The organism is Nonomuraea sp. NPDC005692 (genome assembly GCF_040631115.1).
Classification (GTDB): domain Bacteria; phylum Actinomycetota; class Actinomycetes; order Streptosporangiales; family Streptosporangiaceae; genus Nonomuraea.
The window spans coordinates 57,672-98,107 of record NZ_JBEXYU010000036.1; the positions used below are offsets into that span (position 1 = coordinate 57,672).

At 73.7% G+C, this 40,436-nt stretch carries 35 protein-coding genes (1 of these 35 only partly in view); 19 read left to right on the forward strand and 16 right to left on the reverse strand.

Going from position 1 to position 40,436, the window contains the following annotated elements; all coding sequences use genetic code 11:
- The 4 genes in view from ABZ459_RS44280 to ABZ459_RS44295 are tightly spaced (each overlapping or abutting the next) and all read left to right on the forward strand, a layout consistent with a single transcriptional unit that may run on beyond the window.
- On the forward strand, positions 1-1,904 hold the 3' portion of the coding sequence (locus ABZ459_RS44280; protein ID WP_357984508.1) for a discoidin domain-containing protein. 1,249 nt of this gene lie to the left of the window's left edge; only the last 1,904 of its 3,153 coding nucleotides appear in the window; its start codon lies off the left edge, out of view; it ends in the stop codon at positions 1,902-1,904.
- Positions 1,901-3,253: an ABC transporter substrate-binding protein gene (locus tag ABZ459_RS44285; RefSeq protein ID WP_357984511.1), complete on the forward strand. Its 1,353-nt coding sequence runs from the start codon at positions 1,901-1,903 to the stop codon at positions 3,251-3,253. Before ABZ459_RS44280 ends, ABZ459_RS44285 begins: the two co-directional genes overlap by 4 nt.
- Positions 3,253-4,197 (forward strand): sugar ABC transporter permease, encoded by a 945-nt coding sequence (locus ABZ459_RS44290; RefSeq protein ID WP_357984514.1) that lies wholly within the window; start codon positions 3,253-3,255, stop codon positions 4,195-4,197. The genes ABZ459_RS44285 and ABZ459_RS44290 overlap by 1 nt, the downstream gene beginning before the upstream one ends.
- Entirely contained in the window at positions 4,197-5,027 is an 831-nt protein-coding gene (locus tag ABZ459_RS44295; RefSeq protein WP_357984518.1) for a carbohydrate ABC transporter permease, read from the forward strand. Before ABZ459_RS44290 ends, ABZ459_RS44295 begins: the two co-directional genes overlap by 1 nt.
- Positions 5,028-5,047: 20 nt before the next feature.
- Here the strand turns inward: ABZ459_RS44295 and ABZ459_RS44300 are convergent, their stop codons facing one another.
- From ABZ459_RS44300 to ABZ459_RS44310, 3 genes are read right to left on the reverse strand one after another with little or no spacing between them, the layout of a single operon-like run.
- On the reverse strand, positions 5,048-5,893 hold the full coding sequence (locus ABZ459_RS44300) for an alpha/beta hydrolase (RefSeq protein WP_357984521.1): 846 nt from the start codon (positions 5,891-5,893) through the stop codon (positions 5,048-5,050).
- Positions 5,893-6,825 (reverse strand): VOC family protein, encoded by a 933-nt coding sequence (locus tag ABZ459_RS44305; protein WP_357984524.1) that lies wholly within the window; start codon positions 6,823-6,825, stop codon positions 5,893-5,895. The genes ABZ459_RS44300 and ABZ459_RS44305 overlap by 1 nt, the downstream gene beginning before the upstream one ends.
- 26 nt (positions 6,826-6,851) lie before the next feature.
- Complete coding sequence (locus ABZ459_RS44310; protein WP_357984527.1) at positions 6,852-8,396, reverse strand: bifunctional 3-(3-hydroxy-phenyl)propionate/3-hydroxycinnamic acid hydroxylase; 1,545 nt, start codon at positions 8,394-8,396, stop codon at positions 6,852-6,854.
- A 175-nt stretch (positions 8,397-8,571) separates the two neighbouring features.
- Between ABZ459_RS44310 and ABZ459_RS44315 the strand changes: the two genes are divergently transcribed.
- On the forward strand, positions 8,572-9,240 hold the full coding sequence (locus ABZ459_RS44315; RefSeq protein WP_357984530.1) for a TetR/AcrR family transcriptional regulator: 669 nt from the start codon (positions 8,572-8,574) through the stop codon (positions 9,238-9,240).
- 3 nt (positions 9,241-9,243) lie between these two features.
- Here the strand turns inward: ABZ459_RS44315 and dmpG are convergent, their stop codons facing one another.
- From dmpG to ABZ459_RS44330, 3 genes are read right to left on the reverse strand one after another with little or no spacing between them, the layout of a single operon-like run.
- Positions 9,244-10,269 (reverse strand): 4-hydroxy-2-oxovalerate aldolase, encoded by a 1,026-nt coding sequence (gene dmpG, locus ABZ459_RS44320; RefSeq protein ID WP_357984533.1) that lies wholly within the window; start codon positions 10,267-10,269, stop codon positions 9,244-9,246.
- On the reverse strand, positions 10,266-11,213 hold the full coding sequence (locus ABZ459_RS44325; protein ID WP_357984535.1) for an acetaldehyde dehydrogenase (acetylating): 948 nt from the start codon (positions 11,211-11,213) through the stop codon (positions 10,266-10,268). The genes dmpG and ABZ459_RS44325 overlap by 4 nt, the downstream gene beginning before the upstream one ends.
- A complete protein-coding gene (locus tag ABZ459_RS44330; protein ID WP_357984538.1) occupies positions 11,210-12,034 on the reverse strand; it encodes a fumarylacetoacetate hydrolase family protein in 825 nt (274 codons plus the stop codon). The genes ABZ459_RS44325 and ABZ459_RS44330 overlap by 4 nt, the downstream gene beginning before the upstream one ends.
- Positions 12,035-12,102: 68 nt before the next feature.
- On the opposite strand from ABZ459_RS44330, the gene ABZ459_RS44335 reads away from it, so the two are divergent.
- Positions 12,103-12,864 carry an IclR family transcriptional regulator gene (locus ABZ459_RS44335; RefSeq protein WP_357984541.1) on the forward strand — a complete coding sequence of 254 codons (762 nt, stop codon included), beginning with the start codon at positions 12,103-12,105 and terminating at the stop codon, positions 12,862-12,864.
- A 39-nt stretch (positions 12,865-12,903) separates the two neighbouring features.
- Here ABZ459_RS44335 and ABZ459_RS44340 read toward each other — a convergent pair whose 3' ends face one another.
- Positions 12,904-13,668 carry an IclR family transcriptional regulator gene (locus ABZ459_RS44340; protein WP_357984544.1) on the reverse strand — a complete coding sequence of 255 codons (765 nt, stop codon included), beginning with the start codon at positions 13,666-13,668 and terminating at the stop codon, positions 12,904-12,906.
- Between the two features lie 79 nt (positions 13,669-13,747).
- Here ABZ459_RS44340 and ABZ459_RS44345 point away from each other — a divergent pair, with 79 nt between their 5' ends.
- The 4 genes from ABZ459_RS44345 to ABZ459_RS44360 are packed head-to-tail and all read left to right on the forward strand — an operon-like array spanning position 13,748 to position 17,652.
- Positions 13,748-14,902 carry a cupin domain-containing protein gene (locus tag ABZ459_RS44345; RefSeq protein WP_357984547.1) on the forward strand — a complete coding sequence of 385 codons (1,155 nt, stop codon included), beginning with the start codon at positions 13,748-13,750 and terminating at the stop codon, positions 14,900-14,902.
- Entirely contained in the window at positions 14,899-15,732 is an 834-nt protein-coding gene (locus ABZ459_RS44350) for a fumarylacetoacetate hydrolase family protein (RefSeq protein WP_357984550.1), read from the forward strand. The genes ABZ459_RS44345 and ABZ459_RS44350 overlap by 4 nt, the downstream gene beginning before the upstream one ends.
- Positions 15,732-16,379, forward strand: coding sequence for a maleylpyruvate isomerase family mycothiol-dependent enzyme (locus ABZ459_RS44355; RefSeq protein ID WP_357984552.1), 648 nt, complete (start codon positions 15,732-15,734; stop codon positions 16,377-16,379). The genes ABZ459_RS44350 and ABZ459_RS44355 overlap by 1 nt, the downstream gene beginning before the upstream one ends.
- 16 nt (positions 16,380-16,395) lie before the next feature.
- Positions 16,396-17,652, forward strand: coding sequence for an FAD-dependent monooxygenase (locus ABZ459_RS44360; protein ID WP_357984555.1), 1,257 nt, complete (start codon positions 16,396-16,398; stop codon positions 17,650-17,652).
- A 4-nt stretch (positions 17,653-17,656) separates the two neighbouring features.
- On the opposite strand, the gene ABZ459_RS44365 is transcribed toward ABZ459_RS44360, so the two are convergent.
- Together ABZ459_RS44365 and ABZ459_RS44370 are read right to left on the reverse strand one after the other, a co-directional pair.
- Positions 17,657-18,316, reverse strand: a complete 660-nt coding sequence (locus ABZ459_RS44365) for a response regulator transcription factor (protein WP_357984558.1) — start codon at positions 18,314-18,316, stop codon at positions 17,657-17,659.
- Positions 18,313-19,464, reverse strand: a complete 1,152-nt coding sequence (locus tag ABZ459_RS44370; protein ID WP_357984561.1) for a histidine kinase — start codon at positions 19,462-19,464, stop codon at positions 18,313-18,315. Before ABZ459_RS44370 ends, ABZ459_RS44365 begins: the two co-directional genes overlap by 4 nt.
- Positions 19,465-19,636: 172 nt before the next feature.
- Between ABZ459_RS44370 and ABZ459_RS44375 the strand changes: the two genes are divergently transcribed.
- Both ABZ459_RS44375 and ABZ459_RS44380 read left to right on the forward strand, forming a co-directional pair.
- A complete protein-coding gene (locus tag ABZ459_RS44375; protein WP_357984564.1) occupies positions 19,637-20,584 on the forward strand; it encodes an alpha/beta fold hydrolase in 948 nt (315 codons plus the stop codon).
- Positions 20,581-20,733, forward strand: coding sequence for a hypothetical protein (locus tag ABZ459_RS44380; RefSeq protein ID WP_357984567.1), 153 nt, complete (start codon positions 20,581-20,583; stop codon positions 20,731-20,733). Before ABZ459_RS44375 ends, ABZ459_RS44380 begins: the two co-directional genes overlap by 4 nt.
- Here ABZ459_RS44380 and ABZ459_RS44385 read toward each other — a convergent pair.
- Positions 20,696-21,706, reverse strand: coding sequence for a helix-turn-helix domain-containing protein (locus tag ABZ459_RS44385; RefSeq protein WP_357984569.1), 1,011 nt, complete (start codon positions 21,704-21,706; stop codon positions 20,696-20,698). The two genes, ABZ459_RS44380 and ABZ459_RS44385, sit on opposite strands and share 38 nt — an antisense overlap.
- A 71-nt stretch (positions 21,707-21,777) precedes the next feature.
- Between ABZ459_RS44385 and ABZ459_RS44390 the strand changes: the two genes are divergently transcribed.
- Positions 21,778-22,101, forward strand: a complete 324-nt coding sequence (locus tag ABZ459_RS44390; protein ID WP_357984572.1) for a cupin domain-containing protein — start codon at positions 21,778-21,780, stop codon at positions 22,099-22,101.
- A gap of 34 nt (positions 22,102-22,135) precedes the next feature.
- On the opposite strand, the gene ABZ459_RS44395 is transcribed toward ABZ459_RS44390, so the two are convergent.
- From ABZ459_RS44395 to ABZ459_RS44415, 5 genes are all read right to left on the reverse strand, one after another.
- Complete coding sequence (locus tag ABZ459_RS44395) at positions 22,136-23,125, reverse strand: pyridoxamine 5'-phosphate oxidase family protein (protein WP_357984575.1); 990 nt, start codon at positions 23,123-23,125, stop codon at positions 22,136-22,138.
- Positions 23,125-23,766 carry a hemerythrin domain-containing protein gene (locus ABZ459_RS44400; RefSeq protein ID WP_357984579.1) on the reverse strand — a complete coding sequence of 214 codons (642 nt, stop codon included), beginning with the start codon at positions 23,764-23,766 and terminating at the stop codon, positions 23,125-23,127. The genes ABZ459_RS44395 and ABZ459_RS44400 overlap by 1 nt, the downstream gene beginning before the upstream one ends.
- 45 nt (positions 23,767-23,811) lie before the next feature.
- Entirely contained in the window at positions 23,812-27,126 is a 3,315-nt protein-coding gene (locus ABZ459_RS44405) for a BTAD domain-containing putative transcriptional regulator (RefSeq protein WP_357984582.1), read from the reverse strand.
- Positions 27,127-27,273: 147 nt separating this feature from the next.
- Entirely contained in the window at positions 27,274-28,149 is an 876-nt protein-coding gene (locus tag ABZ459_RS44410; RefSeq protein WP_357984585.1) for a sigma-70 family RNA polymerase sigma factor, read from the reverse strand.
- A complete protein-coding gene (locus ABZ459_RS44415; RefSeq protein ID WP_357984588.1) occupies positions 28,146-28,538 on the reverse strand; it encodes a VOC family protein in 393 nt (130 codons plus the stop codon). The genes ABZ459_RS44410 and ABZ459_RS44415 overlap by 4 nt, the downstream gene beginning before the upstream one ends.
- 203 nt (positions 28,539-28,741) lie before the next feature.
- Here ABZ459_RS44415 and ABZ459_RS44420 point away from each other — a divergent pair, with 203 nt between their 5' ends.
- Positions 28,742-29,893, forward strand: coding sequence for a cellulose binding domain-containing protein (locus ABZ459_RS44420; protein WP_357984591.1), 1,152 nt, complete (start codon positions 28,742-28,744; stop codon positions 29,891-29,893).
- Positions 29,894-30,035: 142 nt separating this feature from the next.
- On the opposite strand, the gene ABZ459_RS44425 is transcribed toward ABZ459_RS44420, so the two are convergent.
- Entirely contained in the window at positions 30,036-30,611 is a 576-nt protein-coding gene (locus ABZ459_RS44425; RefSeq protein WP_357984594.1) for a TetR/AcrR family transcriptional regulator, read from the reverse strand.
- Positions 30,612-30,695: 84 nt separating this feature from the next.
- Between ABZ459_RS44425 and ABZ459_RS44430 the strand changes: the two genes are divergently transcribed.
- From ABZ459_RS44430 to ABZ459_RS44450, 5 genes are all read left to right on the forward strand, one after another.
- Positions 30,696-31,103, forward strand: coding sequence for a VOC family protein (locus ABZ459_RS44430; RefSeq protein ID WP_357984597.1), 408 nt, complete (start codon positions 30,696-30,698; stop codon positions 31,101-31,103).
- Positions 31,104-31,147: 44 nt separating this feature from the next.
- A complete protein-coding gene (locus tag ABZ459_RS44435; protein WP_357984600.1) occupies positions 31,148-31,507 on the forward strand; it encodes a hypothetical protein in 360 nt (119 codons plus the stop codon).
- A 97-nt stretch (positions 31,508-31,604) separates the two neighbouring features.
- A complete protein-coding gene (locus tag ABZ459_RS44440; RefSeq protein ID WP_357984603.1) occupies positions 31,605-32,096 on the forward strand; it encodes a tetratricopeptide repeat protein in 492 nt (163 codons plus the stop codon).
- Positions 32,097-33,460: 1,364 nt separating this feature from the next.
- Positions 33,461-38,140, forward strand: coding sequence for an amino acid adenylation domain-containing protein (locus tag ABZ459_RS44445; RefSeq protein ID WP_357984606.1), 4,680 nt, complete (start codon positions 33,461-33,463; stop codon positions 38,138-38,140).
- The coding region (locus tag ABZ459_RS44450) for a condensation domain-containing protein (RefSeq protein WP_357984609.1) at positions 38,137-40,436 on the forward strand (2,300 nt) is incomplete at its 3' end. The genes ABZ459_RS44445 and ABZ459_RS44450, both read left to right, overlap by 4 nt.

Genomic DNA, 40,436 nt, shown 5'->3' on the forward strand with positions numbered 1-40,436 from the left:
ACCAGCGCCGTCGCCTGAGCGGCGCGGACCTGTGGCTCTACAACTGCATCGTCCCGCAGGACAGGCGGATGAACCGCTTCATCTCCTACCGCCTGGCCTCCACCCGGCTCACCCCCTGGCTCACCTGGAAGATCGGCGGGACCGGCTACCTGCACTGGGGCTGGAACTTCTGGTGGGACTTCAGCGACCTCAACCGGCCCTCCGACACCTTCGACGACTGGCAGACCGGCGACAACTGGCTGGTCAGGCCCAACAAGGCGGCCTACGACATCTACGACAGCGTGCGCAGCGAGGCACAGCTCGACGGCCTGGAGGACGTGGAGCTGCTGAACCTGCTGGCCAGGACCAAGCCGGTCACCGCGCGGGCCATCGCCAACACCCTGGTCACCGACTCGATCTCCTACGAGCAGAGCGGCGCCGAGGTCGACAACCGGCACCGGCAGATCCTCGACGCGCTCGTCGCGCCGGGCCCCGACCTGCGCTTCCCCTACGCCGACGACTTCAGCACGGGCGAGACGAGCTGGCGGCACAGCGCGGGCGCCTGGTCGGTGACGGGCGGGGAGTACGTCCAGTCCGACGCCTCCGCCAACTGGGGCGTCACCGCCGCCCTGGAGGGCCGCGCCTACCGTGACGTGGTGGCCGGCGCGGACGTGCGGATCACGGGGGTGAACCCGAGCGGCGGCAGCACCAACTGGGCCGGCCTCATGGTCCGCAACCTCAACGCCACCGACATGGACACCGGCTACCTGGTCGCGCTGCGCGACAACGGCCAGGTGTTCGTCTACCGCAGCGGCGTCCAGCTCGGCTCCGCCGCCGTGCCGGGGTACGTCCCCGGCCAGTGGACCAGGCTGCGGGTGGCCGCCCGCGGCGGGACCCTCACCGTGTTCGCCGGGGCGAGGAAGGTCCTCACCGTCGCCGACGACGCCTACCCGGTGGGCGGGCTGGCCCTGGTGACCGGCGGCGCGAGCGCCCGCTTCGACAACGTACGGGTCAACCCGGAGACCGACCCGGCCGAGGGCCGCACCGTCACGGCGTCCAGCTCCTACGAGGGCGACGGCTGGACCACCGCCGCCGCCGTGGACGGCACCCGTACCGGCGTCGGCTGGAGCAGCTCGGCCGCGAACATGGGGACGAACCATACCGAATGGCTGCAACTCGATCTCGGCGGCGTCAGGCCGCTGAGCAGGGTGGACCTCTATCCCCGCTCCGACGGCGCGAACACCGGCCTCGGCTTCCCGGTGGACTTCACGGTCCAGGTCTCGGCCGACGGGTCGTCCTGGACGACGGTCGCCACCAGGACCGGCTTCCCCAGGCCCGGCGCGGGGGCGCAGTCGTTCCCCTTCGCGACCGCCGACGTCCGCCACGTCAGGGTGACCGGCACGAACCTCGGCACCGACCAGCTCGGCCACTACCACATGCAACTGGCCGAGATCGAGGTCGCCGGCGGCAACCTCGCGGCGGGCCGCCCGGTGACCGCGTCCAGCTCGGTCGAGTACCTCGACGAGGGGTGGCTGCGGGCCGATCTCACCGACGGCTCCCGCTCGGCGCTCTGGTACTCGATGGGCTGGAGCAGCCAGCCGGGCGTGGCCGGCCGTACCGAATGGGCGGCCGTCGACCTCGGCGGCCCGAGCAGGATCTCCCGGGTGGACCTCTACGCCAGGTCGGACGGCGAGAACACCGGCGACGGCTTCCCCGTGGACTTCACGATCCAGGTCTCGGCCGACGGCTCCACCTGGACGACGGTCGCCGCCAGGACCGGCCACCCGCGGCCGGACGCGTCGGCGCAGACCTTCTCCTTCGCGCCCGTCACGGCCCGGCACGTCAGGGTCGTGGGGACCGCCCAGCGCACCGCCCCCTACCACATGCAGCTCGCCGAGCTGGAAGTCTTCCAGGAGCACAGATGAGAAGGACGTCCATCGCGCTCCTCGCGCTGGCGTTGACCGCCTGCGGCGGCCCGGCCGCCCCCGCCGGGGAGGAGTTCTCGCTGCCCACCGCGGCCGCGTACTTCAGCACCGCCTGCCCGGAGCCCGGCACCAGGCCGGTCACGGACAAGGAGCTGACCTACTGGTCGATGTGGACCAAGGACGAGCCGCAGGGCAAGGTCCTGCGGCTCGCCGCCGACTGCTTCACCAGGAAGACCGGCGTCAAGGTCACCGTCCAGTGGCTGGGCCGCGCCTACCTGCGGCAGAACCTGCTGCCCGCGCTCAACACCGAGACCGTTCCGGACCTGTTCGACCAGGACCTCACCAACATCAGGACGGCGATCACCGCGGCCGGCGGCACCCGTCCCCTCGACGACGTGCTGGCGATGCGGACCGGCGACGGCGTGGTCCGCGACGTGCTGCCCGCCGTCTACCGGGACAGCCCGGCGATCAGGGACGCGGCGGGCAGGCCGTTCGCGGTGCCGTACATCGTCATGGGCAACGCCTGGTGGTACGACCGCAAGAAGCTCCCGGACCTCAGGCCGCCCAGGAGCATGGACGACCTGTACGCGCTGTTCGGCGGCCGGTCCGTCGCGCTCGACGGCGACATCGGCTACTACGCCGCCTGGTACTTCGACCAGCTCGCCGCCCGGTACGTCGGCCCCGGCGGGCTGGCCGAAGCCGCCCAGGACCGCACCGGGCAGCTCTGGAAGAGCGATCCGGGCTTCCTGCGGGCCGCCGAGCACACCGCCAGGATCGCCGGCCACCTGGTCGACGGCTGGGACGCCGGCAAGTTCCCGCAGATCCAGCAGCGCTGGGCCGACGGCGACGCCTCCTACCTGTTCATGGGCAGCTGGGGGCCGACCGAGACCCGCGAGTACCTGGCCAAGCAGGGCGGCGGCCAGGACATCGACTACGGCTCCTTCCAGTTCCCCATGCCGGACGGCGCCACCCACGACGTCATCGAGGTGCAGCAGGTGGCGTTCGGCGTCACCGCCAAGGCCAGGCATCCCGAGGCGGCCAAGGCGTTCATCGCCTACTTCCTCACCCGCGACCTGCTCGCCGGGCTGCCCGCGGTCGCCGACAGCCTCACCCCGCGGACCGACCTGCCGGTCCCGTCCGACCTCGCCGACCTCAAGGCCGCCCTGGAGGACCCGGCGAAGAAGCACACCCTGTTCATGGACGGGCTGGACGGCGTCGCCGGCGGCAAGTTCGCCGAGCAGGTGTTCTACCCGGCCGACGACGCCCTGCTCAAGGGCAGGCTGACGCCCGCCGCGTTCGTGGCCGAGCTGGCCACGGCGACCGCCGCGTTCTGGAGGACACAGGGCTGATGGCACAGACCCTGGCCGCGGGCAGGCGCGCCCTGCCCGCCGCCGTCACCCCCCATCTGCGCCACCGGCGGCGGCTGTTCTGGCCGTTCACGCTGCCCGCCATCGCGCTCTACGTCGTCTTCCTCGTCGGCCCGGCCGTGGTGACCGTCGTGCTCGGCTTCACCCGCTGGTCGGGTGCGGGCCCGGTCACCTTCGTCGGCCTGGAGCAGTACGGCAGGCTGCTGGGCAGCGAGTCGTTCCGCGACGCCTTCGTCAACACGCTCGGTTACATCGTGGCCGGCGGGGCCGGCACGTTCGTGTTCGCGTTCCTGTTCACGATGGTGCTGCGCGGCATGCGGGCCTCGAAGACGATCCGGGCGATCCTATTCTTCCCCAACATCGTCGCGCCGGTCGCGCTGGGCATGTTCTTCGGGTTCGTGTTCACGTACCACCCGGGGCGGCAGGGGCTGGCCAACTTCCTGCTGGAGTCGTTCGGCCTGCCCGCGGCCCGGTTCCTGCGGCCGGAGAACGTCACCTGGGTGGTGATGGGGGCGCTGGTGTGGGCGAGCGCGGGCTTCTACATCACCATCATGATGGCCGCCGTGGACCGCATCCCGCCCTACCTGTACGAGGACGCCGAACTGTGCGGGGCCTCCCCCTGGCAGCAGTTCCGCGCCGTCACCCTGCCGCTGACCTGGGACGTGGTGGGCATCGCCGGCGTGCTCTGGACGATCGGCGCGGTGAAGATCTTCGAGATGGTGTTCGTGCTCGCCGGCCCCGGCACCTACTCGCCGCCCAGCAGGACCTGGACGCTGGCCGTCTACGTCTACGACCGCTCCTTCGGCACCCGGGGCACGCCGGAGTACGGCGCCGCCTGCGCCTGCGCGGTCGTGATGATCGTCCTGGTGACGGTGCTGGTGACCGCGCTGCGCAGGGTGATGCGCAGGGAAAGGCTCGAGTTCTGATGCTCAGGACCGTCGGCAGGACGGCCGTCTGGCTGTTCACCGGGCTCAACGTGCTGCTGCTGTACTGGCTGGTCGCGGCGTCGTTCAAGACCCCGCTGGAGATCTTCCGCGACCCGTTCGGCCTGCCGCGTACCTGGTTCGCGCGGGGGAACCCGTTCCGCAACTACCTCTACGCCTGGAACCAGGCCGAGTTCGGGCATGCCTTCCTGGTCACGGTCGTGCTGGTGGCGGCGGCCTCGGTGTCGATCGTGGTGGTCTCCGCGCCCGCCGCCTACGCGCTCAGCCGGTTCGGCGTGCGCGGCTCGGGGCCGCTGACCGGGTTCCTCGCGCTCGGCATGGGCGTCCCGGTGCAGACCGTGATCATCCCGCTCTTCGTCGGCCTGGCCGACCTCGGGCTGACCGACAGCCTGTTCGGCCTGTACCTGCTCTACGTGGCCCTGTCGGTGCCGTTCACGGTGTTCCTGCTGACCGGCTTCTTCCGCACCCTGCCCGAGGAGACGGAGGAGGCGGCGGCCCTCGACGGCGCGTCGCCGCTGCGCACGTTCGTCTCGATCACGCTGCCGCTGGCCCGCGGCGGCCTGGTCACCGCGCTGATACTCAACGCCATCGGCCTGTGGAACGAGACCCTGCTGGCCATCGTGTTCATCCAGCAGAACGACGGCTTCACCCTGGCCCGCGCCCTGTTCACCTTCTACGGCGCGGCCACCTACCAGTCGGAGTACGGCGGGCTGATCGCGGGCGTCGCGATCGTCGTGCTGCCCATGCTGGCGCTCTACCTCGTGCTGGCCCGCCGCATCATCGCCGGCCTCACCCTGGGCGCGGGCAAGTAGCGGCCCACGCCCCCCGGGGGTCAGTTGTTCGCGATGAAGTCGGCGACCAGCCGGTTGAACTCGTCGGCGTGCTCGATCATCGCCCAGTGCCCGCAGCGGTTGAGCAGCACCAGCCGGCTGTCCGGGATGTTGGCCAGCAGGTACAGGGAGGTCTCGAACGACACGACGCGGTCGTCGCGGCCGTGGATCAGCAGGGTCGGCACCTGGATCCCCGGCAGCGACTCCGGCTTCACCCACTTGGGCAGCGGGGCGCCCTTCGGCAGGCCGTCCACGTAGTTGCGCAGGTGGTCGGGGCGGGCGAGCGCGGCGTCCGAACGGGCCTGGCACAGCTCGGGGGTGGCGAACCGCGCCTTGTCGTAGACCATGATCTCGACGAGTCGGCGCATGTTCTCCGGGCTCGCGTCCCGGTAGGCCTCGATCAGCACCTTCAGGCCCTCGGACGGCCCGTCGCCGGCGCCGAACAGCGTGGGGATCCGGCCGACCGGGGGCCCCATGGTGATCAGGTGCGAGATCCGGCCGGGGTGCTCGGTGGCCAGCCGCAGCGAGGTCTGCCCGCCCATCGAGTTGCCGACGAACGCGGCCTGCTCGATGCCGAGGGCGTCCAGGAACTGGATCGCCGCCTCCACGTGGTCGAGCCGGTCGACGGTCGCCGGGTCCGACTCGCCCCAGCCGGGCATGTCGACGGCGTAGACGTGGAAGTGCTCGGCCAGCGCCTCGATGTTGCCGGCGAAGTTGCTCCATCCCGTGGCGCCCGGCCCGCTGCCGTGCAGCAGCACGACCGGATGGCCGGAGCCCGCCTCGTAGTAGCGCAGCTTCCAGTCCTTGGTCTGAACGGTGCGCGCGATGTCCTTGGCGTCGAGTGCCATCAGTGGTCCTCCCCGTTCGGCTCGGGCGCGGCGGCCAGCAGTCCGGCGACGACACCCGGGGGGCGGTGGCCCCAGCTGTGCAGCTTGTCGAGCGTCTTCACCTCCCACGTCGCGTCGTCGATGATCAGTCCGCCCCAGCCGTACTCGACGCTGAAGCCCGAGGGGGTGTGGACGTAGAAGCTGAACATGTGGTCGTTCGGATGCATGCCGAGCGTCATCTCGAACGGCTGCCTGGCGTCCATGCACCGGTCGTAGGCCAGGCCCACGTCGCGGATGTCGGTCACCTCGACCATGAAGTGATGGGTCTTCTTGGGCGAGGGCAGGTCGCCGAAGGCCACGGTGTGGTGGCGGCCGTTGCAGTGCAGGAAGATCAGGTCGGCGACCACGCCGGGGGCCAGCTCCTCGACGATGACGTCGCTGACCTTGAAGCCGAGCAGGTCGATGTAGAAGTGCAGGTACTCCTCCCGCGAGACGCCGTGCGCCAGCAGCACCTGGTGGCCCGCGCCCCCGGCGCCCGTCACGAACCCGCCGAGCAGCTTCGGCGACTCGAACGGCGTGGCGGCGTCGGCCAGGCCGGTGACCAGCTCGACCCGGTTGCCCATGGGGTCGGCGGTGACGAAGACCCGCTCCACCTTGCGGGCGGCGGCGAGCGCGTCGTCGCCCTGGGTGACCTCGACGCCGGCCGCGCGGACCTTGTCCACCAGGGCGTCCAGGGCGGCGGCGTCCGAGACCTCGTAGCCGGTGGCCACCAGGTCGTCGGCGGGGCCGCCGGTGACGATCCAGCGGTGTGCCTTCTCGTCGGTGCGCAGGGTGAAGCCGCCGTCGGTCTTCTCGCCGAAGCGCATCCCCAGCAGCTCGACGGCGAAGTGCTCCCAGTCGGCGAGGTCGCTGACCTCGTAGACGACGTAACCGAGCTCCTTGACTCCGGACATCTCTCTTCTCCTCTCAGGTAACCGATTCAGGCGGGCACGGCCAGGCCGCTGACGTCGGCCGCGGCGACGAACTTGTCGGGACGGACCGCCACGGCGCGGGCGCCGTACCTGCGCAGCCAGGGCAGCAGGATCTCGTCAAGGTCGACCAGCTCCTCCGGCCCCTGCGTGTAGGCCGTCTTCGGCCGGACGGCGAGGTAGCGGGCGCCGAGCGCGTCCCAGCCGGCCCTCTCCTCCGCCGTCAGCAGGGTCGCCGGGTCGACGTCGTCGCCGAGCAGCACGAAGCCGTCGCCGAGCAGGTCGTCCAGGCGGGCCATCCGGCCCGTGGCGTCGCCGGTGACCGGCTGCGGGACCATCCGGCCGACGATGCTGGCGTCGCCCAGCGGCCCCCTGATCCAGCCGCCTTCGAGCACGGGCGGGGCGGTGAGCGGCGGCTCGTACGGGGTGACCGTGTCCTGGGGGACGGCGTTCATCGCGGCCTGCTCCTCCTCGGACAGTTCCTGCTTGATGACCCGTCCGAGCTGGACGGCGAGCCCGGTGTAGAAGGCGGTGTTCGGACGCCGCTCGGCTTCGTAGGTGTCCAGCCAGCTCTCGGGCAGCTCGCCCTTGAGCACGCGGGCGAGCTTCCAGCCCAGGTTGTGGGCGTCGCGCATGCCGGACTGCATCCCGGCGCCGGCCCACGGCGGCATGAGGTGGGCCGCGTCCCCGGCCAGGAACACCCGGCCCTGGCGCCAGGTGTCGCACATCCGGACGTGGTGCTTGTAGAAGGCGTGCCGGTGGATCTCGACGTCCTGCTCGGTGACGCCCAGCGCCTTCAGCAGCGGCCAGACCTCGGCGCTGGTCGGGTAGTCCGCGGGGGACTCCTCCGGCTTGAGCGGGATCTCCCACCGGTGGTTGCCGGCGGACAGCGCGATGTCGACGACCGGCCGCTCCTTGTCCGACCAGAACGTCAGGAAGTCCCGGTCGGGCCACCAGCGCTTGACGCGGCAGTCGATGACCACCCAGGTGACGTCGTTGGTGTCGCCCAGCAGGCGGCAGCCCACCTCGCCGCGGATCGTGCTGGTCCCGCCGTCGGCGGCGATCGCGTACCGGGCGCGGGTCGTGCGCGCCTGGCCGGTGGCGGTGTCCGTGGAGGTGACGGTGACGCCGTCGGCGTCCTGGGCGATCCCCGTGACGTCGGCGCCGTAGTGGACGGTGATGCGGTCGCCGTGCTCCTGCGCGGCCGCGCGCAGCTCGGCCTCCATCGTCGGCTGGTAGATGTTGTAGAAGCGCGCCTTGCGGCCCAGCGTCGAGGGCGGATGCTCGATCCGCATGATCTCCTGGCCACCGTAGGTGACCCAGCGCAGGGCCCGCTGGGGGTCGATCTTCTTCTCGATCCGCTCGTCGATGCCCAGGTCCTGGAAGATCCGCATCGTCCAGTCGTTGACGGTCACGGCCCGTGCCCGGGGGTAGATGTCCGTGTCCCGTTCCAGGGCGACGGCGGACACGCCGTACCTGGCGAGGGTGAGGGCGGCGATCACGCCGGTCGGGCCGTACCCGACGATCGCGACGTCCGTGTCGTAGCTGCCGGTCATGCGCTGACTCCGTTCTCGGCCGCAGGGGATCCGATGCGGCACTTTTGGACCAAACGTTCGGTCCAATTGTGAGGAGACTAACAACGACCTGCGGCGACGTGTCAAGACCTGTTCACGAACCGGTTATCCGGACCGCCGGACGGGCCGCTGTTCCGGGGTCCCTAGAATTCGGCTGGTGGAGAAGTCGGCGCGGGAGGCGCACACCGGAAACAGCCGCGGCCGCCGGTCCCGGCAGGAGATCCTCGACGCGGCCGCCCGGGTGATGTCCGTGCGCGGCTACGCCGGGACGTCGATCTCGACGCTCGTGAAGGAGACGGGCCTGCCCAAGAGCGCCTTCTACCACCACTTCGAGTCCAAGGCGGGGCTGCTGTCGGCCGTCATGGCCCAGGGGGCGCGGGGCTTCTTCGAGGCCATGCGCGAGGCCCACCGCGACCCGCCGGCGGGCGGCACCCCCCGCGAACGCCTGGGCTGGTACCTGCGCAGGACCGGCGAGGTCTTCGTGCACCGCGAGGAGTTCCTCCGCCTGCTGCTGGTGCTGGTGATGAGCAACGAGGCCGCCGAGGCCCCGGAGGCGATGCGGACCGTCATCGACGTCCGCGGCGAGGGCCGCGACCTCATGCGGCACATGATCCGCTCGTCGTTCGCCGGCGCGGGCGAGGAGGCCGCGGAGGCGGTCGCGGACGCCCTCGCCCACTTCGGCATGGCCGGATTCGACGGCGCCTTCGTCTCGCTCCAGTCCGGGGACGGCAAACCGATCCAGGAGTTCATGGAGCAGCTCGCCGACGCCCTGACGGGGATCGGCGAGTCGCTCATCGCCGGCCGCCGGGGCGTGCCCGGCGGCTGACGGTCAGGCGGACTGCTGCTCGCGCCCGGCGGCGAGCGTGAGGGCGATGTCGACGATCATGTCCTCCTGACCGCCGACCAGCCGGCGGCGGCCGCACTCCATCAGGATGCCGCGCACGTCGACGCCGTACCGCGCGGCGGCGGCCTCCGCGTGCCGCAGGAACGACGAGTAGACGCCGGCGTACCCCAGGGTGAGCGTCTCCCGGTCGACCCGCACCGGACGGTCCTGCAGCGGGCGGACGATGTCGTCCGCGGCGTCCTGGAGCTGGAACAGGTCGCACCGGTGCTCGAAGCCCGACAGGTCGGCGACCGCGACGAACGCCTCCAAGGGGCAGTTGCCCGCGCCCGCGCCGTGACCGGCCAGCGACGCGTCGACCCGGTAGACGCCGTTCTCGACCGCGACGACGGAGTTGGCGACCGACAGCGAGAGGTTCTCGTGGGCGTGGATGCCGATCTCGGTCCCGGCGTCGAGCACGTCGCGGTACGCGCGGACCCGCGCGGCCACGTCGTTCATGGTGAGCCGGCCGCCGGAGTCGGTGACGTAGACGCAGTGCGCGCCGTAGGACTCCATGAGCTTGGCCTGCCGGGCCAGCTCCTCGGGCGGGGCCATGTGGGAGAGCATCAGGAACCCGGACACGTCCATGCCGATCTCACGGGCCGCGGCGATGTGCTGGGCGGAGATGTCGGCCTCGGTGCAGTGCGTGGCGACCCGGACGGACCGCACGCCGAGCTCGTAGGCGCGCCTCAGCTCGTGGACGGTGCCGACGCCCGGCAGCAGCAGCGTGGTCAGGCGGGCGTTCTGCAGCACCGACGCCGCCGCCTCGATCCACGCCCAGTCCGTGTGCGAGCCGGGGCCGTAGTTGAGCGAGCCGCCGGCCAGGCCGTCGCCGTGCGCGACCTCGATCGCGTCGACGCCGGCCCGGTCCAGCGCCGTGACGATGCGCTTGACGTCCTCCAGGCCGATGCGGTGGCGGACGGCGTGCATGCCGTCGCGCAGGGTGACGTCCTGGACGAAGATCGGGGTGCTCATCGAAGGCCCGCCTTCCGTGCGGCGATGCGTTCCGCGACCCGCAGGCCGGCGGAGGTCATGATGTCGAGGTTGCCGGCGTAAGCCGGGAGATAGTGCGCGGCGCCCTCGACCTCGAGGAACACCGACACCTGGTGGGTGGGCCGCGTCGCGCCGGCGGCCAGGAGCGTCTCCACCGGCTGGTCGGCGGGCACCTCGGTGATCTGCACCTGCTGCTTGAGCCGGTAGCCGGGGACGTAGGCGGCGACGTCGGCGACCATCTTCTCGACCGACAGGCGGATCTCCTCGTGCGTGGCCGGATCGGGCGCCGCGACGAGGCACAGGACGGTGTCCCGCATGATCAGCGGCGGGTCGGCGGGGTTGAGGATGATGATCGCCTTGCCGCGGCGCGCCCCGCCGATCTGCTCGATGGCGGCCGAGGTGGTCTCGGTGAACTCGTCGATGTTGGCCCGGGTGCCCGGCCCGGCCGACTTCGAGGCGATGGAGGCGACGATCTCGGCGTACTCGACGGGCGCCACCCGGCTGACGGCGGCGACGATCGGGATCGTGGCCTGGCCGCCGCAGGTGACCATGTTCACGTCGGGCGCGTCGAGGTGCTCGTCGAGGTTGACGGCGGGGACGACGTAGGGGCCGATCGCCGCCGGGGTCAGGTCGATCAGCCGCTTGCCGAGCGGGAGCAGCTTGGCGGCGTTCACCTCGTGCGCCTTGGCCGAGGTGGCGTCGAAGACGATCCCGATCTCGTCGAAGCCCGGCAGCGCGATCAGCCCGTCGACGCCCTCGGCCGTCGTCGGGACGCCCATCCGGGCGGCGCGGGCCAGACCGTCGGACGCGGGGTCGATGCCGACCATGGCGCCCATCTCCAGATGACCCGCCCCGCGCAACACCTTGATCATCAGGTCGGTGCCGATGTTGCCCGAGCCGATGATCGCGACCTTCGTCCTGCTCATGCTGCTGCTCCTTCGGTGAAGCGGACCGTCACCGTGCCGAGGCCGGACAGGGTGGCGGTGACGATGTCGCCGGCGGCGACCGGCCGCATCGGGCCGAGCGCGCCGGACAGGACGACCTGGCCCGCGCGCAGCGGCTCGCCGAGGTCGCGAGCCATGCGGGCCAGCCACACGACCGCCTCGATCGGGTCGCCCAGGCAGGCCGCGCCGGTGCCGGTGGAGACCTCCGCGCCGCCGATGCTCATCGACATCACGACGTCCACCGGGTCGAACTCGCCGAGGGTGCGGCGTTCCGTCCCGAGGACGTAGGCGCCCGTGGAGGCGTTGTCGGCGACCGTGTCGCCGAAGGAGATGTCCCACCCGGCGATCCGGCTGCCGCAGATCTCCAGCGCGGCGACGGCGTACTCGATCGCGGCGCGGACCTGGGGGGCGTCGAGTGGGCCGTCGTCCAGGTCGGCGCCGAGCACGAACGCGATCTCCGCCTCGGCCCGCGGCTGGAGGATCCGGCCGACCGGGATCGCGTCGCCGTCGGCGTAGGCCATGTCCTCGAACAGCACGCCCAGGTCGGGCTGGTCGACGCCGAGCTGGCGTTGCACCGCCTCCGACGTCAGGCCGATCTTGCGCCCGGTGACCCGCGCACCGCCGGCCAGGCGGGCGGCGGCCAGCGCGGCCTGGACGGCGTACGCGGCGGCCAGGTCGTCGCGGCCGATCAGATCCCGCACGGGGGCGCACGGCACGCCGGACGCGGCGGCGCCGGCCAGCCGCTCGACCGCGGCGGCGATGTCGGACGGGCTCGCGGCGGCGGGCCCGTTGGTTTCGTTCATCCCCCCACTGTGCAGGCAGGATGCCGCTCCAACCAGCACATCGTCTCGTTCAGCGATACGCTGTGCGGGTGACCGACCGGGCCGACCTCGACACCGTGCTGGGCAAGGCGGTGACGATCCTGCGCGCCTTCCGGCCCGACGACCGGGTCGTCAGCCTCGCCGAGCTGGTGCGGCGTACCGGCCTGCACAAGGCGACCGTCCACCGGCTGTCGGGCGATCTGGTCGCCAACCGCCTGCTCGACCGCGCCGACGGCGGCTACCGGCTCAGCCGCGGCCTGTTCGAGCTCGGCATGCTCGCCTCGCTCGAACGCAGCCTGCTCGAACTGGCGATGCCGTTCCTCCAGGACCTCTACGAGCGCACCCACGAGACCGTGCACCTCGGCGTGCGCGAGGGGCACGACGTCGTCTACGTCGCCAAGATCGGCGGCCACCGCCAGGCCAGGGCGCCCTCGCGCACAGGCGGCCGGATGCCGCTCCACTGCACCGCGATCGGCAAGGCGTTGCTCGCCTACGCCGGGCCCGACCTGCGGCGCGAGGTGCTGACCGGGCCGCTGGAACGGCGTACGCCGCACACCGTCGTCGCGCCGAGCATCCTGCGCGGCCAGTTGCGGCGCGTCACCGAGACCGGCGTCGCCTTCGAGGCGGAGGAGTCGGCCGTCGGGCTGGTGTGCGTCGCCGCGCCGGTGCTGGGGCGCGCCGACGAGCCGCTCGCCGCGATCAGCGTGGCCGGCCCCACCGGCCGGTTCCGGCCCGAGGGGCACGTGGCCGCGGTGCGCGCGGCGGCGGCCGCGCTCGGCAGCACGCTCACCCGGCGCGACCTCCTCCGGTGAACGGGCCGCGCAGCGGGACACGCCGTGCGGGCGGGCGGTTCAGAGGGCGCGGCTGATCGCGTCGGCCGCGGCCGTGAGCGCGGTGACGAGGGGTTTGATCTCCTTCGGGGAGTAGCGGACGCTGGGCATCGAGATCGACAGCGCCGCGCCGGTCGCGCCGTCGCGGCCCTTCACCGGGCATCCCACCGCTACCACACCCCGCTCGGTGCGCTCCAGGTTGAGCGCGACCCCGCTGTGCCGTACGGACCGCAGGTCCCGCCGCAGCCGCACCAGGTCGGGCAGCTCCTCGGCCGGGTCACCCCGGTCGTCGGCGGCGTAGAGCTGCGCCAGCTCCGCGTCCGAGAGGGCCGCCAGCGCCACCAGGCCGCCGGTGGCCTGGTGGGCCGGGAAGACCATCCCTTCCCGGCTGCCCACCCGCAGGGCCTGCCCGCACTCGACCGAGGCGATGAAGCGCACGTTGCGGCCGGTGCGGATGCTGAGGTTCACCGTCTCGTCGATCCGGTCCACCAGCGCCCGCATCTCGCCGAGCGCCGCCGCCCGCAGCGCGCCGACGTCGGACTGCGCGCGCTCGGCCAGCGCGAGGACCGGGCCCACCCGGTAGCTGCGGTCGTCGTTCTGCACCGCGAAATCGCGGTACACCAGCGCGGTCAGCAGCCGGTGGGCCGTGGAGCGGGCCACGCCGAGCCGTTCGGCGGCGGCCGAGACGGTGATCACCCCGTCGAGCTGGAGGATCTGCGCGAGCCGCAGGGCATGGTCGACGCTGGTGGGCGCGTAGGCCGGCGGGGTCTTCATGGGCTTCGCCATGGAACCGATCCTGGCACATGAATTCCGCTGTGCAGAATCCTCTTTTCCAGCCCGGCCGCCTGCGCGGATAGTCGGGGCCATGCCCCACGTGAACGCCGGCGGCTCGCCGGTCAAGATCGCCGCCGTGGACCGGCCGGACCAGCCCTCGCTCAGCCCCGAGCTGGAGGACCTCTACCGAGGCTTCGAGAAGGCGCTGCTCGTCCCGTTGTGGACGGAGATCGGCGACCTGATGCCGCCGCACCCGCGCTCCAGCGCGCAGCCGCACCGGTGGGAGTGGGGCACGCTGCTCGACCTCGCCGGCCGCGCCGGTGAACTGGTCCCGGTCGGCCGCGGCGGCGAGCGCCGGGCGATCGCGCTGGCCAACCCCAGCCTGGGCGGCAAGCCGTACGCGACGCCGACCCTGTGGGCCGCGATCCAGTACCTGATGCCGGGCGAGAACGCGCCCGAGCACCGGCACAGCCAGAACGCCTTCCGCTTCGTCGTCGAGGGCGAGGGGGTGTGGACCGTGGTCGAGCGCGACCCGGTGCCGATGCGCCGCGGCGACTTCCTCCCCCAGCCCGGCCTGCACTGGCACGCCCACCACAACGCGGCCGACACGCCCATGGCCTGGATCGACGGGCTCGACATCCCGTTCCAGTACGGCGTCGAGGCGCAGTTCTTCGACTTCGGCCGGGACACCCTCACCGAGGAGGAGCACGCCACCCCCGACCGTTCGCGCGCCGAACGGCTCTGGGGGCACCCCGGCCTGGCGCCGGTCTCCCAGCTCCGCCGGCACGAGGGCACGCCGTTGCTCTGCTACCGCTGGACCGACACCGACGCCGCGCTGGCCGACCAGCTCGCGCTGGAGCGGGAGGGGCACGCGGGCACGGTCGAGCCCGGCCACGCCCTGGTCCGCTACGTCGACCCGACGACCGCCGGCGACGTGCTCCCGACGATCCGGGCGCAGTTCCACCGGATCACGACGGGCGTGGAGACCGCGCCGCACCGGGAGACCGGCTCGTCGGTCTACCAGGTCTTCGACGGGTCCGGCCGGGTCACCGTCGGCGACCGGTCGTGGCGGGTGAGCCGCGGCGACCTGTTCGTGGTGCCGTCCTGGCAACCGCTGTCGATCCACTCGGAGGCGTCGGCCTCCGACTCCGACTCCGGCGCGCTCGACCTGTTCCAGTTCAGCGACGCCCCGATCTTCACCAGGCTCGGCCTGTACCGCAGCCACACCGAGGAGAACAGCCGATGAAGCTCGCCACCGTCCGTCTGGACGACCACCGCACCGCCGCCGTCCGCGTCGAGGGAGACGAGCTCGTCGAGGTGGGCCCGGCCGACGTCGGCGCGGTGCTGGCCGCGCCCGGCGGCCTGGAGGGCGCCGCGGCGGCCGACGGCCCGCGTCGCCCACTCACCGAAGCCGACCTCGCCCCGGTCGTGCCGCGGCCGAGCAAGGTCGTCTGCGTGGGGCTGAACTACCAGAACCACATCAAGGAGATGGGCCGCGACCTGCCCGAGTACCCGACGCTGTTCGCCAAGTTCGCCGACACCCTGATCGGCGCCTCGGACGACATCCGGCGTCCGGCGGAGACCGACCAGTTCGACTGGGAGGCCGAGCTCGCCGTGGTCATCGGCCGGCCGGTGCGGCGGGCGGACGAGGAGCAGGCGATCGCCGCGATCGCGGGGTTCACCGTGCTCAACGACGTCACCTGCCGGGACTGGCAGTTCCGCACCCGGGAGTGGCTGCAGGGCAAGAACTGGGACTCCACCACCCCGATCGGCCCGTTCCTGGTCACCGCGGACGAGACCGGCCCGCGACCGGCGCTCGACGTCCGATGCGAGGTCGACGGCCGGGTGATGCAGTCGGACAACACCGGCGACCTGCTCTTCGACCCGGTCCACCTGGTCCGCTACGTCTCGACGATGGTCCGGCTCAACCCGGGCGACGTGATCGCGACCGGCACGCCGGGCGGCGTCGGCCACGCCCGCAAGCCGCCGGTCTTCCTGCGCGGCGGCGAGCTCGTCGTGACCGAGATCGAGGGGCTGGGCAGGCTGGAGAACCGCGTGGTCGGCGAGGGCGAGTGATGGCGCGCGACCTCGCCACCACGCTCGCGTGGGTCGAGACGGGCACCGGCCTGTGCGCGTCGGCGATCGCCGGTCTGTCCGAGCGGGAGTACGACGCCGCGTCGGCCCTGCCCGGCTGGACGCGCAGGCACGTCGTGGCGCACCTGGCGGCGAACGCCGAGGCGATCGGCAACCTGGTCCGCTGGGCGCGCACCGGCGAGCCGACCCCGATGTACGCCTCGCCGCAGGCCCGCGCCGCCGGGATCGAGCGGGGCTCGCTGCTGGAGGCCGGCGAGCTGGTCCGGTGGTTCACCGAGTCGGCCGCGACCCTGGCCACCGCCATGGCGGCACTGCCCGAGGAGGCGTGGCGGGCCGAGGTGGTGACCGCGCAGGGCCGGACCGTGCCGGCGAGCGAGATCCCCTGGATGCGCAGCCGGGAGGTCATGGTGCACGCGGTGGACCTGGGGACCGGGCTCACCTTCGCCGACCTTCCCGACGGCTTCCTGCGGGAGCTGCGGGAGGACATCCGCGCCAAGCGCGGCCCCGGCGCGGTGCCCGACGTCGAGGGGTCGCTGCCCGACGTGACCGCCTACCTGGCCGGACGCCCGGCGGGCGGAGTGACCGCCGCCGGCGGCGGACGCCCACCGACCCTGCCCCCGTGGCTGTGACGAGAAGGAAGATCTGATGGGCACCCTCCCCTCCACCCGTGCCGACGTGATCGTCGTCGGGGGCGGCATCGGCGGCCTGTCCGCCGCCCTCGCCCTGGTCCGCCAGGGCCTGCGGGTCCGGGTGTACGAGCAGGCCTCGTCGTTCGGCGAGGTCGGCGCGGGCCTGCAGCTCGCCCCGAACTGCACCCGCATCCTGGACCGTTACGGCCTGCTGGCCGAGGCGTCCGCGCTCGGCGTGCTGCCCGAGACCATGGTCATGAAGGACGCCCTGGACGCCGCCGAGCTGACCCGGCTCGACCTGCGCGACGTCGAACGCCGCTACGGCTACCCCTACCTGGTGATCCACCGCAGCGACCTGCACGGCATCCTGCTCCGCGCCTGCGAGCGGGCGGGCGTCGAGCTGCTCACCGACGCCCGCTGCACGTGGTACGAGAACGTCGACGGCGGCGCCCGCGTGCGCTTCGCCGACGGCGTCGTGGACGAGGCGGACGTGGTGATCGCCGCCGACGGCCTGCACTCGATCGCCCGCGAGCTGCTGGTCCAGGACGAGCCGGTGAACTCCGGATATGTCGCCTACCGCTGCGCGGTGCCGTTCGAGCAGGTCGCCGGCAACGACGTGCACGACAAGGACGTCGTCGTGTACGTCGGGCCGCGTTGCCACTTCGTGCAGTACCCGCTGCGGGGGGCGGAGACGTTCAACCAGGTCGCCGTCTTCGAGTCGCCGAAGGCGCTGGCCGGCGAGGACGACTGGGGCACCCCCGACGAGCTGGACGCGGCGTTCGAGGGCACCTGCGACCAGGTCCAGCAGGGCCTGCCGCTGATGTGGCGCGACCGGTGGTGGCGGATGTTCGACCGCGACCCGATCATGACCTGGGTCACCGGGCGGATCGCGCTGCTCGGCGACGCCGCGCACCCGCCGCTGCAGTACATGGCGCAGGGCGCGATCATGGCGATCGAGGACGGCTGGGTGCTCGGCGAGCACGTCGCCGCCCAGCGTGCCGAGGGCCGCACGGACGTGGACTGGGACCGGGCGCTGGCCGCCTACGAGGCGGTACGGCCCGAGCACTGCCGCCGGGTGGTCGGCACGGCAAGGGCGTGGGGCGCGTTGTGGCATCTGGAGGGCGTCCGGAGACTGCAGCGCAACGCCCTGCTGCGGGAGCGCGACGTCCATGACTACGCGTTCGTCGACTGGATCTTCGGGCCGACGGCCCTGACCCCCGAGGACGAGCCGGAGATGTTCCGCCCGATCCCCCTCGACTCCGCGCCGTTGTGAGGCGTCAGGTCGCCAGGCCCCGGCGGTAGGCGTAGACCACCGCCTGCACGCGGTCCCGCAGGCCGAGTTTGGCCAGGATGCGTGACACGTACGTCTTGACGGTCTCCTGGCTGATCACCAGCGTGGCGGCGATCTCGCTGTTGGACCGGCCGTCGGCGATGAGACGCAGCACCTCCAGCTCGCGCGGGGTCAGCGCGGTCTCCCCGGACGGCGGCCGGGCGGGACGGATGCGGGCCGCGTACCGGCCGACCAGCCGGCGCGTCACCTCGGGGGCCAGCAGCGCGGCGCCCGAGGCGACGGTGCGGATGCCGTGCAGGAGCTGCGCCGGCGGGGCATCCTTGAGCAGGAACCCGCTGGCCCCCGCGCGCAGCGCCTCGTAGACGTACTCGTCGAGGTTGAACGTGGTCACCACGAGCACCTTGACCGGGTCGTCGACCCCCGCGCCGGCCAGCAGCCGGGTGGCCTCGATGCCGCCGAGCACCGGCATGCGCACGTCCATGACGACGAGGTCGGGGCGCAGCCGGCGGGCGAGGTCCACGGCGGCGCGGCCGTCGCCGCACTCCCCCACGACCTCCAGGTCGGGCTGGGCGTCGATGATCGTCGCAAAGCCGGTGCGGATCAGCGCCTGGTCGTCGCAGACCAGGACCCGGATCGGCGCGCTCACGCCGGGCCGCCCGCGGGGACGCGAGCCCGCACCACGAAGGCGCCGCCCGCCTGCCGGCCGGCGCTGAACTCGCCGCCGAGGGCGTCCACCCGCTCGCGGAGCCCGGCCAGGCCCCGCCCGCTCCCGCCGGGAGCGGCGGCGCGGGAGCCGGTGCCGTGGGTGCTGACCACCACGCTGATCTCCTTCTCGCCGTAGCGCACCTGGACCGCGGTCGGGCTGCCGTGGGCGTGTTTCAGGGCGTTCGTCAGGGCCTCCTGGACGACCCTATAGGTGACGAACTCGGCGCTGCCCGCCGATTCCGCCCGGCTGCCCTCCTCGGCGAACTCCACCGGCTGCCCCGCCCGGCGGGTCCGCTCCACGAGGGTGTGCAGGTCGGCGGCGGACGGCAGGCCGTCGGGGTCGTGGTCGGCCTTGAGCAGGTCGAGCATGTGCCGCAGGTCGGCGATGGCCCGCCGGCCGGTGTCGGTGACGGCGTTCAGCGTCGCGTCGAGACGTTCGGGGACGGCGGTCAGGTAGCGGGCGGCCTCGGCCTGCACCACCATCGCCGTCACGTGATGCGTCACGACGTCGTGCAGCTCGCGGGCGATCCGGGTGCGTTCGGCGGCGCGGGTGGCCTCGGCGACGTGGCGGCGGCGTTCCTCCTCGGCGGCGCGGGCGGAACGCAGCCGGGCCCCGATGCCCCAGGTGAGGGCCAGCGCCAGGTAGAACACCACGTACCCCTCCACCCGTTCGTCCGCGCCGAGCCGGTCGAGCGCGAGGGCCAGCGGCACGTACGCCAGGGAGAGGAGGACCACGGCGGCGCGCCGGAACCGCTCCAGATGGGCGCCCGCGCTGATGAGCGCGACGGGCAGCACGTTGCTCGCGAACAGGTGGTAGCCCCGCAGCTGGTCGAGCACGAAGCCGGCCGACACCAGCGCGAGGCACACCGCCGGCCACCGCCGCCGGACGGCGAGCGGCAGGCACTCCAGGGCGATCGCCACCAGAGCGACCGCGTCCAAGGGCCGGGCGGGCAGGTCGCCCACCTGCGTGCCCTTGTCGTGCAGGCCCGGCAGGAGCGACGCGACGGCCACCAGCAGCCCGAACGGCGAGTCCCGGACCACGACGTCGCACCGCCGCCACGCCTCCGCGGTCCGCCCCAGATCGATCACCGGGCGAGCGTAGCGGGACCACGGTCGTGCGGGTGCCGAGAAGCCCCCTTTGTCCCCCGTGCGAGCTACCGGGGAATGTCCACCCTGCGGTGACGATCCCGGCACCGTCCGGTCCGTAGCGTTGCCGGGCGGCCGCGGCGTTCCGTCGGCCTTTCCCGTTCGCACCCCCGCCGTGCGCGTCGCCCTCGCGGCGGCGGCCGGCTCACTGGAGGACCTCATGCTCGCCAAGATCAGGACACCCGTCGCGGCCGCGCTGTGCTGCATCGGTCTCGGCGCGGGGGTGGCCGGCTGCGACGGCGACGCGATGGAGAAGTGGGACCCCTTCGCCGCCTCCACGCCGACGTCCGGGGCCGCGCCGATCTCCGGCACCGAGAAGATCACCGTGGCCGGCCGGTCGGTGAACGTGTCCTGCTCGGGCGAGCCGGTCGAGGGCGGGCCGGTCGTCGTCCTGATGCACGGCGGCGGCGACGGGCTGGACAAGATGGCGTCCCTGCAGAAGACGTTGAGCGGCAGGCACCGGGTCTGCTCCTACGACCGGCTCGGCGCGGGCGCGAGCGACCAGCCGGAGGGCCCGCAGGACCTGGCCGGCAGCGGCAGGATCCTGACCGGCGTGCTCGACCGCGTCGCCGGGAAGGCCCCGGTCGTCCTGGCCGGTCACTCGCTGGGCGGGCTGATCGCCGCCCGGTACGCCCCCGACCACCAGGACAGGATCAAGGGGCTGGTCCTGCTGGACGCCACCCCGCCCACCATGATGAACGACATCGAGAAGGCGATCCCCGAGTCCGCCAAGGGGCCGGCGGCCGAGCTGCGCGCGCAGAACCTGGCGATCTTCCAGGGGCAGAACCCGGAGAAGCTGGTCATCGCCGACGGCGCGGTCCGCTCCGCCGGTGACATCCCGGTCGAGGTCGTCAGGCACGGCAAGCCGTACCTGGAGGCCCTGCCCGAGTACGGGCCGCGCCTGGAGCGGGCGTGGGCGGCGGGCCAGCGCAAGTGGCTCGCGCTGTCCGGCCGCAGCAGGCTGAGCACGGCCGCCGACAGCGGCCACTACATCTACGTCGACCAGCCCGGCGTCGCCGTCCAGGCCGTCGAGCGTGTCACCGGGCAGGCGCAGGGCCGGTGATCCGGCCGATCGCGGGGATCTGGGCGAGCGGGCCGGGGATCACCCGGGTCGAGGGCACCACCCGGACGGTGGCCTACGGCATCCTGCGCGCGGACCGGGAGAGCGGCGAGGTCACGCCGGTGGCGTGGGCGGACGAACCCCGCCCCTGACGGGGGACGGTCGCGAGGAGACGTCTTGATCGCCGAACGAGCGGCGGTAGGCGGCGGGCGTGGTGTGCACCAGGGAGTGGAAACGTCTGCGGAGGTTGGCGGCCGAGGACAGGCCGACCCTGACCGCGATCGTCTCCACGAGGAGGTCGGTCTCCTCCAGCAGGGCCCGCGCCGCCGTGACGCGCTGCTGGAGCAGCCACCGGCCGGGGCTGACGCCGAGCTGCCCGGCGAACCTGCGGGCGAGGGTCCGCGGGGAGATTCCGGCCCGCGCGGCGAGGTCGTCGAGGGTGAGGGGCTCGTCCAGCCGTTCGGCGGCCCAGTCGAGGAGCGGCGCCAGCGTCTCCGGCCGGCGGTCGCCGGTGGGCGCGGTGCTGTACTGCAGCTGGCCGCCCTCGCGGTGCGGGGGCATGACCATGTGGCGGGCGATGTGCGCGGCGTAGGCCGCGCCGTGGTCGGCGCGGGCCAGGTGCAGGCACAGGTCGATGCCGGCGGCGGTGCCGGCGCTGGTGGCGAGGTCGCCCAGGTCGATGTACAGCGTGTCCGGTTCGACCTGTACGTCGGGAAAACGGTCCGCGAGCTCGGCGGCGAGCCGCCAGTGCGTGGTCGCCCTGCGCCGATCGAGCAGTCCGGTCTCGGCGAGCAGGAAGGTGCCCGAGCAGATCGTGACGATCCGGGCGCCTCGCCGGTGGGCCCGCCGGATCGCGTCGATCACGGCGGCCGGCGCCGGGTCGTCGCGGCGGTGCCATCCGGGGATCACCACCGTGTCGGCGGCCTCCAGCGCCGACAGGCCCGCGCCGACCGCCATGTCGTACCCGGCCAGGGTCGGCACGGCGCCCGGACGTTCGGCGCACACCTGGAACGAGTAGCGGGCGGGCAGACCCGGCCGGCGCACGCCGAAGACCTCCGCCGCGCACGCCAGCTCGAACGTGGACTGCGGCGGCAGGACCAGCGCCACCACTCGCTGAACAGTCATGGCAGAAAAATACCTGTAGACGTCAATCCAGACACTGGGCGGGGGGCGACGTCCGCCGCGACGATGGGGTCATGACGCAAGATGCGAACGACGTCCAGATCCTGCACGTTGACGAGGTCGAACCCGTCGAGGTCGTCCCCGGGATCGTCCGGCGGCGGCTGCCCGTCACCGACCGGGCCCGCGGCTGGATGTACGACTTCGCCCCGGGCACCGAATGGCCCGAGGTGGACGTGCACGACGGCGAGGAACGCTACTACGTGATCTCGGGCGAGTTCATCGACCGGGGACAGCGGCTCGGACCGGGCAGCTACGTCGTGTTCGCGCCGGGCAGCACGCATCGCCCGCGCACCGAGACGGGCGCGCGCATGCTGGGCATCAGCATCCTCACCCCGTAGGGGCGCCCCGCCGGCCGGGGACCGGCGGGCGGCGTCAGTCGCGCGGGCGGCGGACGCGGGGCACGGGCTGGCCGCGGCGGGCGGCCTCGGCCTCCAGGCGCTTCCTCAGCATCCTGCCCTGGCCGAGGAACGAGCGGCTGCGCTCGCGGCGGCTGCCGGCAAGGCTCCAGTCGTTGAGCGCCCGCTCGACCCGCACGCTCAGCCGGTCGCCCGCGCCGGTGGCCCGCCCGACCAGCACGACGTTCTCCTGCCACTCCATGGCCTGGCCGTGCCGGTGGAAGGTCAGGCACACCGGCCCGTCGGCCGCCTGGACGCCCGCGGGCAGCAGCAGGTCGAAGCCCGCCTCGGTCCGTACGGCCGAGCGGGTGCGCACGGCCAGCGGCATGCCGTCGGCCACCATGGTGACGACGGGCTCGCCCAGGTGGGCGGCGCGGCCGGCGAACGGCCGCCAGTCCGCCGGCGGGACCGACCGGCTCGGCAGCCGGGGGCCGGTGGGGGCGGGATCGGAGGCGGGCGCGGCGACGTCCGCAGGGCCCGTCCAGATCTCGGGCGTCCTGGACAGGTCGCCCTCGGGCCACCAGACGATCCGCTCGGGGGTGACCTCCACCCAGATGCGGGCGAAGTACCAGCCCAGCCGCTTCACCAGGAACCACGGCATCCCGGCGAACCCGGCGCCGGTCTTGGCCGGCGACTCGCGGACGTACCGGTCGGTGCCGGCCTGCAGGTCCGCGTCGCGCACGGTCGCCCGGCCCTGCACCAGGACGACGGGCGCCCGCTCCGGCCCGCCGCCCTCCGCGCCGGAGCACAGCAGCGCGACGCGCGGGTCCCGGCGGGCGCGCTCGGCCTTGTCCGGGTAGGTGAGCCCGGTGCTGACGTCGATCGTGCCGCCCGCGCCGGCGTACGGCGTGACGGGCCAGGTGACGGGGCGGCCGTCGCGGGTGAGCGAGGCGTACTCGCAGACCAGGGCGCGGCCGAAGACCTCGGCCGCCCGGCGCGGCGAGAAGGTCGGTGCGGATGCGGTCATCACGGCTCCAGGATCATGTCGGCGGGGGTGGTGCCGTACAGGCGGGTGAAACGCCGCCGGTAGGCCGGCCACCAGAACAGGCGGAACATCAGCCGGGCCACGACCGGCAGGTCCGCGTACGACGCCGCGAGCAGGCGGGCGTCGGCGCTGGAGGCGAGCCAGCCGAGGATGACGGGGACCCGGCGGCGGCCGAAGTCGTCCATCGCCCGGCGCCGGTCGGCCTCGACGTCGGCGGGGGTGAGGTGGGCGAGCATGAGCGGCACGGCGACCCGCTCCTCGTGGTCGAGGTGCTCGTTGACGAGGTCGTGCAGCCGCCGCAGCGTCGCCGCGCGCCCGGCCAGGGGCGTCCCGCGGTCGGCGGCGGCCTCGATCAGCGGGTCCAGCAGGCAGTGCTCGGACTCCAGCCCGGCCAGCGCGTCGGCCGCCTGCGGGGCGCGGCCGGTGAGCTTGGGCCACAGGGTGGCGTCCTCGTGCGAGTGGTGGGCGTGCAGCATGTCCAGCACGAGCGCGAGCTGCTCCTCGATCAGTTCCTCGTGCGCGTCGTCACGCGGGTCGCCGCACGCCTCGGCCAGGCGACCGAACTCGGCGCGGAAACCGGCGTGCATCATCAGGAAGCCGGTCAGGTGTTCTGGTGTGATCATCAGTCTGTTCCCTCACGTGTCGGGAACAGCGTGCGCGCCGCGCCTCTACGTGCACTTGGCGAGGGCTTGGCGGGCCCTTGTCAGCCAGTAGGCGGCGCCGGCCCGCTCCAGTTGGCGCACCGCCTCGGTCAGGTGGGCGCGGGCCCCCTCGCGGTCACCGAGCGCCAGCAGCGCCTCGCCCAGGTGGCCGTCGTACGCGCCGTCGACGGTGGTGCACGCGCCGTTCACGTGCAGCAGCCCGGCGAACGGACGGAACGCGTCGTAGACCTCCCGGACGACGTCCGCCTCGCCGAGCCGGATCGCCGCCTGCAGCCGGCACATGGCGGCCATCGCCCAGTGGTAGTCGCGCGGCGGCATGGGCGTCTCGCGCAGGATCCGCCGGGCGCGCTCGGGCTCGCCCAGCTCCGCCAGCGCGTATGCCAGGGCGTAGGCGGGCCCCGCCAGGCCGGTGTGCCGGGCCATCTCCCCGAGCCAGGCCGCCTCCTCGCCCAGGCGGTCCTCCTGGAGGATCGTCTCGGCCCGTCCGGCGAGCATGCTGAGCTCGAAGTAGGCCAGGTCGGCGAACGACAACATCGCCCTGACGGGCTCGAAGTGCCGGGCCGGGTCGGGGACGCCCTGGAACAGGTCGAGCCCCACGTGCGCCACCGCCGCCTGCAGCGCCAGCGTGGGACTGTGCAGGTCGCGCAGCAGCGTGCCGATCTCGGCCAGCAGGTCGCGGGCCTGCCGCACCCTGCCGTGCTCCACGTGGTGGGAGACGAGGTGGAGCTGTGCGATCACCCTGAGCTGGGGCGACAGGTCCGGCTCGGCCAGCAGGCGGCGGGCGGTCCCGGCGCGCTGCTCGACGAAGTCCTGTCCCTGCAGTGCGATGAGCCGCAGGTGCAGGACGCGCCGCAGCAGGGCGGGGTCGTCCAGGCGCTCGGCCGCCGCGACGGCCCGCGAGGAGACCGCGGCGACCTCGTCCTCGCGGCCGGTCTGGGCGAGCACGACGGACCGGACGGCCTGCGCCGTCGCCCAGGCCGGCGTGGACGGCGGCAGCTCGCGCGCGGCCCGGTCCGCCGCGTCGCGTACGGCGGCCACGTCGACGCCGTACCGGAAGGGCACCCAGATGCCGTGTCCCATCGCGATGTCGGCGGCTCTGACGGCCTTGTCCAGGTCGTCGCCGGCCATGGCGAGCGCCTGCTCGACCGCCTCGTAGCCCTCGTCGAACCGGCCGGCGGCGTAACGGCTCTCCGCCAGCCCGACGGCCAGCTCGAACCGCTCGGCCGCGCTCGCGCCGGCCGGCTCGGCGGCCGCCAGCGCCTCCTGCCAGGACACGGCCGCGTCGTCGGGCGCGTGCCGCCGCAGGGCCGCCCGCGCGGCGCGGGCCGCGTAGTCCATCGCCATGCGGGCGGGCTCCGCGCCCAGCTCCGCCGCCGCCAGCCAGTGCCGCGCGATCACCGCCGCGCGGTCGTCGCGGTCGTCCCGGTCGCCGTGCACGGCGGTGAGGGCGGCCGCCACCTGCTCGTGCACCCGCGCCCGCCACAGCCGCGACCGGCGCGACAACAACGCGTCGGTCACCAGGGCGTGCGCGAACTCGTAGCCGCCCAGCCGGTACGACGACTCCCGGACCAGCCCCGCGCCGAGCGCCGCGTCGAGCGGCGGCAGCAGGTCGCCGACCGTCCCGCCGGCGACCCGGGCCAGGACGACCGCCTCGAACTCGTCGCCCATCACGGCGGCCAGCTCCAGCACGCGGGCCGCCTCCTCCCCCAGGCCCGCCACCCGGTGCAGCACGACGTCCAGGACGCCCTGCGGCAGCCCGTCGCCCGCCCGGGCCAGCTCGGCGAGGAAGAACGGGTTCCCGGCGGTGCGCCGGCGCAGCTCCTCGGCCCCGTCCCCGCCCGGATCGCGGCCGGACATCTCCTTGACCAGCGTGCGCACCTCCTGGGTGGCGAGCCCGTCCAGCCCGAGCCGGCGCGCGCCGAGCCGGGACAGCGCCGAGAGCGTGGCGGTGAGCGCCGACGCCTCGTGCCGCCGGAAGGTCGCCACCAGCAGCAGGCCCGGCCGGGCGGTGGCGGCCACGTGGACCAGCAGCCGCAGCGTGGCGTCGTCGGCCGCGTGCAGGTCCTCCAGCACGACGACCGCCGGGCCGACCGCGGCCAGGAACGCGCCGACGGCCTCGAAGAAGCGCAGCCGCGCCCCCTGCGCGTCGGACGCCGGGACCGCCTCAGGACCGCCCGACAGGAACGTGCCGACCTCGCCGGGCAGGGCGGCCTGCGGGGCCGCGGCGGCGAGGTCGCGCAGGACGCGTTCCCAGGGCCACAGGGCGGGCGCGGTCTCGTGGTCGGGGCTCGCCCCCCAGCCGACCGGCACGCCCGCGGTCGCGCGGAACCGTCTCAGCAGGCTCGTCTTGCCGACGCCCGGCTCGCCGTCCACCAGCACGACCTGCCCGGCGGCGGACGCCGCCCCGGCCGCCTCGGTCAGGAACTCCAGCGCGCTCTCCCGGCCGACGAACAGCGGCGGGTCCGGCGCGGGATCGTCGGCCCTGGGCGCCGCCGTCCGCACCGGCATCCGCGGCGGGGACGACGGGGATGACGGCGTGGTGGCGGGGCGGTTCGCCGGTAACAGGGCGGCGTCCTGGCGGAGCACGGCGGTTTCGAGCTCCCGCAGCCGCGGCCCCGGGTCGATGCCCAGTTCCCCGGCGAGCACGTCCCGCACCCCGCGCAGGCATGCGAGGGCCGCCGCCTGCCGGCCCGCGCGGTAATGGGCCAGCACCAGCAGTTCCCAGGCGCGCTCCCGCAGCGGGTGCTCGCGGACGAACGGGTCCAGCCGCGCCACCACGTCCGTGTGGCGGCCCAGTTCCAGCAGGGCCGCGGCCAGCGCCTCCACCGCGTCCAGCCGGACCTGTTCCAGGCGGCCGATCTCCGGTTGCGCCCAGTCCTGCGCGCGCACGTCCGCGTACGGGTCGCCGCGCCACAGGCCGAGCGCCTCGGCGAGGGCGGCCGCCGCCTGCTCGTGCCGTCCCGCGGCCAGGTGGGCGGAGCCGGCCGACACCAGCGTCCCGAAGTCCGCCGTGTCGAGGCCGAGCCCGCCGGTCATCAGGCCGTAGCCGTCGGCGGCGCTGACCAGGACGGCCGGGGTCGCGCCCGGCCGCCGGTCGGGCTCCAGCCGCCGGCGCAGGTTGGAGACGTACACCTGCAGGCTTCCCTGGACGCTCGGCGGCGGGTCACCGGCCCACAGCCGGTCGGCCAGCAGGTCGGCGGGCAGCACGCGGCCGGCGTGCATCGCGAGCAGGGCGAGCAGGGCCCGCTGCTTGGGCGGCCCGACCGGTACGGCCTGCCCGGCCACGACGAGTTCCATGGGCCCGAGGACGTTCAGCCGCACGCGCCCATGGTAGGGGCCGCCTGTGAACCGGTCCAGACGCGACATTCACCGCACCGCTCGACCGGCCCGGCACGACTTGCCGAGCCCGGTCCGGCCACGACCGGGCCGGCTCAGGCCGGGGCGGGCCGGCCTCTGACGACCACCGGCTCAGGCCGGGGCGGGCCCGTCGAGCGCGGCGAGCTTGGCCGGATCGACGACGATGTGGATGCCGGTGATCCGGCCCCCGGCGACGGTGAAGGCGATGGCGGACAGCGGGGTGCCGTCGGCCCGCCAGGACAGGTGGCCAGGGAGCCCGTCCACCAGCACGGGCCGCTGCCGGGCGACCTCTCCGGAGAACATGCGGGCGCCGGCGGCGACCGCGGTGGCGCCCAGGGTGACGACCACGCCGCCGGGGGTGTCGACGGTCAGCTTCACGTCCGGGTCGAGGACCCGCAGCAGCGCCTCGAAGTCGCCGCCGAGCGCGGCGGCGCGGAAGGCGTCGACGGCCTCCCGGTGCTCGCGGCCGGGGTCCGCCGCCCGGTCCGTGGCCCGGACCTTGCGGCGGGCGCGGCTGGCGATCATCTTGGCGGCGTCGGCGGACCTGCCCAGGATGTGGCCGATCTCCTGGAACGGGACCCCGAACAGGTCGTGCAGGACGAACGCCAGCCGCTCGCTCGGGGTGAGCGAGTCGAGCACCACGAGGAGGGCGAGGCCGACCGAGTCGGCCAGCGCCGCCCGCTCGTCCGGCGTGGGCTCGTCGGCGGGCGTCACCAGCAGGTCCGCGAACTCCTGCCCGTACGCCGTCTCGGGGTGGGCCTGGCGGGATCTCAGCAGGTCCAGGCTGATGCGGCCGACCACGGTGGTCAGCCAGCCCGCCAGGTTGCCGATCGTCCGCACGTCCTGGCGGACCAGCCGCATCCAGGCCTCCTGGACCACGTCCTCGGCGTCGGCGTGCGAGCCCAGCACCCGGTAGGCGACGGCGCGCAGCCGATCGCGCTGGGCCTCGAACGCCTCGGCCACCGGGCCGGCCGGGTGCGCGGTCACGGCCTGCGCTGCTGGCGGAGCGAGATCCGGTTGCCGTCCGGATCCACCGCCTCGGCGCGGACGCCGAACGGAAAGTCCACGGGCTCGGGCTCCTCGAAGGTGACACCCCGCCTGCGCATGACCTCGAAGTCCTTCCGCAGGTCGTCGGATTCCAGGATCAGCGGGCCCGGCGCGCCTTCCCCGCCCGCGTCGCCCGGCTGTCCGGCGGCCCGCGCATGCGACCACAGCAGGATCTGCACCGGGCTGCCGGGCACGCCGACGGTGAGGAAACGGCCGTCGGGCCCCGGGACGTCGACGCGCTTCTCCAGGCCGAGCCCCGCGGTGTAGAACTCCAGGGCGCGGTCCTGGTCGGTGACGTAGACCGTCGTGTACATGATGGTGGTCAGCATTCTGCTCTCGATTCACTCGTGGGCCTGACGACCGTTCGTTCTCGGTCGTCATCCCCATGACGAGTGGCGGCGGGAAAAGGTAACACGGCCGGTCCGGCCCGGCGGATTCCCGGCTTTACGGAACATGAAAACTCGTTCACGATCACTGCGAGGGGGTGCAGGCTCGATCAGAAGGAGGCCCTATGCGGCCTGGCAGACGATCCTTGGGAGCGGTTGGCCTCACCCTCGGATTCCTCACACTGGCGTTGTTCCTCGCCGCGCTGGCGATCGGCCCGACCGGGAGGACGGCTCTGGCCTCCGTCCCGGCGGCGCACGACGTGGCGGACGCGGCCGTCCCCGCGGCTTACGACGCGGCCGACGCGGCGGCCGACGACGCGCCGCCGACCCGACCCGGCGGGCTGCGGCCGTGCCCGGTGCCGTTCGCCGCCAACCCGACCGGCTACGCGTCCATCTGCTGGTCAGCCTCCTCCGACGACACGGGCGTCGCCGGGTACGACCTGTACCGCCTGGACCCGGACGGCTTCGTCCTCGCCAGTAGCACGACCGGCACGGTCGGCGGCTTCTCCGGCGAGCTGAACCGCCTGTACACGATGTACGTCGTGGCCAGGGACCTGGCGGGGCAGCTCAGCCCGCCGTCCGCCCTGATCACGGTGCCGGCGACGCTCGGGATGACCCCGACCAGCTCGCCCACCCCGCTGCCGGGCGACCACGTGCCCCCGTCCAAGCCCACCGGGCTGCGCGACGCCTGCCTGCAGGACTACCCGGGCGTCACGTTCTGCTGGCAGCCGTCGAGCGACAACGTGGCGGTGACGGCGTACGACGTGTACCGGGAGACGGCGACGGCGTACCGCAGGGTCGGCACGGTCCTGCCGCCGAGCCTGAACTTCGCCGAACCCGGCCTGGTCGTCGGGCAGCGCTACACCTACGTCGTGGTCGCCAAGGACGCGGCCGGCAATCTCAGCGTGCCGTCGGACCCGTTGTCCGCGCTGGCCAGGGAGGGGCTGCCGTCGCCCACCCCGTCGTCGGGCGCGCCGTGCACGGTGACGTACCGGGCCACGACGGGAGGGCCGCGGCTGGACGCCGAGCTCGTCGTGCGCAACACCGGGACGGCCCCGGTCGACGGGTGGACGCTGACGGTCGACTACCCGGCGGCGGCCGCCGTGCGCCTCGTCTCGGGCTGGTCCGCGAACTGGACCCAGGCCGGTGCGGGGGTGGCCGGCGTGAACAAGCAGTGGAACAAGGTCATCGGGGTCGGCTCGCAGACCCACGTCGGGTTCACCGCCACGTACGGCGGCGGCGCGCCGCCCTCGCCGGTGAGCTTCGCGCTCAACGGGAAGACCTGCGCCACCGGCTGACGCCCCGGCTCGTAGCTGCTCGGCGGGGATGACCACGGCGGTCGCCAGGCCGCCCCGCCGAGCCCGACCAGCCCGACCGGCCCGGCCGGCCGGCCCGTCGCGAGCGCGAGCTGTCGGTGGCCGGTGGCCGGGGGCCGCCGCTTCAGGCGCGCAGGGCGTCGAGGAGGCGGGACAGCGCCGCCTGGGTGTCGGCCAGCTCGTCCGGGGCGGACTGCGCCAGCCACAGCGCGGCCTCGTTCATCGCCCCGGACAGCAGGCGGGCCAGGGGCGCGACCGGCTGGGCGGGGATGGCGCCGGCCGCGACGAGCGCGGCCAGCGCCTCGGTCAGGTGCCGGACGCTGGTGGCCTCGTCGATCGCCCGCCACTCGTTCCAGCCGAGCACGGCGGGGCCGTCGATCAGCATGATCCGCTGCACGTCGGGATCGGCGCCGGCCGCGACGAACGCCGCGCAGCCCGCCTTGAGCTGCGCCCACGGGTCGTGCTCGGCGTCGGCCGCCGCGGCCACCCGGTCGGCCACCTCACGCTGCACCTGTTCCAGCACGGCCCGGAAGAGGTCGGGCTTGCCGTCGAAGTGGTGGTAGAGGGCGCCTTTGGTGACGCCGGACTCGCCGACGATCTCCGCCAGCCCCACCCCGGCATAGCCCCGGGTCGCGAACAGACGCCTCGCCGTGGCGAGCAACGTGCGGCGGGTGCGTTCCTTCTGCTCCGTCCTGGTCACTGCGTCCCCTTTGACATACCGACGGTATCCCAAATAGTGTACGCCCACATACCGTTGGTACGTGAAACTGATGAGGAGGAGCGCATGGAGCTGAGCAGCGTGTATCCGGTGGTGTGCACGGCAGATCTCGACGCGTCGAAGGACTTCTACGTCCGGCTGTTCGGGTACGAGGTGACCTTCGAGGCCGACTGGTACGTGAGCCTGCGCCGCGGGCCGTACGAGCTGGCCCTGCTCGACCACCGCCACCCGACGCTGCCCGCCGCCTACCGCCGGCCGGTCGCGGGGCTGCTGATCAACTTCGAGGTCGCCGACGTCGACGCCGAGTGGGAGCGCCTGGTGGGGCGCGAGGGGCTGACCCCGGAGCTGGCGCTGCGCGACGAGGACTTCGGCCAGCGGCACTTCATCGTCGCCGACCCCAACGGCGTCCTGGTGGACGTGATCACGCCGATCCCGCCCTCGCAGGAGTACGCGTCCCAGTACGCGCCCGAGTGAGACCGGCGCTGGACCCGTCGTACGCGTACGTGAATCATGGAAGGGTGCGTACGGGTTTCGCCCATGAGGCGACGATCGTCATGGACGCGGACAGCGATGTGCGCGCCCCCGGCGCGGCGATCACCGTGGCGCTGTGCGGGCACTGGGAGCACGAGCCGCCCTGCCCGATCGCGGCGCACCACACGGCCGCCGACCGCCGGGGCGACGTCGTCCGGGTGCGGGTCCTGTTCGCGGGCGAGGCGGCAGCCGAGGCCGACGTACGGGCCCGCATCGACGCCGCGCTGGCGCGGGGCACGCTCGACGGCCCCGACGGGATCACCACCCGATGGCGGCTCGTGGACACCCGGCCCGGCCGCCCGCGCGCGGCGGAACTGCCGCACCTCGAACGTCTCCGGCACGGATGAAGCCCGCCGAATTACGGCGGTCACGGCTCGGCAGGCGTCCGGATCGGTCCGGACAAGTACGCTGACCGCTGTTTCCCGCGACAGTGAAGGAGCGCCGATGACCGCCGATCCGACGATGGCCAGGATCGGCCAAGGGGTGGACTTACATCACCACCAAGGCCGGCCCGAAGCCGCTCGCGATTTGTTCGCGCAGATCTGGGACGACATCGGCGGCGAGCAGGGCGAACCGCTGCACGTCTGCGTTCTCGCCCACTCGATGGCCGACGTGCAGGACGACGTGCGCCAGGAGCTGATGTGGGACCTGCGCGCGCTCGCCGCCGCCGACCGGGTCACCGACGAACAGGTGGCACAGGCCGGGGTGGCGATCCCGGTGGTGGCCCTGTACCCGTCGCTGCACCTGAACCTGGGCGAGTGCTACCGCAAGCTGGGCGATCTCGACCGCGCCCGTGACCACCTCGACCAGGCCCGAGCCGGGATCGGCGCTTTGGGCGACGACGGGTACGGGCGACTCGTCAGGGGCGGCCTGGACCGACTGGCCGGCCTGCTGAATTCCAACAATTCCCCTGTCCCCCCGACCACGAAACCCTGAACCGGTTTTCCCACCGCCATTTCGCCCGGACCGATTCCCAACGAATATCAGCCCCCCTTCACCGACCCCCTCGACAACAAAATCAACAATTTCTGATTCCGAACGACAAAGCCCCCCAATTATTTGAGCCCACGCCACACCTGAGCATCCAGCAGCCCCGGGGTCCGGGGGGCCGAGGGATCCGGAGGGCAGGAGACCCGGACGCAGGGGGCACAAGGGGCCGAGGGGCCCACGAGACCCGGGAGGGGAGGGGGGCACGAGGGCCGAGAGTCCGAGGGGTCCGGGGTCGGGGACCGAGGGGGCAGGGACCGAGGGGGCAGGGGATCTGAGGCCTCCCGACCCGGGAGTCCGCGACCCGGGAGTCCGGAGCCCGAGAGTCCGCGCCCCGGGAGTCCGGGGCCCGGCTTCCATGCCTCCAGACCGCCGGGCGGGCCGGAGTATGCGCGGCCTGGGCAGTCACCTCACCTCACCGCACCTCACCCAGCGCGCCACCCGACCGCGCCGTACCGCAACGTTCGCGCCGCCAGACCGAGTCGCCGGACCGAGCCACCCCGTCACCCCACCCGTCACCCCACCCAGCGCGCCGTCCCACCCCGCCGTACCGCCGGACCACACTGCCGCCAGACCACCCAGAGCAGGAGCAGCAGGCCCGGCTCGCGGAGGCCAATCGCGCCGCGGACCACGCCACCGGACCGGACCACCGCCGCGCCGCCCAACCGCACGCCCCGCCGCCTCCCTCTGCCGCGCCGTCCTTTCCTGCCACCTAACCGCGGGCCCGGCTGCCTCACCGCACCGCGCCGCCCGGCCACGCCGCCCGGCCACGCCACCCGACCGCGCCGTCCGGCCACGCCACCCCTTCCTGCCGTGCCACCGACACGCCGCCGCCCGGTCGCGCCGCTCGGCCGCAGGAGTCATCCGCCAGAGGGCCGACTTCGTCCGCTCCGGCCATCGGGCCGGTCGCGTTCGAGGCGCCATGGCCCCCTCGGACGCCCGCCGTCCTCATGACCTTGCTGAGGAGGGTCGGCGCACGATGCCCTCATCGACGCCACACCCGCCACAAACCCCCCGCGCGCGTACCGACGCAGGACGAAGACCGTCGGCGGCCCCGGAGCGCAGCCCCACACCCATGGAACGGGGGTTCTTCCGCCAGCCGGGATCACGAATTCGCCCACCGAAGATCAGCCACTACTGACAGTCACAGAAACCCTCGGAGTTTGACCGGAAAACCTTACGCGACGTCATTCACGCTGACGGCCAACTCCGCCCCCAGAAAGCCCTCGACAAAGCGATCATGCGGATTATGCTTCATCGCGCAATTTGTACATATTTGCCGCCAATCGCGGTGGGTTTTACGGGGAGACACCATGACCGACGACGTGAAAGGCCCGGGGGCCGGCACACGCGTTCACGAGGCCATATCCATCCAGACCAGGAAAAGCCCTGACAGCATCGCCGTCATAGCCGGCACCACCCGCCTCACCTACGCCGAGCTGGACCGCCGGGCCAACGGCGTCGCCCACACGCTGCTGAACCGCGGCGTCGGACGCGGCCACCACGTCGGCGTCTGCCTGGAACAGGGCGAATGGCTGCTGCCGGCGCTCCTGGGCGTGTGGAAGGCGGGCGCGGCCTACGTCCCGCTCGACCCCGCCTACCCTGCGGAGCGTTTACGGTTCATGGCCGCGAACGCCGAGGTCGCCGCCGTGCTCTCCACGACGGCACTCGCCGCGACGGCCACCCTCACCGGCGCGGAGGTCGTCCACATCGACGAGGTCGCGCCGCGCGAGGACGCGCCCGGCGTCGCGGGAGACGCCGCCGACGCCGCGTACGTGATCTACACCTCCGGCTCCACCGGGACCCCCAAGGGCGTGGTCGTGGAGCACCGCAACACCATGAACTTCCTGGCCTGGGGCGCGTCGGCGTACACCGCCGAGGAGCTGGGCGGCGTGCTGGCCAGCGCGTCGATCTGCTTCGACGCCTCGATCATGCTGCTGTTCGTCCCGCTCGTCGCCGGCGGCACGGTCATCATGGCGGAGAACCTGCTGGCGCTGCCGTCCCTGCCCGCCCGCGACGAGGTGACGACGATCTTCGGCGTCCCCTCCGCGCTGTCGGTGCTGCTGCGCGACCCACTGCCGGCCGGGGTGCGGACGGTGGTGTCGGGCGGCGAGCCGCTGACCGCCGCGCTGATCCGCCAGATCTACGCCAACCCGAACGTACGGCGCGTCCTCAACATGTACGGCCCGACGGAGTGCAGCACCGCCTGCACCTCCTTCGAGGCGGGACGCGACTTCGACGGCGAGCCGCCCCTCGGCGAGCCGCTGGCCGGCGCCGTGCTGTCGGTGCGCGACGCGCAGGGCCTGCCCGTCCAGGACGGCGAGCTGGGCGAGTTGTGGATCGGCGGCCCCGTGGTGGCCCGCGGATACCTGGGGCTGGACTCCCCCGCGTTCGGCTCCGGCCCGGACGGCGGCCGCGTCTACCGCAGCGGCGACCTGGTCCGCCGGGTGGACGGCGAGCTGCGCTACGCGGGCCGGGCCGACGACCAGGTCAAGATCCGCGGCATCCGGGTCGAGCTCGGCGAGGTGGAGGCCGTGCTGGGCGGCCACCCCGCGGTGCGGCGGGCCGTGGTGCTGGCGCAGACCGGCGACGACGGGGCCGCCCACCTGGTCGGCCACGTCGCCGCGACCGGGGTGAGCGAGCCCGAGCTGCGCGAGTGGCTGCGCGACCGGCTGCCCGGCCACCTGGTCCCGGCCCGGATCGGGATCAGCGAGAGCCTGCCGCTGGCCCCCACCGGCAAGGTCGACCGCGCGGCCCTGCCCATGCTCGGCTTCACGCGGCTGGTCGCCGCGCCGCCGGTCGCGCCGAGGACCGACGACGAGCGCCTGGTGGCCGACGTCATCGCCGGCGTGCTCGGCCTCGACGAAGTCGGCGTGCTGGACCGCTTCGCCGACCTGGGCGGCCACTCCCTGGCCGCGGTCAAGGTGGTGAACGAGCTGTCGCGCCGGCTGGGGCACACCGTGCCGCCGGCGGCGTTCCTGAGCGAGCCCACGGCGGCCGGGCTGGCGTCCCGGCTGCGCGCGACCGTCCAGGAGCCGGTGCGGCGGGACGGCGGCCGGAGCACGTACCCGCTGACCGGCATGCAGCGCGAGTTCTGGACCCTGCGGCAGCTCCATCCGGGCCGGCCGGTCACCACCGTGTCGGTCCGGCTGCGGGTGAGCGGCCTGCGGGACGCGGCGGCGCTGCGGGCGGCGCTCGACGCCGTCGTGGCCCGGCACGAGGTGCTGCGCAGCACCGTCGCCGTGGGCGAGGACGGCGTGCCGTACGCCGTGGCGCATCCGCCGGTCCCGGTGCCGCTCGTCGAGCACGGCCCCGGGGCAGACCCGGAGCGGGTGGCCAGGCGCGCGGGCGCGTACGTGTTCGACGTGGCGGACGAGGTGCCGCTGGTCCGGGCCGAGCTGTGCTGGACCGGCGAGGCGGCGGCCGAGCTCGTGGTCGTGACCGATCACCTCGCCTTCGACGGCGGCTCGGTCGGCATCCTGATGGACGAGCTGGCCGCCGGGCTGGCCGGGCGCCCGGTCACCGGGCCCGCCGTCCAGGTCGGCGACGTGGCCGTGCGCGAGCAGGAGGGGCATCCGGAGCTGCCGCGGCTGCGCGAGTTCTGGCGGCGGGAGCTGTCGGGCGCGCCGGTGACGCCTCCGGCGCCCGCCGACCTGACGGCGGCGCGGGTGACCAGGCCGCTGCCGGCGGAGTTCATGGCCGGCGTGTCCGCCCTGGCCAGGCAGTGCGGCGCCACCCCGTTCGCGGTCTACCTGGCCGGGCTCGCCCTGGCCGGCGCCGAACCGGACATGCTGATCGGCGCGGTCGCGGCGCGGCGCGCCGGCGCCGAGCTCGCCGGGGTCGTCGGCCCGCTGGTCGACACTGTGCCGGTACGGCTGCGGACCAGCGACGTCTCGACCTTCCGCGACCTGGTGCGCCAGGCCGCGGACGCCACCACACGGGCGCTGATCCACCAGGAGATCCCGCCCGCCGAGCTGCCCCGCACCGCTGTGCTGCTGGCCATGCAGCACAGCGAGGTCCCCGTACGCGTGGAAGGTCTGGAACTGCTCACCGAACTCGGTTCGGGAGCCGCCGGCCACGAGCTCAGCGTGCTGGTCAACCGCACCGCGTCCGGCGGCGAGCTGCACCTGGAGTACGCCACCGCGCTGCTCGGCCGGGACCGCGCCGAGACGTACGTGGACCGCCTGATCGCCCTGCTCCGGCACGCCATGACGGACCCCGGCCGCGAACTGGAGCTCGTCACCCCGGACGAGCGGGCCGCGCTGCTGGCGCTGGCCGCCGGGCCGGACCTGCCGCGACCGCTGCCGACCGTGCCGCGGTCGATCGCGGCCCACACCACCGGAACGGCCGTGGTCGGCCCCGACGGCACGTCACTGAGCTTCGCCGACCTCAACGACTGGGCCGACCGGGCGGCGGCGACGCTGCTGGAGCACGGCGTGGCGCCCGGGGACGTCGTCGGCGTCTGCCTGCCGCGCGACCACCTGATGCCCGCCGTCCTGTTGGCGGTGTGGCGGGCGGGCGCGGCCTACCTGCCGATGGATCCCGAGCACCCTGCCGAGCGGCTGCGGCTGCTGGCCGAGGACGCCGGGGCCCGCGTCGTGCTGGCCAGGGGCGGCCTGCCGGGGCTCGCCGTCCTGGACCTCGACCGGCTGGCGCTCGACGGCCGCGCCGAGCTGCCCGAGGTCCGGCCCGGCGACCTGGCGTACGTGATGTACACCTCCGGCTCGACCGGCACGCCCAAGGGCGTCGAGGTCACCCACGCGAACCTGGCCGCCCTGGTGGCGGGCACGGCGGCCGCACTGCGCCTGGGCCCGGACGACGTGCAGCCGGCCGTGGCGCCGCTGACGTTCGACGCCGCGGCCTCCGAGCTGTGGACGGTCCTGACCTGCGGCGGGACCAGCGTGGTGGTGGACCGGGCCACCGCCAGGGACGGTCACGCGCTGGCCGAGGCGGCCGCCAAGGCCACGGTGCTCGACCTGGTGCCCACGGCGTACCGGATGCTGATCGAGGCCGGCTGGACCGGCGACGCCGAGCTGCGCGCGGTCACCGGCGGCGAGGCGCTGGACCCGGGCCTGGCCGCGGAGATCCTGGCGCGGGCCGGCGAGCTGTGGAACGCCTACGGCCCCACCGAGGCCACCGTCACCTCGACCATGCACCGCGTGTCCGCCGCCGAGCCGGGCCCGGTGCCGATCGGCTCGCCGATGCCCGGCGAGCGGGCCTACGTCGTCGACCCGCGGCTGCGGCTGCTGCCGCCGGGCGCGGTGGGCGAGCTGCTGCTGGGCGGCGCGGGCGTGGCCCGGGGATACCGGAACCGTCCGGGCCTGTCCGGATTCGTGGAGGATCCTTTCGTCCCCGGCGGCAGGTGTTACCGGACCGGGGACCTCGCGCGCTGGCGGCCCGACGGGACGCTGGAGTTCCACGGCCGCCGCGACCACCAGGTGAAGGTCCGCGGCTACCGCATCGAGCTGGGCGAGGTCGAGGCCGTGCTGCACGAGGTGGCCCAGGGCGCGGTGACCGTGTCCGGCACCGGCGCCCAGGCCCACCTGGTCGGCTACGTCACGCCCGAGACGGCCGATCCGGCGGCGGTGGAGCGACATCTGCGCTCACGGCTGCCCGACCACATGGTGCCGCGGCGGTGGGTGGCGCTGGCCGCCCTGCCCGTCCTGACCAGCGGCAAGGTGGACCGGGACGCCCTGCCCGAGCCCGGCGACGGCCCGCGGGCCGAACGGGTCGCGCCCGGCACCGACGCCGAGATCATGGTCGCCTCGATCTGGTCGGCGGTGCTCGGCCGTCCGGCCGTCTGGGCCGACGACGACTTCTTCGCCCTGGGCGGCAGCTCCTTCGCCGCCACCCGCGTGGCCGGACGGCTCCGCGAGGTCCTGCAGCTCGCCGTGCCGGTGCGGCTGCTCTTCGACCGTCCGGTGCTCGGCGACTTCGCCGCCGGCGTGGAAGAGCTGCTGCTCGCCGACCTGACGGACGGGGTGGAGGCATGACCGAGGTGCAGCGGGACCGGGTCGCCGACCTGCTCCGTTCCCGGCTCGCGGCGGCGCGGGCCGCGGCCGAGACCCTTGCGGAAGCCGCTCCGGCGGGCATTCCGGCTCTGTCGGCCGCGGACATGCCGCTGTCGCCGCTCCAGGAGCGGCTGTGGTTCCTGGCCCAGCTGGAGCCGGACTCCCCCGCCTACAACGTGCCGCAGGCGCTGCGGCTGCGCGGGCCGGTGGACCTCGACGCCCTCACCGGCGCGCTGTCCGACGTGGGCGAGCGGCACTGGGTGCTGCGCGGCGTCATCGAGGGCCGGCGGGTGCGGCCGGCCGCCGGCGTGCCCGTCAGCGTGGTGGAGGTGACCCCCGAGTCGCTGGAGCGGGAGCTGCGGGCCGAGGCCTGGCGGCCCTTCCGGCTGGACGCCGAGCCGCCCATGCGGGCCACGGTGTTCCGGCTCGGCGCCGACGACCACGTGCTCGTGCTGGTCCTGCACCACATCGTGACCGACGCCTGGTCGGAGCAGGTGCTGCTGCGCGACCTGTCGGCACTGTACGCGGCCCGGCTCGGCGCCGGCCCCCGGCCGGAGCCCCCGGCCCTGCAGTACGCCGACGTCGCCGCCTGGGAGACCGGCCAGAACGCGCACGACACGGCCGGCGAGACCGATCTGGACTGGTGGACGCGGGAGCTGGCCGGGCTGGCCCCGGTGCTCGACCTGCCCACCGACCGGCCCCGTCCCGCCGTGCCGGCCTGGAGTGGGCGCACGGTCGGCTTCGAGGTGCACGGGGAGCTGGCGGCCAGGGTGCGGGCCACCGCCGGGACGACGCCGTTCATGGTCTTCCTGGCCGGATGGCAGGCGCTGCTGGGCCGGTTGGCCGGCAGCGACGACATCGCGGTGGGCGTCCCGCACGCCGGGCGTAACCATCCCGACACCGAGGGCGTGGTGGGCTGCTTCCTCAACACCCTGGTGCTGCGTACCGACGTCGGCGGCGACCCCACCGGACGCGAGCTGCTGGCCCGGGCCCGCACGACCGCGCTGGACGCCTTCGCCCACAGCCGCACGCCGTTCGAGCGGATCGTGGAGCGGTTGCAGCCCGAGCGGAACCTGTCGGTCACCCCGCTGTTCCAGGTGATGCTGAACGTCTACGACAGCCTCACGCCGATGAGCCTGCCCGGGGTCGAGGTCGTGGCCGAGCGGCTGACGTCGCCGACGGCCAAGTTCGACCTCAACCTGACGCTGGAGGATCGCGGGGACGGGTTCGACGGCGTGCTCGAATTCCGCACCGACCTGTTCGACGAGGCGACCGTCCGCAGGCTGGTGGACTGGTACCTCGCCCTGCTCGGCGGGATGTTGTCCGATCTGGACGCGCCGGTCGGGGCGGTGCCGCTGGAGCCGGTGACCGGGCCCGCCCTGACCGGCCCCGCGCCCATGGACGCGCCCGGCGAGGCCGTGCACCACCTGATCGAACGGTGGGTGGACACCACCCCCGACGCACCCGCCGTGGTCGGCGCGGATCTCAGCCTGTCCTATGCCGAGCTGGAGTCCTGCGCCAACCGCATCGCGCACTGGCTGATCGAGGCCGGGGTGCGCGCGGACGAGCCGGTCGGGGTGCTGCTGGAGTCCGGCGCCGCACTGGCATGCGCGCTGTTCGGCATCCAGAAGTCCGGCGGCGGATATCTGCCGATGGATCCCACCTATCCGGCGGCACGGATCGCGACCATGCTCGACGCCGCCGGAGTCCGGGCCGTGGTCACGGTGTCGGAGTTCACCGACCGCCTCGGCCCGGACGTGCGGGTCCTAGAACTGGACCGACTGCCTGACCTGGGCGCCGATCGGCCCTGTGTGGAGGTCCGGCCCGAGCACCTGCACCACGTCATCTTCACCTCCGGCTCCACCGGCACCCCCAAGGCCGTCGCCGCCGAGCACCGCAACGTCCTGAGCTACCTCACCGGGATGCTCCCCCGCATCGACGCCCCCGGCGGCTCGTTCGCCGTGGTGTCCACCCCCGCGGCCGACTTCGGCCTCACCTGCGTGTTCGGCGCGCTCACCACCGGCGGAACCGTCCACCTCCTGCCACGCGAGATCGCGATGGACCCCACCGCCTTCGCCGACTACCTGACCCACCACCACGTCGACGTCGTCAAATGCGTCCCCAGCCACCTCGAACTCCTGGCCTCCGGCGGCGACCTGACCGCCGTCCTCCCAGGCAAACTCCTGATCCTCGCCGGTGAAGCCTGCCCCTGGGACCTCGTCGAACGAGCCCAGAACGCCAAACCCGGCCTGCGCATCCAGAGCCACTACGGCCACAC

What these genes read in the sequence shown, in the direction of transcription:
- ABZ459_RS44285 (WP_357984511.1), top strand. Translation starts at nt 1,901, where the DNA reads ATGAGAAGGACGTCCATCGCGCTCCTCGCGCTGGCGTTGACCGCCTGC.
- ABZ459_RS44290 (WP_357984514.1), top strand. Translation starts at nt 3,253, where the DNA reads ATGGCACAGACCCTGGCCGCGGGCAGGCGCGCCCTGCCCGCCGCCGTC.
- ABZ459_RS44295 (WP_357984518.1), top strand. Translation starts at nt 4,197, where the DNA reads ATGCTCAGGACCGTCGGCAGGACGGCCGTCTGGCTGTTCACCGGGCTC.
- ABZ459_RS44300 (WP_357984521.1), bottom strand. Translation starts at nt 5,893, where the DNA reads ATGGCACTCGACGCCAAGGACATCGCGCGCACCGTTCAGACCAAGGAC.
- ABZ459_RS44305 (WP_357984524.1), bottom strand. Translation starts at nt 6,825, where the DNA reads ATGTCCGGAGTCAAGGAGCTCGGTTACGTCGTCTACGAGGTCAGCGAC.
- ABZ459_RS44310 (WP_357984527.1), bottom strand. Translation starts at nt 8,396, where the DNA reads ATGACCGGCAGCTACGACACGGACGTCGCGATCGTCGGGTACGGCCCG.
- dmpG (WP_357984533.1), bottom strand. Translation starts at nt 10,269, where the DNA reads ATGAGCACCCCGATCTTCGTCCAGGACGTCACCCTGCGCGACGGCATG.
- ABZ459_RS44325 (WP_357984535.1), bottom strand. Translation starts at nt 11,213, where the DNA reads ATGAGCAGGACGAAGGTCGCGATCATCGGCTCGGGCAACATCGGCACC.
- ABZ459_RS44330 (WP_357984538.1), bottom strand. Translation starts at nt 12,034, where the DNA reads ATGAACGAAACCAACGGGCCCGCCGCCGCGAGCCCGTCCGACATCGCC.
- ABZ459_RS44340 (WP_357984544.1), bottom strand. Translation starts at nt 13,668, where the DNA reads ATGGCGAAGCCCATGAAGACCCCGCCGGCCTACGCGCCCACCAGCGTC.
- ABZ459_RS44345 (WP_357984547.1), top strand. Translation starts at nt 13,748, where the DNA reads ATGCCCCACGTGAACGCCGGCGGCTCGCCGGTCAAGATCGCCGCCGTG.
- ABZ459_RS44350 (WP_357984550.1), top strand. Translation starts at nt 14,899, where the DNA reads ATGAAGCTCGCCACCGTCCGTCTGGACGACCACCGCACCGCCGCCGTC.
- ABZ459_RS44355 (WP_357984552.1), top strand. Translation starts at nt 15,732, where the DNA reads ATGGCGCGCGACCTCGCCACCACGCTCGCGTGGGTCGAGACGGGCACC.
- ABZ459_RS44360 (WP_357984555.1), top strand. Translation starts at nt 16,396, where the DNA reads ATGGGCACCCTCCCCTCCACCCGTGCCGACGTGATCGTCGTCGGGGGC.
- ABZ459_RS44385 (WP_357984569.1), bottom strand. Translation starts at nt 21,706, where the DNA reads ATGACTGTTCAGCGAGTGGTGGCGCTGGTCCTGCCGCCGCAGTCCACG.
- ABZ459_RS44390 (WP_357984572.1), top strand. Translation starts at nt 21,778, where the DNA reads ATGACGCAAGATGCGAACGACGTCCAGATCCTGCACGTTGACGAGGTC.
- ABZ459_RS44395 (WP_357984575.1), bottom strand. Translation starts at nt 23,125, where the DNA reads ATGACCGCATCCGCACCGACCTTCTCGCCGCGCCGGGCGGCCGAGGTC.
- ABZ459_RS44400 (WP_357984579.1), bottom strand. Translation starts at nt 23,766, where the DNA reads ATGATCACACCAGAACACCTGACCGGCTTCCTGATGATGCACGCCGGT.
- ABZ459_RS44415 (WP_357984588.1), bottom strand. Translation starts at nt 28,538, where the DNA reads ATGCTGACCACCATCATGTACACGACGGTCTACGTCACCGACCAGGAC.
- ABZ459_RS44430 (WP_357984597.1), top strand. Translation starts at nt 30,696, where the DNA reads ATGGAGCTGAGCAGCGTGTATCCGGTGGTGTGCACGGCAGATCTCGAC.
- ABZ459_RS44440 (WP_357984603.1), top strand. Translation starts at nt 31,605, where the DNA reads ATGACCGCCGATCCGACGATGGCCAGGATCGGCCAAGGGGTGGACTTA.
- ABZ459_RS44445 (WP_357984606.1), top strand. Translation starts at nt 33,461, where the DNA reads ATGACCGACGACGTGAAAGGCCCGGGGGCCGGCACACGCGTTCACGAG.